The sequence below is a fragment of the Enterococcus sp. DIV1094 genome, from assembly GCF_017316305.2.
Taxonomy (GTDB): Bacteria; Bacillota; Bacilli; order Lactobacillales; family Enterococcaceae; genus Enterococcus_B; species Enterococcus_B mangumiae.
Genome location: NZ_CP147250.1, coordinates 3197331 through 3255001, shown reverse-complemented (window position 1 = coordinate 3255001; position 57671 = coordinate 3197331). Strand labels below are relative to the sequence as shown.

The 57671-nt window shown below is 39.9% G+C and carries 42 protein-coding genes and 1 riboswitch (2 of these 43 cut by a window edge); of the genes, 33 read left to right on the top strand and 9 right to left on the bottom strand.

The features are described 5' to 3' along the window. The 3 genes in view from thiE to thiD are tightly spaced (each overlapping or abutting the next) and all read right to left on the bottom strand, a layout consistent with a single transcriptional unit that may run on beyond the window. Positions 1-212: the beginning of a thiamine phosphate synthase gene (gene thiE / locus DOK79_RS15375; protein ID WP_206856297.1), read on the bottom strand. It extends 424 nt beyond the left edge of the window; the window shows 212 of its 636 coding nt (coding positions 1-212); it begins with the start codon at positions 210-212; the stop codon falls past the left edge of the window. Next, positions 202-1014, bottom strand: coding sequence for a hydroxyethylthiazole kinase (thiM, locus tag DOK79_RS15370; protein WP_206856176.1), 813 nt, complete (start codon positions 1012-1014; stop codon positions 202-204). Before thiM ends, thiE begins: the two co-directional genes overlap by 11 nt. Further along, positions 1011-1823, bottom strand: a complete 813-nt coding sequence (gene thiD, locus DOK79_RS15365; protein ID WP_206856174.1) for a bifunctional hydroxymethylpyrimidine kinase/phosphomethylpyrimidine kinase — start codon at positions 1821-1823, stop codon at positions 1011-1013. Before thiD ends, thiM begins: the two co-directional genes overlap by 4 nt. 77 nt (positions 1824-1900) lie before the next feature. Next, a riboswitch (TPP riboswitch) is annotated at positions 1901-1998 on the bottom strand. Positions 1999-2214: 216 nt separating this feature from the next. Here thiD and DOK79_RS15360 point away from each other — a divergent pair. From DOK79_RS15360 to DOK79_RS15280, 17 genes are all read left to right on the top strand, one after another. Beyond that, complete coding sequence (locus DOK79_RS15360) at positions 2215-3699, top strand: helix-turn-helix domain-containing protein (protein WP_206856170.1); 1485 nt, start codon at positions 2215-2217, stop codon at positions 3697-3699. A gap of 140 nt (positions 3700-3839) precedes the next feature. Next, entirely contained in the window at positions 3840-4505 is a 666-nt protein-coding gene (locus DOK79_RS15355) for a WxL domain-containing protein (protein ID WP_206856167.1), read from the top strand. Then, on the top strand, positions 4492-5526 hold the full coding sequence (locus DOK79_RS15350; RefSeq protein WP_206856165.1) for a DUF916 and DUF3324 domain-containing protein: 1035 nt from the start codon (positions 4492-4494) through the stop codon (positions 5524-5526). The genes DOK79_RS15355 and DOK79_RS15350 overlap by 14 nt, the downstream gene beginning before the upstream one ends. Before the next feature lie 61 nt (positions 5527-5587). Then, complete coding sequence (locus DOK79_RS15345; protein WP_206856163.1) at positions 5588-5893, top strand: LPXTG cell wall anchor domain-containing protein; 306 nt, start codon at positions 5588-5590, stop codon at positions 5891-5893. Then, positions 5883-7967, top strand: a complete 2085-nt coding sequence (locus tag DOK79_RS15340) for a MucBP domain-containing protein (RefSeq protein ID WP_206856161.1) — start codon at positions 5883-5885, stop codon at positions 7965-7967. Before DOK79_RS15345 ends, DOK79_RS15340 begins: the two co-directional genes overlap by 11 nt. A gap of 311 nt (positions 7968-8278) precedes the next feature. Next, the gene (locus DOK79_RS15335) at positions 8279-8536 is read left to right on the top strand and encodes a TfoX/Sxy family DNA transformation protein (protein WP_206856159.1); all 258 of its coding nucleotides are present in this window, start codon (positions 8279-8281) and stop codon (positions 8534-8536) included. Positions 8537-9242: 706 nt separating this feature from the next. Then, on the top strand, positions 9243-10754 hold the full coding sequence (locus DOK79_RS15330) for an InlB B-repeat-containing protein (RefSeq protein WP_206858625.1): 1512 nt from the start codon (positions 9243-9245) through the stop codon (positions 10752-10754). Positions 10755-10942: 188 nt separating this feature from the next. Then, positions 10943-11743, top strand: coding sequence for an SDR family oxidoreductase (locus DOK79_RS15325; RefSeq protein ID WP_206858627.1), 801 nt, complete (start codon positions 10943-10945; stop codon positions 11741-11743). 17 nt (positions 11744-11760) lie between these two features. Then, on the top strand, positions 11761-13623 hold the full coding sequence (locus DOK79_RS15320; RefSeq protein WP_206858629.1) for a BglG family transcription antiterminator: 1863 nt from the start codon (positions 11761-11763) through the stop codon (positions 13621-13623). Next, on the top strand, positions 13620-14102 hold the full coding sequence (locus DOK79_RS15315) for a transcriptional regulator GutM (RefSeq protein ID WP_206858631.1): 483 nt from the start codon (positions 13620-13622) through the stop codon (positions 14100-14102). The genes DOK79_RS15320 and DOK79_RS15315 overlap by 4 nt, the downstream gene beginning before the upstream one ends. After that, positions 14102-14656 (top strand): PTS glucitol/sorbitol transporter subunit IIC, encoded by a 555-nt coding sequence (gene srlA / locus DOK79_RS15310; RefSeq protein WP_206858633.1) that lies wholly within the window; start codon positions 14102-14104, stop codon positions 14654-14656. The genes DOK79_RS15315 and srlA overlap by 1 nt, the downstream gene beginning before the upstream one ends. Before the next feature lie 13 nt (positions 14657-14669). Beyond that, positions 14670-15677, top strand: coding sequence for a PTS glucitol/sorbitol transporter subunit IIB (gene srlE / locus DOK79_RS15305; RefSeq protein WP_206858635.1), 1008 nt, complete (start codon positions 14670-14672; stop codon positions 15675-15677). 16 nt (positions 15678-15693) lie between these two features. After that, on the top strand, positions 15694-16050 hold the full coding sequence (locus DOK79_RS15300; RefSeq protein ID WP_206858637.1) for a PTS glucitol/sorbitol transporter subunit IIA: 357 nt from the start codon (positions 15694-15696) through the stop codon (positions 16048-16050). 37 nt (positions 16051-16087) lie between these two features. Then, positions 16088-16777, top strand: a complete 690-nt coding sequence (locus DOK79_RS15295) for a fructose-6-phosphate aldolase (protein WP_206858640.1) — start codon at positions 16088-16090, stop codon at positions 16775-16777. Between the two features lie 466 nt (positions 16778-17243). Continuing rightward, positions 17244-18695, top strand: a complete 1452-nt coding sequence (locus DOK79_RS15290; RefSeq protein ID WP_206858643.1) for an FAD-dependent oxidoreductase — start codon at positions 17244-17246, stop codon at positions 18693-18695. After that, positions 18661-22767, top strand: coding sequence for a hypothetical protein (locus DOK79_RS15285; RefSeq protein ID WP_339092524.1), 4107 nt, complete (start codon positions 18661-18663; stop codon positions 22765-22767). Before DOK79_RS15290 ends, DOK79_RS15285 begins: the two co-directional genes overlap by 35 nt. A gap of 34 nt (positions 22768-22801) precedes the next feature. After that, positions 22802-23839 carry an LPXTG cell wall anchor domain-containing protein gene (locus DOK79_RS15280; protein ID WP_339092522.1) on the top strand — a complete coding sequence of 346 codons (1038 nt, stop codon included), beginning with the start codon at positions 22802-22804 and terminating at the stop codon, positions 23837-23839. 205 nt (positions 23840-24044) lie between these two features. Here DOK79_RS15280 and DOK79_RS15275 read toward each other — a convergent pair whose 3' ends face one another. The 4 genes from DOK79_RS15275 to DOK79_RS15260 all read right to left on the bottom strand — a co-directional run bounded on the left by DOK79_RS15275 (position 24045) and on the right by DOK79_RS15260 (position 28817). Beyond that, entirely contained in the window at positions 24045-24701 is a 657-nt protein-coding gene (locus DOK79_RS15275) for a YitT family protein (RefSeq protein ID WP_206859197.1), read from the bottom strand. 113 nt (positions 24702-24814) lie between these two features. Continuing rightward, positions 24815-26401 (bottom strand): response regulator, encoded by a 1587-nt coding sequence (locus tag DOK79_RS15270; protein WP_206859196.1) that lies wholly within the window; start codon positions 26399-26401, stop codon positions 24815-24817. Then, entirely contained in the window at positions 26394-27842 is a 1449-nt protein-coding gene (locus DOK79_RS15265; protein WP_206859195.1) for a sensor histidine kinase, read from the bottom strand. Before DOK79_RS15265 ends, DOK79_RS15270 begins: the two co-directional genes overlap by 8 nt. Positions 27843-27851: 9 nt before the next feature. Then, complete coding sequence (locus DOK79_RS15260; protein ID WP_206859193.1) at positions 27852-28817, bottom strand: ABC transporter substrate-binding protein; 966 nt, start codon at positions 28815-28817, stop codon at positions 27852-27854. 224 nt (positions 28818-29041) lie between these two features. Here DOK79_RS15260 and chvE point away from each other — a divergent pair, with 224 nt between their 5' ends. The 13 genes from chvE to DOK79_RS15195 all read left to right on the top strand — a co-directional run bounded on the left by chvE (position 29042) and on the right by DOK79_RS15195 (position 44766). Continuing rightward, positions 29042-30133 carry a multiple monosaccharide ABC transporter substrate-binding protein gene (gene chvE, locus DOK79_RS15255; RefSeq protein WP_206859192.1) on the top strand — a complete coding sequence of 364 codons (1092 nt, stop codon included), beginning with the start codon at positions 29042-29044 and terminating at the stop codon, positions 30131-30133. Positions 30134-30317: 184 nt separating this feature from the next. Beyond that, entirely contained in the window at positions 30318-31850 is a 1533-nt protein-coding gene (gene mmsA, locus DOK79_RS15250) for a multiple monosaccharide ABC transporter ATP-binding protein (protein WP_206859190.1), read from the top strand. Next, entirely contained in the window at positions 31850-33052 is a 1203-nt protein-coding gene (gene mmsB / locus DOK79_RS15245; RefSeq protein WP_206859186.1) for a multiple monosaccharide ABC transporter permease, read from the top strand. The genes mmsA and mmsB overlap by 1 nt, the downstream gene beginning before the upstream one ends. 12 nt (positions 33053-33064) lie before the next feature. After that, positions 33065-33388 (top strand): PTS sugar transporter subunit IIB, encoded by a 324-nt coding sequence (locus tag DOK79_RS15240; protein WP_206859185.1) that lies wholly within the window; start codon positions 33065-33067, stop codon positions 33386-33388. A gap of 192 nt (positions 33389-33580) precedes the next feature. Then, positions 33581-34663, top strand: coding sequence for a GntR family transcriptional regulator (locus DOK79_RS15235; RefSeq protein WP_206859184.1), 1083 nt, complete (start codon positions 33581-33583; stop codon positions 34661-34663). Positions 34664-34945: 282 nt separating this feature from the next. Further along, positions 34946-36571, top strand: a complete 1626-nt coding sequence (locus tag DOK79_RS15230; protein ID WP_206859207.1) for an FGGY-family carbohydrate kinase — start codon at positions 34946-34948, stop codon at positions 36569-36571. Beyond that, positions 36565-37266, top strand: coding sequence for an L-ribulose-5-phosphate 4-epimerase (locus DOK79_RS15225; RefSeq protein ID WP_206859182.1), 702 nt, complete (start codon positions 36565-36567; stop codon positions 37264-37266). The genes DOK79_RS15230 and DOK79_RS15225 overlap by 7 nt, the downstream gene beginning before the upstream one ends. A 21-nt stretch (positions 37267-37287) precedes the next feature. Continuing rightward, positions 37288-38712 (top strand): L-arabinose isomerase, encoded by a 1425-nt coding sequence (gene araA / locus DOK79_RS15220; RefSeq protein WP_206859179.1) that lies wholly within the window; start codon positions 37288-37290, stop codon positions 38710-38712. 562 nt (positions 38713-39274) lie between these two features. Beyond that, positions 39275-42151 carry a lectin-like domain-containing protein gene (locus DOK79_RS15215; RefSeq protein WP_206859177.1) on the top strand — a complete coding sequence of 959 codons (2877 nt, stop codon included), beginning with the start codon at positions 39275-39277 and terminating at the stop codon, positions 42149-42151. A 12-nt stretch (positions 42152-42163) separates the two neighbouring features. Next, the gene (locus tag DOK79_RS15210) at positions 42164-42469 is read left to right on the top strand and encodes an LPXTG cell wall anchor domain-containing protein (protein ID WP_206859175.1); all 306 of its coding nucleotides are present in this window, start codon (positions 42164-42166) and stop codon (positions 42467-42469) included. Next, entirely contained in the window at positions 42466-43026 is a 561-nt protein-coding gene (locus DOK79_RS15205) for a WxL domain-containing protein (RefSeq protein ID WP_206859173.1), read from the top strand. The genes DOK79_RS15210 and DOK79_RS15205 overlap by 4 nt, the downstream gene beginning before the upstream one ends. A 23-nt stretch (positions 43027-43049) precedes the next feature. Continuing rightward, a complete protein-coding gene (locus DOK79_RS15200) occupies positions 43050-43625 on the top strand; it encodes a hypothetical protein (RefSeq protein ID WP_206859171.1) in 576 nt (191 codons plus the stop codon). Positions 43626-43752: 127 nt separating this feature from the next. Further along, the gene (locus tag DOK79_RS15195; protein WP_242543350.1) at positions 43753-44766 is read left to right on the top strand and encodes a DUF916 and DUF3324 domain-containing protein; all 1014 of its coding nucleotides are present in this window, start codon (positions 43753-43755) and stop codon (positions 44764-44766) included. 564 nt (positions 44767-45330) lie between these two features. Here the strand turns inward: DOK79_RS15195 and DOK79_RS15190 are convergent. Then, positions 45331-46212 (bottom strand): hypothetical protein, encoded by an 882-nt coding sequence (locus DOK79_RS15190; RefSeq protein ID WP_206859170.1) that lies wholly within the window; start codon positions 46210-46212, stop codon positions 45331-45333. A 417-nt stretch (positions 46213-46629) separates the two neighbouring features. Here DOK79_RS15190 and DOK79_RS15185 point away from each other — a divergent pair, with 417 nt between their 5' ends. Then, positions 46630-49053 (top strand): hypothetical protein, encoded by a 2424-nt coding sequence (locus tag DOK79_RS15185; protein WP_206859169.1) that lies wholly within the window; start codon positions 46630-46632, stop codon positions 49051-49053. 139 nt (positions 49054-49192) lie between these two features. Further along, positions 49193-50176 carry a zinc-dependent alcohol dehydrogenase family protein gene (locus tag DOK79_RS15180; protein WP_242543349.1) on the top strand — a complete coding sequence of 328 codons (984 nt, stop codon included), beginning with the start codon at positions 49193-49195 and terminating at the stop codon, positions 50174-50176. A 94-nt stretch (positions 50177-50270) separates the two neighbouring features. On the opposite strand, the gene DOK79_RS15175 is transcribed toward DOK79_RS15180, so the two are convergent. After that, the gene (locus tag DOK79_RS15175; RefSeq protein WP_206859168.1) at positions 50271-51773 is read right to left on the bottom strand and encodes a helix-turn-helix domain-containing protein; all 1503 of its coding nucleotides are present in this window, start codon (positions 51771-51773) and stop codon (positions 50271-50273) included. Between the two features lie 767 nt (positions 51774-52540). Between DOK79_RS15175 and DOK79_RS15170 the strand changes: the two genes are divergently transcribed. Continuing rightward, positions 52541-57671 carry the 5' portion of an InlB B-repeat-containing protein gene (locus tag DOK79_RS15170; RefSeq protein ID WP_206859163.1) on the top strand. It continues 2918 nt past the right edge of the window, so only the first 5131 of its 8049 coding nucleotides appear in the window; its start codon is at positions 52541-52543; its stop codon lies beyond the right edge, outside the window.

Sequence of the window (57671 nt, the reverse complement as noted above, 5' to 3'; positions counted from 1 at the left end):
TTGATGATCAATGGAACCCCATAGTGATCTGTCAATTCTTTGAGACGATGAGCCTCTTCAAAAAAGTCACGTGAGCTGGCTGCTTTTTCCCGCAACTGTAAGACGGTGATTTCTCCATCAAGTGCTTGTTTCACTGCTTCTTGAAGTGTATGTGATTTTAGCAGTGACTGATCTGTGACGAGGTACAAACGATAATCGATGTCATTTTTCAACATAATTTCCTCGTTGGGTCAATGTTTGTTGGTCGATACGACTGATCTCATCGATCAACGCGACACGAAAGCTTCCGGTACCAGTTGTTTGTTCGAAAGCAAGTTCTCCAGCAATGCCCATTGCTAAAACAGCTGTAGTGGCTGCATAGAAGAGTTGATCGGGGAAACTACCACAAAAGCTAGCAATCAAAGAGGTGAGCATACAACCGGTACCAGTGATCCTACTCATTTCAGCACAACCATTATGCACTAAGATGTTTCGTCGTCCGTCAGAAATCACATCAACAGCACCAGTGATCACTACGATACATTTATGCGCTGTTGCTAATTGATCTGCAATCAGTTGCGCTTCTTCAATCGAGCTTGTATCATTCGCCGAGGCATCGACACCTTTTGTGGAACTTGTGATTCCGGCTAAGAAGCGGATTTCTGAAATATTACCACGTATCACGGCACAATTCAGCATATTAATGATCGATCTGGCTGTTTCATTACGGAAGTCAGATGCGCCTGCGCCAACGGGATCAAAAATGATTGGAATCCCTTTTTCATTAGCTGTTTGTCCAGCTAAAAGCATGGAATTTACCGTACGTTCGTTCAGCGTTCCCATGTTTAGTACCAATGCTTGTGACATCCCTGTGATTTCCATCACTTCCAGCACTTCATCCGCCATGATCGGTGAGCCACCGATTGCAAGTGTCAAATTTGCACAATCGTTGACAGTCACATAGTTGGTAATATGGTGGACCAAAGGATTGTTCGTACGTACCGTCTCTACAGCTGTTCCTAAAAATGTGTTCATTCGTTTTGCTCCTCCTTTAAGCCATCGCGATAAAGCGAATAAAAATGATTGGTCGGACCATGTCCTTTGCCCAATTCTAGTGAATGCTCGATCGCCATGGTGATATATTTTTTGGCCTTTGAAACTGCTTGTTCTAATGTTGCACCCAAGGCAAGTTGTGAAGCGATTGCAGAAGAGAAGGTACAACCAGTTCCGTGAGTATTTTTTGTGGGGATGCGTGCTGAACTGTAGGAATAAAGGTTTTCCCCATCAAACAAGACATCAGTAGCTTCACCTGAACCATGACCGCCTTTGATCAGAACCGCACTCTGACTTATTTCATGAATGGCTTTTGCTGCTCGCTCCATTTCTTTCACTGAAGAAATCGAACGATTCACGATTTTTTCTGCTTCTGGAATATTTGGTGTGATCAATGTTGCCAATGGTAAGACTTCTGCAATCAATGTGTCGATCGCTTTAGGCTCCATCAGTGCGTTCCCGTTTTTCGCATACATCACAGGATCTAAAACCACATGTTTAGGTTGCCATTCTTTAAGACTATCAGCGACAGCTAACATGGTATCTGCACAAGACAACATCCCGATTTTGACAGCGTCTGGGTAGATATCTTCAAAAACAGCTGTCATTTGTTCGTTGATGATCGTCGGTGAGATGTCTTGATATGAAATCACACGAGCGGTATTTTCAGCAACGACTGAGGTGACCACCGACATGCCGTAAACACCATGAGCGGCAAATGTTTTTAAATCGGCTTGGATACCGGCGCCACCGCTACAATCTGAACCGGCAATACTTAGTACTTTCTTCATCAGGTTCCTCCTTAAAATAGAAAAAAAGACATTCTTCCAGTATAGAAGAATGCCTTGATTGTTTCGATTTCGCATCAACAAAAAGGACATTTGCTCCCTACGCTGGTATCAACCAACAGGTTCAAAGGGTCAGGTTTTACCTTCTCAACGCAATAACGTCCCCCCGCAAACAAAATCATATTCGGTTACTAGTTAATCATATCTGAAAATAGATGGATGTTCAAGTGTGAGAATAAAGTAAGTAAAATTTAGTAATAACCATTTCTCAATTGTTAAGTATCACTACAAATTTATTTCTAAATTCTAGAAATTTTATGAATATTTTTTCTTTTGATTACGTGTTAAAATGCAGATTAGTAAATTTCTTATTAACATTTAGGGGTGAAATAATATGCAAACTTTCCTAACAAAGATTTCTCAAAAAAAGATAATATTATTAGAATACTTATTGGAAAAAGACACATGGTGCTCAATGCAAGAACTAAAAGAAATATTAACTGTTACAGAAAAATCAATTCTTCATTATATTGAAGAACTAAGTCTCTTGTTTTTAGAGTATGGAGAAAATATTACTCTGGAGAATAGAAACAATAAACAATTTTGGATACATAAGAAGAAAGATTTCCCAATCTACAATATTTATCTGTATTTTTATAAGGATTCCTATAATTATCAATTGATTGATTTTATGTACCATTATCCCGATGAATCACTTGAATCTTTTGCTAAATCTCAGTATACCAATGTATCGACAGTTTTTCGTTATGCAAAACTATTAGTACCTTATTTTGAAAGACATCGTTTTAAATTCCAACCTTTCAAATTGGAATTGAATGCTGAAGAAATTGCAGTACGCAGTTTCTTTTATTACTTTTATTGGAATTCTACTAGACATAGTGAGAAAAGTTGGCCATTTAAAACATCATTGTCTATTATAAAAAACTATATCAATGCATTTGAAGAAATCTATCAGGTTTCATTGAGTTCTTTGCAAAGACGGATGCTTTCCTATTGGTTAACAATCAATTTAGAGCGGAGTAAAATAAGAGCAATAAAAATCAATCAGTTCTATCGAAAAGTTGTTGATAATGACTATAATTTTAGTTATCTAAATCAATGGGTGGATGAAATGAATTTGGATTTGTCTTTGGATGAACGGTATTTTCTTTATCAGATCATCTATTCTTTCGGAATTATTGATGGTAATAAAAAATATGAAAATAGTCACGCAACAATCCATAAGAAAGTTAATACTCCTTCATTTCGAGCAGTATTAAATTTAGCAGTTGCGCTAGAACAACAATTTCAGTTTAAGTTGGATATAGAAGATCCCGAATTGATTTTTAATTTTGTCGCCTTTCATGAAAGAAGTTCTTTATTCTTTGGGAATACGGATCTTTTTTTTAATCGTTCATACATTAAGGAAATTCAAGAAGAAAACTTACGTGCATCAATCGTAATGGAGGATTGTCACAAAATACTTAAGAATACATCAGACAGTGAGGTAACGGCTCTTTTAGAAAATTGGGAACAATTGTTTTTGTCATATTATTTTATCTTAGATTATTACGATTTATTTTTATGTAATGTTGATCCGATAAAAATATTGATTCAAGACGATTTACACCATACTCATCGATTATGGTTGATGAATAAGATACAAACGTATTATGGGCATGCCTATTTTTTTGCTTTTTATGATTATCAAACAGAAGTATCAGAAGTAGATTTAGTAATCTCTAATTATTACTTAAATACAGAAAAAACACCTCTATTATTGATGAAGAATATTCCTACAAATCGAAATTGGCGACAATTGGATGAACTTCTTTCTAAAATTGCGTATAAAAAAGCTAACTTTCTTAAAGAAAACTAGCTTTTTTTCTTTGCGCCAAATTTTGACTTTTAGTTTTATTCTAAGATTGGATATTTTTTTGAACTAGAATTAAAAAAAGAAACATGTAAAAATTATCACTGGTTTGATTAAACCGATTATTATTTAGGAGGAATTTTAAAATGAAGAAAATTATAACAACAGCAACTTTTGCATTGTTAGCAGCCAGTGTCTGTGGTGGGGTGGCATATGCAGGAGAAGCAACCGAATTTACTGAATCAACAAATAAAACGAATGTTACATTAACAGCCGGATCCGGAACAGATGTGGAACCAGTTGTCCCAGATGATACTCATGATGATGATCCAAGTACAGGAGATACTGGTTCTCTATCCATTCCTTTTGCATCGAATATTACGTTTGGTCAACAAGAAATCAAGCAAGGGGATGCAGATTACTATGCGCTAAATAAAAGTCCTTACGTTCAAGTAAATGATACGCGAGGAGGCGCAAAAGGATGGACTTTAGGTGTAACAATTTCGCCATTTGTCGGAGAAAATGGTCATGAACTAAAAGGGGCGCAAATGACGCTTTCTAATGGTCAAGTGGTAACAAAAAATAATCAATCTACTGCACCAACAATTACTCAAAAATCATTTGATTTGAACGAACAATACCAAGATGTGATGTTAGCAAAAGAAGGACAAGGCGCAGGGGCGTTTGCTGCTACATTCAGAGGAGAAGATGGGGAAAATAAAAATGTAAAACTTCATGTACCTCGTGAGGGTGTTGAAGCACAAGCTTATTCGGCAGAAATCACTTGGGTGTTGACTGATGCACCGGCGTAATTTTAGAAGAGGGCAGAGTCGATACTCTTCTCTCTTTTTTATTAGTGTAATATGTTGCATGTTTTTCTGTGGCACCTTAACAGCTCATGCGGAGTCAAATAAAGTTTCATTCGATGCGGAAGCAGTTTTACCAGAAAATCAGCAATCAGATGTTAGTTATTATGACTTGAAAGTAAATCCTGGTGAAAAACAAGATCTTGTACTTAAATTACACAATACGAGTTCAAATCAAATTAAAGTTATCATTGCAGCAAATAATGCGTATACAAACAAAAATGGAGCCATTGATTATTCTAAAAGTGGAGTTAAGCTACTAGGAAGTCCTTCTTTTGAGGAGATGATTTCAGGATCACAGACTATTTTATTGGCACCGGCTGAAGAAAAAGAAGTAGTTTTTCATTTGAAAATTCCTGAAACAGGATTTGATGGCACAATCTTAGGTGGATTTTATTGCTATGAAGATAAAAGTAATAATGAGGAAAAAAAGGAAGGATTTAGTTTAAGAAATAAGTTTGCTTATACTTTAGGTGTCAAGTTGACTTGTACCGATAAAGAAATCAAACCAAAGTTTACCTTAGACAAAGTCACGCCAGGTTTGGAGAACGGCTACTTAGCCATTTTTGCTACTTTATCAAATGTTGAACCAGTCATAAAAAGTCAAATGGATGTCCATGCAGTCGTAACAAAAAAAGGGGAAGAAAAACCGATTAAGGAATTTCAAAAGAAAGTGTCTTTTGCACCGCGTACAAGATTTGAACTACCATTAAGTTGGAACAACGAACCATTAAAAAAAGGGAAATATGAACTTGCTATGGATTTAAAAGACGAACAGGGCAAAAAATGGCAGTTAAAAAAATCATTTGAGATTAACGGTACAGATGAAAAACTGAATAAACAAGCTGTAAAAGTAAATAATAACACTGAATCAAATCCATTAATTTATTGGTTGCTCGGTCTTACAGCAATAATTATTTTCAGCTTGATATGGTATATAACCAAATTGCGTCGTCAAGTAAAATAAAGCTTGATGTAAACTAAGCAATCAATCTAGAACAAACGACTTTTTTGGAAGGAGTTTAGAGATGAAAAAAATAATTTTTATTGGATTAGTGGGGGTGTTGATTGGGGCAACAACCCCTGTATCTGCTTTAGAGGAAACAACGAGTGAAGTCGGTATTACGTTTTATCAGTCAGAAAATAAAACGATCCCGATGAAAAAAGTAGATATTTCAACAGCTAAAAAAAGCCAAATGAAAAACGATCATCTAGTTTCTAATTTGCCAAGGACAAATGGAGAAAGTAGTTGGTTATTCAAAGTTCTCGGCATTATAACTTTGATTAGTTGCTTGTTTATCCTTTTGAAAAGGGGAATAAAAAATGAAAACTAATCTTAAGAAGTATATAGGATATGGGTTCTTTCTATTTTTTTGTTTATTTATCCATCCAAGTATTGTCCATGCAGGAGGTAGTATTACTAATTTGTCGTACTTCAACTATGCAGACAGCATAAAGACACCAGCAGAGAGTACATTTAAGATGCATTATGGCAAGAACAGTTCCGTCGAACAAGTGCAGGGAATGTATTCTAATGGTTGGTTGTATGTTAGACAATCAAGTCCTAATGCAAGTGCTTTAATAAAAAATGTCGGCTATTATAATGGAACAGCGGTTAATGTAAGGATTAGTTTGAAAGTAATTGAAACGAATGATGGCGGTGAAATATCCATTAGTAACCCATCTAATTTTTTAGAAATCACTATTCGAGGTAAAATGTTTGTTACCTATGAATTTGAAGATCAAACAGGAAACAAGCTTCCCGTTGAAACTACGTTTACTCATGGGGGATTAAATGTAAACAAACGTATTGCCTATAAAAATATATGGGGGTTAACTAAATATTTAGTTGCTAACAATCCGACAGATATTACTTATTTTACGGAAAATCAAGGGGATGACAGCTGGACTTATTTAGAAAATAAGGAGCACCGTACATGGAGACACCCTACTCAGGCTTTTCAGTTGATTACTAAAAAAGTGTCAAAAATAGAAACAATCGTTCAAAATTTAGACAGTACTCCTTCTACTTTAATATATGAAACTGGCTTTCTCGCAACGCCTGAATTTCCTGGAATAACAGCAACTAAAACAATTGTTGATGACGCTCAAAATGAAGTTTCTTTACAAGGAATTCAAACGGTGCCGAGTGTTCTAAGAAGTCAGGAAATGAAAAATTTAAAAATTAAATTTTCTTTGGATAATAAGACAAAGCATCCTCAATATAAAGTAAAAAAATTTAGAGTGACAACATTCAATGGTGCCGATGTATCTGATTTATTTGAAGGAGAGCAATTAAGTAATACTATTTATCAATTGACTGCAAAAGATTCTAGGAATAATGGATTGTACGATACAGTTTTAAACTATCAAGTAGTGCTAGAGTGGATTGGAAGTGGAAGCAACCCCGTAGACAAAGATTTGCTTGCGAATAATTATTTAAAAATTCCATTCTCAGTGGAATCAACAGTGGATAATGAGGTAAAACCAATTAGTACAGCCAATACATTTGTGAACTATCTCGGGCAAGTAACAGTCGAGTATTTGGACCAACAAACAGGAGAATCGCTCCTACCAACACAAAGTTTTAGAGGTATTATCACTGATCCTTTTGATGTTTCAGAAAAATATCCTGAAGTTGATGGTTATCATCCAATCAAAGGAAAAGATGATCAAGGAACATATACGCCGGAGCCAAAAACCATTCCTCACATGTATAAAAAAGGTAGTTTATTCTCTTTTTCTCTAATTGATGCAGAAAATCCTATGAAAGTCTCTCATTTTAAAAGAGAAAGGAAACTGAAAATCCATTTTTCACACAATGATGGTGAGACAGTTCATTTGATAGCTGAATGCGGCGATGAGCAAGTAACGCTAAAAGATTTTCCAAATGAAACAAAAGAATATACTAACGAATTGACTGTCAACTTTTCTAAAAGATGGATAGATAAAGATGTGGACTTTTACATTGAAAATGACAAAGGAGAAAAATCAAATATTGAAACCCGTCACTTGATTTTAGAGGGAGGTGTAAAACTCTTCATTCCCACTCATCTAACTTTTGGTGCACAAGAGATTCCCAGTCATGACAAGCCAGTTGAAGCAGCCAATCAAACAGAGATCCAAATCAAAGATGAAAGTAGCCTTGAAGATGAAAAATGGGCAATAACAGTCAAGGAAGAAACACCGCTAACAAGCAAAGAAAATCGATCGCTTAAAAATAGCATAGAATTTTTAACTGATAATGATAAAAAAAATATTAACTCAGCTAATCAAATAATCTATGCAGGAAGCGGAAATATCACTCTGTCAGATGTAGGGAAATTTAGAATTGTGATGTCTCCATCAGATTTTGTAGGAGATTATGAAGGGACACTTATTTGGACGTTAGAGCAAGCGCCAAAATAATATCAGGTACGAAATTTTCATGTTATAGGCTTGCTGATGAAAGAGTCAAAAAATATAGCTAGCAGCCTTCATTTTATTGATTATTTGTATGATAGTTTTCCATTTTTAACATAAATCTGGCATCTAATCTGGTTTCACTATAAAATAGTTTTATAATTATTTAATCGTTTGATATTTATCATAAGTATATTTTATCTTGGAAATATCACGGCAGGAACGATGGTCAAAGTGGATAAAAGAGGTAAATTCCAAATAAACAAAGTTATAAAATATATGACGTAATGGTGTAACCATGTGTAGAGGGGGATTCTATGACAGAATTAGGAAATCTACCGAATATCTGGAAAGTGCTTGAAGAAAATTTACGAACGATTGGTGTGACGACGGAAGAACAACTCAAAGAAAAAGGGACGGAACAATTATTCTTTGAGATTCGACAAAAGGTGGACAGTGGCGCATGTCTACAAATGCTTTATGGTATCGAAGGGGCAATGAAAGGCAAGCGTGCACGAGATTTAACAAAAGAAGAAAAAGAAAAGTTAAAGCAATTTTATCGAAGCCTTAGCTAAAATAAATAAGCAACGAGATAAGGAAACTGTAGATGTTTTCGTATCTTGTTGCTTATTTTTCTGTGAGTTTTTGGAAAAAAAGTGAATTGTTATAAATATAGGAGCAATCATTTGTTTTACTTTTTCGATCAAAATAATCAATTAAGATAGAAAATAGCAAGTGATTGTAAATTAAAATTTGTAAATAAAATAACGTTATTGAGTTTTTTTATAACTATTTACAAAAAAATAAGCAAGAAATAAGTTAGATAACAGGTGATTTTATTCAAAAATGATAGACGAAGAAAAGAAATGTTTGAAGATATTTAATTCAATAGATTAAGTGTTTTTGAGCATGTTTTATAAAAAACTCATACAATTTTAATGTAAAATTTGCTATAATTAACTTGACAGTAAACTAATAATCGATTTTCAAGGTAGTTAAAAAATATCAATTAGAAAGTATAATAATAACGTTTTTAAATATTAATAATCGGCTTTTATATTTTTATGATATTTACAATAGATTAAAAGCAACTAGTACAACACGATTAAATAGAAGGTAGGAGATTAAATTGGTGGTTGAGTAGCTATCACTAAAATAGTTTCAAAAAAGGTAGGGTTTATAAACTATAAACACATGTACTTCGCTTTGTTCGGTATTGAGCAAAGTTATGGAGTGCACCACAATGTGATTCTTGACTTCATGTCAGAATGGAGGAGTATCATGAAAAAGATAGTGTCTTGTTTTATTGTATTTCTGGTCTTTCTAGGTTTTAGCCCAAACGTATTTGCAGCAACGCCAATCGTCAACTCGGAGGTTTCATATTCTGCAAATGGTATTGATTTTTATTCTGTCGGGGAAGATGCGATGATTCCGTGGCATTTTAATGGTGCACAAATTACCCCGGGAAATTCTCCTGGGATATTTTCAACACAAGTGAGATTGTTATCCCAAAACCAACAAAGCGGTGTGGCAATGGTCATGGTCGATTTATCTACGCTGGATAACACGGATACGGAAAGAAGAAACCCTAGTGAGATGGAGTTGGAAGTTTTTCTAAATGGTGGCTCATTGGGGAAATATCAGGTCGGTGATCTATTCAGTAATACGAGCCCGTACCTAGATCCAAGTGTTCGTATGATCGGTGTGCCTTTTCTAATCGAAGGTGAGATTGGTGATGTGAACATGCTTGAGATCCATGTTTCTTTACCTACAGAAGCATCGAATGCCTCACGTCTTGCCTCAGTCACAGTAAATGTTTCATTCACACCAATCGAATCGTATACAGTGAGTTATGTAGATGGAGTAGAGGATGAGGTCATATTTGAGGACAAAACGTTTATCCGAATCGAACCAGGAACAGCTACGCCAAGTTTTGGCGCAGAGCCTATAAGAGAAGGCTATACATTTGCTGGTTGGAGTCCGAGCGTCAGCGAAACAGTCACTAGTGACGTTGTCTATACAGCAACATGGGAACCGATTCCGACTTATCAAGTCAGCTATACAGACGGTGTACCTGGGGAAGAGGTTTTTGCGGATCAAGTATTTACAGATTTAACAGCTGGTTCTGCGACACCAACATTTAATGGAACTCCGATGAGAGAAGGCTATATCTTCAAAGGCTGGGATAAGGAAGTTACGGATGTAGTGACTGGAGATGTAACCTATACAGCCGTTTGGGAACCGATAATCACAAAAGAAATAACTTATCGAGTGATTTATACGGATGGCGTTGAAAATGAGAACGTTTTCTATGATCGAGTATTCTCAGATCTAAGCGCAGGAATGGCAACTCCTAGCTTTAGCGGAACACCAACGAGAGAAGGATATAAATTCCTTGGTTGGACGCCAACGGTGAGTGAGTTTGTGGATGGTGATGTGACTTATACTGCACAGTGGGAAAAAATACCACAAATCAGCGAAACGGTGACACCTCCTATTCAGGAAACAGAAGGAAAGAAAGAAATAGAAAAAACGAAAATCACTGAAAGAACGAAGATCTCAGCAATCAGCCAAACAAAAGAAGTAGTAACAACTAAAGCAGTGCCAATAGTGAGTAAAGTAAAACAAATCACCTATACAAAAGTACCAATAAAACATCATGGAAAAGCAAGTAACCTTCCGAAAACAGCGGAACAAGCGATGTACTCAAATGTCTTGATCGGTTTAGGTATGGCCATCGTTTTGACAGTAGGTATCAGTTGGTTTCACCGAAAAAAATCGGTAGGTAAGTAGCGATACTAAATTGAAAGTTAAAAGAAATTACAGAAGAATAGCAAAGAAAATGGTCAGTCACTTAGCTATCACTCAATAAAAAATACATTAAGTCAGATTTTTTTTGGAAACTCAAAAAAAGTCTGACTTAATTATTTCTCTATACGTAGCTATACTGAAAGCGTAAACAAAAAAAGAGGTGATAGGTTATGACAAATTGGCTAAACATAGAGGATAAGACGGTTATTGTCACAGGAGGTTCCTCGGGTATTGGAGAAAGCATCGTCGAAAGCTTATTGGAACAAAACGTCAATGTAGCAAATTTCGATATTAGAGATTCGACATTGAACCATCCACGATTATTATTCGTGAAAACCGACATAACATCGCGGGAAGAAGTCGAAACTGGCGTAGCAAAAGTGAAGGAACACTTTGGTACGATAGATGGATTAGTCAATAATGCAGGTATCAATATTCCACGATTATTAGTGGATAAAAAGCAAGCACATGGTAAATATGAATTATCGGATGAAGTATTTGATAAAATCATCGCAATCAATCAAAAAGGGCTGTACTTGATGACTCAAGCAGTCAGTAGAATCTTAGTTGAAAAAGGACAAGGCGTGATCATCAACATGTCTTCTGAATCAGGGTTAGAAGGTTCGGAGGGGCAAAGTGCGTATGCGGCAACGAAAGCAGCTGTTAACAGCTTTACTCGTTCTTGGGCGAAGGAGTTAGGAAAATCCAATGTTCGGGTAATAGGAGTTGCTCCAGGGATCATGGAGGAGACGGGCTTACGCACGCTTTCTTATGAAGAAGCCCTTGCTTATACTCGTGGTCTCACAGTGGAAGAGCTTAGAGCTGGTTATGCAAAAACGAGTACGATTCCATTAGGTCGAAGTGGAAAATTAAAAGAAGTCGCAGATTTAGTCAGTTATTATCTATCTGATCGATCGAGTTATATCACAGGTGTGACGACCAATGTAGCTGGAGGAAAAACTCGAGGATAAAAAAGTGGGGGAAGTAAATGACGCTGGTGAACAGATGGTATCAAATTCTGCAATTACTGGTTACCCACAAAGAAATGACGATCGGCGGTTTGAAACAAAAGCTGATTGCAAGTACCCAAACAGTGAAAACCAGCATTGAGTCTTTAAACGAAGAATTGATTGGAATTGCAGAAATCGTTCAACATAAAAATGATTTTCATATCGAAATTGAAGACTTTGAAAAATTTGATCTGATAATGAACGGCAGTTTGAAACGAAAGAGCGATTTCAACTCTAGTAGTAAAAGGGTGTTCTTTATCGTCAAACAATTGATCGAGCAAAAAGATTTTGTGCTGATCGATGATCTGTCCGAGGCGTTAGGAGTCAGTCGAAGTACCGTTGTCAAAGACCTACGAGTGATGAAAAAGTTGATCGCCTCTTTTAATGTGGAAGTGATCGGAACGCCAAATCGTGGATTGCGTATGGTTGGGCAAGAACTTGATCTACGACTTTTACACCTTCATTATGTGCAAGAATATTTTGCAGAACACCCATTATCAGCACATACGAAACACTACGTTGAAAACTTGATTCAAAATTTTAGTTTGCCTAAAACGCAAGAACTTCTCTTGAAAAAAACGATCTCTATAACAATGAAACGACTGCTCAAGGGAAATATTTTAGTTGATTTGCCACATGAGTATATAGATCTTATGACGGAGCATCCTGATTTTATCGAGTTGATCCATCATTTGGAATATGAGTATAGCATCACGCTAAGTCAAACAGAGCAAGCATTTCTCAGTTTCCCTCTTAATTTAAGTGGGATCGATAGTATGGATCAAACGTCCATGGATGAGCAAAAAATCGAAGGATTATTTCAACAGATGATGGAAAAAGTCCACGAATCTTTATTAGTAGAGCTTGATGAATCTTTCTTATATTACGAAATAAGAGACCACTTTCGCTACATGTTGAATCGTTTGATTTTCCGGGTTGAGCTTCAAGATTTGTTTTACGGTGAAATCGAATCACAATATCCTTTAGCTTACGAACTAGCCAAAATCGGGCTACAGCAGATCGGTGAGCGGTTAGAACGAGCCATTCCACCTGTAGAAATCAGTTATGTTGCTTTTTATTTTGAACTTGCATTAAGAAGACAAACAAGTACCAACGAGCATAAAGAAATTGCCATTGTCTGCAATACTGGTAAAGGCACGGCGTTGATCATCCGTCGTCAGTTGGAACGGGTTTTAGGTCCTCAGATAAACCTGGTGCATTTTTCTGAAGAAGAATACCAGAAAGAGAATCTAGACCAGTATTTTGCTGTTTTTACAACGATTCCTCTAAAAAATGTGAAGAAACATACACCAATCATCCGATTAACCAATTTATTCAACGAAACTTGGTTACAAGAAGAATGGCGTAAAGCCGAAAAATTGAGAGCTGCCAGCCACGATCATTTAAAACTAGATTTTGAAGTTTTAGATGACAAGAAAACGTATAAGGAAAATCTGACGGACATGCTTGTGTCTCTTGAAAGAAAAGGGTTAGTCGATCAGGAATTCATAGCGCATTTGTTTGTACGTGAAAAACTAAAAAGCACGATTTTTGAATATGGGATCGCCTTTCCTCATGCTATCAATAAAAAATCTGCTGAAATCATTTTATCGGTGGGGATTTTTAGAAATACACTTTCGACGATCAACGGACAAGTCCAAGTTGTTTTGTTGTTGGCAATCCCTCAAGATCTGACAATAAAAAAGGAAAAAGAATTGTTAAAATTATACGACCAACTTTTTGCTGTGATTGGCGATCCTGAATTTAGAAGTGAGTTATGTCGCTTGGAAGATTTGGTGGGGCTGCAATGTTGGATGAGAAGAAAGGGGATCATTACATGAATTTCATTTATGTGTTCGGTGCATTTGCACTTCTTGCTTATGGCTTGCAAGTAGTATTCGGCATGAAGCAAATCAAGCACTTTAATCAGATCTATGTACAAATGCGTAGAAAAGGCAAAGTGGCTATCGGACGACGAGCCGGGAAAATCAAAGCTGGAACGATCGTCATGTTCGCTGTGGATCAAAATGGCTTCATTATAGAAGCACGAAAAATGCAAGGAGTAACTGTCTTGGCAAAGTTTCGTTTATTGCCACAATACATTGGCACAGATATCCACTACATCGACAACTATCATCCGCTTGTCCGCAACGAAAATAAATTAGTCCAACAAGCGATGTTAAATGCTAGAGAAATTTATCTACGAGTCGAATTAGGAAATTATCAAGAAGAATCTCTACCATCTCCACTGACTATGCTGGGCATTCAGTTCAGTTTATGGAAAAAACAATATCTATCAAGAAAAAGGAGTGTTGAATAATGGGATACATCACAAAATTTGCAGAAGGCTTCATCGGTTTATTTGAAACTGGTGCGGATACATTTATCTCTTGGATGACCGGAATCGTTCCAGTAGTGTTGATTTTAATGGTAGCCATGAACACGCTGATTGCATTCTTAGGTGAAGAACGAGTGACTAAAGTAGCCAAACTATCGACAAAAAATCCAGTCACAAGATATTTGATCTTACCTTTTTTGTCCGCGTTCATGTTAGGAAATCCGATGTCTTTTACAATGGCGCGCTTTTTGCCAGAATATTATAAGCCAAGCTACTATGCTTCTCAGGCACAATTTTGTCATACAAGTAATGGAGTCTTTCCTCACATCAATCCAGGTGAATTATTCGTTTGGTTAGGTATCGCACAAGGAATCACAACCTTAGGACTCAATTCAATGGAATTAGCTGTACGTTATATGTTTGTGGGTATTCTTATGAATTTTATCGGGGGCTGGGTAACAGACTTTACCACGGCTTATGTGTGTAAACAACAAGGAATCACCCTTAGTAAAACAGTAGAAACAGTAACAGAATAAGGAGGGCATCAAGATGAGCTATCAAAGTATTCGAGTGGTAAAAGGAACTGGTGGATTCGGTGGACCATTAGTGATCACACCAACAGAAGAGAAACATAAATTCATTTATATCACTGGTGGCGGAGAAAAACCTGCGATCGTCGATAAAATCGTTGAACTGACAGGTATGGAAGCAGTCAATGGCTTCAAAACTTCTATCCCAGATAATGAAATCGCTTTAGCAATCGTTGATTGTGGCGGAACATTGCGCTGTGGGATCTACCCCAAAAAAGGGATACCTACGATCAATGTCGTGCCAACAGGGAAAAGTGGACCATTAGCACAATACATCACAGAAGACATTTATGTATCAGCAGTCGGACTCAGTCAAATCACACTGACTACTGAAGAAAATACAGCAAGTGATTCTGTTGACCCGGAAACCAAGAGTGCGCCAGTCCGTGAATATAAATACGATACAAGCAAAAAAATTACTGAACAAAAAGCAGAACAACAGAATTTTATTGCTAAAATCGGTATGGGTGCGGGAAAAGTAGTGGCGACTTTCAACCAGTCGGCACGAGAAGGTGTTCAGACGATGATCAATACGGTCATTCCTTTTATGGCGTTTGTTTCATTGCTGATCGGGATCATTCAAGGGTCGGGGATCGGTAATTTCTTTGCAAACATCATGGCACCTCTAGCTGGCAATATTTGGGGATTGATGATCATTGGTTTTATCTGTTCGTTACCTTTCTTATCTCCGTTATTAGGTCCAGGGGCAGTAATCAGTCAAGTGATCGGGACATTGATCGGCGTGGAGATCGGAAAAGGCAATATTCCGCCACAGCTCGCATTACCCGCGTTGTTTGCGATCAATACTCAAAATGCGTGTGATTTTATACCGGTCGGTTTAGGCTTAGAAGAAGCAGAAGCGGAAACAGTGGAAGTCGGCGTCCCATCCGTTTTATATTCACGTTTTTTAAACGGTGTCCCAAGAGTGTTGGTTGCGTGGATAGCAAGTTTTGGGATGTATAGTTAAATTCAGGAGGAAGAAAATGTCAGTTTACTCAACAAAAGTAACTTCGATCGGTGCAGAAGCTGCACTATTCAAAGAAGAGAAAATCGTCATATTGTTTGGCAAAGATGCACCAGATATGTTGTCGGCTTATTGCTACAATATCGAACTTCAGCCCATCCATGGAGAGATCAAAGTAGGTCAACAGTTGATGGTCGATGATACAAGCTATCGTATCACCTCTGTTGGAAGTTTGGTCAATGATAATCTAAAAGAGCTTGGGCATATCACCATTAAATTCGATGGCGCGGTAACACCTGAGCTTCCAGGTACTTTATACGTCGAAGGAAAAGAAATTGCAGAGATCGGTATCAAGACAAAGATCAGTATTCAGTAACATACAGAGAAAACTATCTGTTGAAAGGATGAATGAAATGGAGTTTATGTTAGATACGATCAATATCGAGAAAATCCGTTATTACCAATCGATCCTCCCCTTAGTTGGGGTAACATCAAATCCTTCGATCATCAAAAAAGAAGGAAAAATCGATTTATTTGCTCATTTGAAAGAAATCAAGGAAATCATTGGAAAAGGGAGCTTGCATGTTCAAGTAGTCGGCGAAACAACAGAGGAGATCTTAGCTGATGCGCAAGCGATCCTTGATCAGCTTGGTAACGACATCTTTATCAAAGTACCCGTAAATGAAGCCGGTTTAGCCGCCATCAAACAACTGAAAGAAAAGGGTGTGAACGTCACTGCTACTGCTATCTATTCGGAGATGCAAGGATACTTAGCAATTGCCGCAGGTGCAGATTATTTGGCTCCATATTACAACCGTATGGAAAATCTGAATATCGATGCTGCTGCGATCATCGATGCATTAGTAGCGGAAATCAAACGGACGCATTCTTCTAGCAAGGTATTAGCCGCTAGTTTTAAAAATGTGGCACAAGTCAATCAAGCTTGCCGTAAAGGGGCGCACAGTATGACGGCGTCACCAGATATTTTTGCACAAGTATTTAGTATGCCGTCCATACAAGAGGCGGTAACAAATTTTCAAAAAGATTGGGAAGGTACATTCAACGTCCAAAATGTGAAAGCATTAGGAGATTCAGAGGAATAAATTCTTTAAATAAACAAGAATAACGAGTCATAAAATGGTCAGTCACGACCAGTTTATGACTCGTTTAATATAACGTCGTATACATATTTTTTTATGAAGTAAAAACATTGATCGATTGCATGGGAAATTCGAAGAGACCAATCCTATGCATAAAAATATCTCTTCTATATTTAGAAAAAAATAATTCTGTTTTTAAAACACAAATTGAAATATTTTAGTGGATTTTCAATTGATATTTGCTAAAAATAAACGGTTTTTTTATGAATAGAAACTAGAATGATTATATTCTTTTATGGACCGATTTCGATTAGCAAGAGGAGGAATAGTTGTGTTGATTGGCTCTTCCCAGATAGACCTTTATAACTGACAATTAGTCTTTCTAAGTGATATAATTTATATAAATAGTAGATTAAAAATAACCATGTGTATATTTATAGCATGCTTTTATAACTAAAGGAGGCAGTTGATGAGGATTATAATTGTTGGAGGAAACCATGCGGGGATTGCCGCAGCACTTCGTATTCGCGAGGAATATCCAGACGATGAGGTCATTGTATTCGAAAAAAAAGACGAGATAACCTTTGTCTCACAAACAATCCCATTATTTCTAATGGGGCATCAAGATATCCACTCCCAAGCAAATTACGCCACACCACAGGAAATTATTGCTCAAGGGGTGGATTTGCGCATTCAAAAAGAAGTTACCAATATTGATGCGAAGAAAAAGCTTTTGAATTTTAGAAATGTCTTAACTCAACACGAGCATGAGATATCTTATGATCGATTGATCATGGCTGCTGGATCGTATCCTAATCTTCCTCCAACTGGCGGAAAATTAAACGAAACACTGTTTCTTTTAAAAGAGCGTAAAGATGCGGAAGCAATCGAAAAATTTATCTCAGAAGCACATCATGCGGTGGTGATTGGCGCTGGATTAGTCGGTGTCGAGATTGCGCGGATCTTAGCGCAACGGAAAATGAAAGTGACCTTGATCCAATCAAATGCCCGTATCCTTGATAAATATTTAGATGAAAACGCTGCAATCGAAGTAGAAAAACAACTTGAAGAAGAAGGTATCGATGTTTTACTTGGTACTCGAGTGTTAAGCTATCACACGATTGAGAAAAAGATTTGGAGCCGTCCTAAAATCGAAGTGGAAACTTCTTCTGGGAAGAAAGTTCGCGCAGATGGCGTCTTTGTTTCCGTCGGCTTCCGTCCAAATTCATTCTTATTAGCTGGACAAGTTGAAACTGGTGACCGTGGCGCAATTGTGGTCGATAAGTATATGTACACATCCGATGATTCGATTTTGGCAGTTGGTGATTGCTCGACTACTTACATGGACTTGACTGGAGAGAACATTTATAATCCACATGCCTCAGATGCATTCCGTCAAGGACTGATTGCTGCTGTCAATATCCATGAGAAAAAACAGGAAGTAGCAATGACAACTGGAACCTATAAATTCAACATGGACGGATTTAAGATTGCCAATACAGGAATCACGTTAAATCAAGCCCAAAAATATGGTTATGATGCAGATGAGGTACATTATCAGAATCATTATTTAGAGCGTGGTGGTAAATATATCCATGAATCGATTGCGAAATATGCACCAGCAGAAAAAGGTAGAAAAAGTCATTATTCAAGTATCTATCTTGTTTATGAGAAGAAAACGAAAAGAATCCTAGGAGTCCAAGTTTTGGGGACAGTTGATATTTCTCAGTACGTCAATATCATCAGTCTAGCAATCCAGAAAAACGTGACCGTGCCGGAAATAGAGTACACAGATTTCTTTTTTGAACACGGCTATAAGAATCCTTTAGGGTTTACCAAAATATTAGCCTCTTTAGTTAGGGAAAAAGAAAGAGAGAGTGGTCGCGATGGCAAAGAAGAAAAATCAGATGAAGTTAAATAAACCAAACAAAGAGATGTCAAAAAAACAAAAGCGCATGATTGAAGCTGGCGCGCTGTTGACGGTTGGCGCAGGCGCGTTTATCGGCGGAGTCACGATCCCGAATCTTTCTGCTTCTGCGGACAGTGCCTCTTTGTCTGAAAAACGACTCGTTGAAGATGATACGATCCAAGATATCGAGCATACTTCGGTCGATGAATTGAACCAATCCTTACAAAAAGGTCAAAGTAGTAGTGTAAAAACCAACACTGGATATGTAGCGAAGTTGATGGATACATTACCAAGTAAAGAAAAACTTTCATCCATGTATGAAGGAGAAGGAATCAAAGTCAGTGATAGTCATACAGCTTATGATATCCAACAGATTTTAGGAATCAAAGATGCCGATGTCTATTACCAAACGTCTACTTTATCTAAAAGTGATGCGCAAGTAATGAAAATGTCAAGTTATCGAAATTTGATCAAAGCGAATCCCAACGTGAAAGTTACTTCAGAAGGTAACTATAAAACGGTCTCTCCTCATTTATATGAATCAAAAGAAAAGGCTTATGAAGATTCTGCGAACTGGAAAGATTCAAAAGTAGTTGCAAGTACGAGAGAAAAATCATTGAGTTTCTCTTCTAAAACTAAACCTGAAAGTACCAATTTTACAGCTGATGATGGGGCAGTATTAGGAAATATGAAAATCGATACTGGCTTCTCTTTGAATGTAAAAGCAGAAAATGGACAAGCGAAGTTGACTGATCAAATCAAAAGTGATTTTGAAGATTCGATGGAGAAGAATTTTTCGATCACTTATGAAGGAAGTACCTATTATGCGGTTTATCATGATGAATCGATTTCTACCGACCATGGTAAAAATCAAGCAGATGGCTATTTTACTTTTTCTTCATCAACGCATGGATTGCCTTTAGAGATCAATGGTCATTACTTGGTTTCTCCAGTGCAGTTTGGCGATACGATCGATAGCTTGCAAACCGCTTTATCGTTACATGGGGTAAGAAGTTTTGAAAATACGGATTCATGGTTGAATACGGAAGAATCAAATATCAACGTAAAAGTAAATTTCGTTGATCAATTAGCAGATGAAGATACAACGTACTATGAGATCCAAGCAAAAGATCAAGTGATCGAATCATTGAAATACGAATATGTAACTGTTAGTTTAGATCAGCAAGAAACAGCTGATTCAAATACAGTATATGCAGATGAAATCTCTACACCAACATATAGTGGTTCTCAATCAGGAATCAGTCCCGGAGGAGCAGTGGATGGAAATCTTGCCGAAAATGCTGCTGGCTTAGCAGGATGGAATCAAACCGCAACATTTTCTGGTGGCGGATATGGGGGACACACGATCACAGCCAATTCAGCAGTAACGGTTAAAACTGGAGAAGTTTCTCAAACGAATTTCTCTTCAGTTATAAGTACAGTCAATATTACGGTAGATGGTGTGTCATATAATCAGTTTGTTGCTCAACCGATCATGGTCAATGGCGTTCAATACGCCGGTTATTTAACTGGGGCAAATGGTAGCGGTAGTGACTTTACCATCGTTGTGAAAGATACAAACTTCAATATTTATCAAATTGGGGGAGAATTTGCTTATATTTCTTCTTCGATGACAGATATGGCTTCACCAGATACAACGACACCGGATACAACTAATCCGCAAGTCGACCCAGGCACGACGACACCAGAAGTAGACCCAGGAACCGGCGGAGGTGATCAAACGTCACCAGGTACAACGACACCAGAAGTAGACCCAGGAACCGGCGGAGGTGATCAAACGTCACCAGGCACAACAACACCAGAAGTAGATCCAGGTACAGGAGGCGGAGAAACGGATCCCGGCACAACGACGCCAGAAGTGGATCCAGGCACAGGAGGCGGAAGTGAAACCGATCCGGGAACGACAACGCCAGAAGTAGATCCAGGTACAGGAGGCGGAGAAACGGATCCGGGCACAACGACGCCAGAAGTGGACCCAGGCACAGGTGGCGGAAGCGAAACCGATCCAGGCACGACGACACCGGAAGTAGATCCAGGAACCGGCGGCGGAAGTGAAACCGATCCGGGTACAACAACACCAGAAGTCGACCCAGGCACAGGTGGCGGAGAAACGGATCCCGGCACGACCACGCCAGAAGTAGACCCAGGCACCGGCGGCGGAAGTGAAACCGATCCCGGCACGACGACCCCAGAAGTGGACCCAGGCACAGGTGGAGGAAGTGAAACGGATCCGGGCACAACGACGCCAGAAGTAGACCCAGGCACAGGTGGCGGAAGTGAAACGGATCCCGGCACGACGACACCGGAAGTAGACCCAGGAACCGGCGGCGGAAGTGAAACCGATCTGGGTACAACAACACCAGAAGTAGATCCAGGTACAGGTGGAGGCGAAACAGATCCGGGCACAACGACGCCAGAAGTAGATCCAGGAACCGGCGGAGGTGATCAAACGTCACCAGGCACAACAACACCAGAAGTGGACCCAGGCACAGGTGGAGGAAGTGAAACGGATCCGGGCACAACGACGCCAGAAGTAGACCCAGGCACAGGTGGCGGAAGTGAAACCGAACCAGGCACAACAACACCAGAAGTAGACCCAGGTACAGGTGGAGGAGAAACCGATCCCGGCACGACGACGCCAGAAGTAGACCCAGGCACAGGTGGCGGAAGTGAAACCGAACCAGGCACAACGACACCAGAAGTCGATCCAGGCACAGGAGGCGGAAGTGAAACCGATCCGGGTACAACAACACCAGAAGTAGATCCAGGTACAGGTGGAGGCGAAACAGATCCGGGCACAACGACGCCAGAAGTAGACCCGGGCACAGGAGGCGGAGAAACCGATCCCGGCACAACGACCCCAGAGGTAGACCCAGGCACAGGAGGCGGAAGTGAAACGGATCCAGGCACAACGACGCCAGAAGTAGATCCAGGAACCGGAGGCGGAAGTGAAACGGATCCGGGCACAACGACACCAGAAGTAGACCCAGGAACCGGTGGTGGTGGAGAAACCGATCAAGGTACGACCACACCGGAAGTAGATCCAGGAACCGGAGGCGGAGAAACGGATCCAGGCACAACGACGCCAGAAGTAGATCCAGGCACAGGCGGCGGAAGCGAAACGGATCCGGGCACAACGACGCCAGAAGTCGACCCAGGAACAGGTGGCGGAAGTGAAACCGATCCAGGAACCACTACACCAGAAGTGGACCCAGGCACAGGAGGCGGAAGTGAAACCGACCCAGGCACAGGAGGCGGAGAAACCGAACCAGGCACAACAACACCAGAAGTAGACCCAGGTACAGGTGGAGGAGAAACCGATCCCGGCACGACGACGCCAGAAGTAGACCCAGGCACAGGAGGCGGAAGTGAAACCGATCCGGGAACGACCACACCAGAGGTAGACCCAGGCACAGGAGGCGGAAGTGAAACCGAACCAGGCACAACGACACCAGAAGTCGATCCAGGCAGAGGCGGCGGAAGTGAAACGGATCCAGGCACGACGACCCCAGAAGTAGACCCAGGCACAGGAGGCGGAGAAACCGATCCCGGCACGACCACACCAGAAGTAGACCCAGGCACAGGAGGCGGAAGCGAAACCGATCCGGGAACGACAACGCCAGAAGTAGATCCAGGTACAGGAGGCGGAGAAACGGATCCGGGCACAACGACGCCAGAAGTAGACCCAGGCACAGGAGGCGGAAGTGAAACCAATCCCGGCACGACGACACCGGAAGTAGATCCAGGAACCGGCGGCGGAAGTGAAACCGATCCAGGCACAATGACGCCAGAAGTAGATCCGGGAACCGGCGGCGAAACCGACCCAGGCACAGGTGGTGGAAATCAAACCGATCCAAGTACGATTACGCCAGAGGTCGATCCGGTGATTCCAGATAAACCAGGTGTAGATATCCCAACAATCAAGCCAATCTTACCAAGTAAACCTGGAGCAAGTATCCCAGGGCTAGATATCACAATACCAGATAAAAATCTGAATACAGTAACACCTGAGATTGATCCAATTTTGCCAAGTAACCCTAATACAGTAACACCCAATCACTGATGGTCAAACGGATCCGGGTACAACCACGCCAGAAGTGGACCCAGGTACAGGAGACGAAACCACAGATCCAGGCACAACGACACCAGAAGTCGATCCAAGTACAGGTGATGAAACCACAGATCCAGGTACAACGACACCAGAAGTCGATCCAAGTACAGGTGATGAAACCACAGATCCAGGTACAACGACACCAGAAGTCGATCCAAGTACAGGTGATGAAACCACAGATCCAGGTACAACGACACCAGAAGTCGATCCAAGTACAGGTGATGAAACCACAGATCCAGGTACAACGACACCAGAAGTCGATCCAAGTACAGGTGATGAAACCACAGATCCAGGTACAACGACACCAGAAGTCGATCCAAGTACAGGTGATGAAACCACAGATCCAGGTACAACGACGCCAGAAGTGGATCCAGATACAGGTGATGAAACTACTGATCCCGGCACAACGACGCCAGAAGTGGACCCAGGTACAGGAGACGAAACCACAGATCCCGGCACAACCACACCAGAAGTGGACCCAGGTACAGGAGACGAAACCACAGATCCCGGCACAACGACGCCAGAAGTCGATCCAAGTACAGGTGATGAAACCACTGATCCCGGCACAACGACGCCAGAAATAGATCCTAACACTAGTGGTGGTGAAATCAATCCAGATACACCGACATCAGAAGCAGGAAGAAGTACAGATGATGGCGAAACAAATTCAAGTGTTGCAACACCAGACGAGGCTACTGATACAGAAAATCTAGGCGCAACAAATCAAGCAGTTAGTGATAATAGATCCAACAATGAATCATCTAGCAATGAACAAAAGAATGATCAAACAGCTAACCCGCAAACGGTAAATGATACGGAAGACGCGTCAGGTAAACAATTACCTAAGACTGGTTCAACTTCCGGCGTGTTTGGCAAATTCATTGGGGGAATACTCGTTGCTTTTGCGGGATTCTTTGGACTCTTCAAACGCAAACGTCGTGATTTACAAAATGATGAAGATCGTGTCGAACGTGTCATCAAAGAAGAGGAAGAACAGGAAAAAGAAGAAGAAAATAAAAAATAAAATTTAGATAGAAGACTAGCTGACTCAATGAGGCGGAATCCATGAAAGTTACGATTATGGATTCCGCTTTATTTTTCGAGGAAATGATTTTATTTCCTTACGATCATATAAATAATGTACAAAAAAATAACCCATAAACTCTAAAAATAGGAAAATACTATTTTAGGATTTATGGGTTATTTTGACTGGTTGTTAGTTTGAATGTTTATTCAGAAAGATTTTCATTTGGTTGTTTATTTAGAATTGGTGTACTTTCATTAGCCAACTTGACTGGCTTAATAGCTAAGAATTGCGTTTGGAGTTGCAATAACTTTTTCATGAAAAAAGAGATCAGATAAATGGAGATTGCAGAAATCACAGCTTGTCTGACTCCAAGTATCACAAGATTTAAGACAATGATCACGATATTTGTCAATAAAACTCCTAAGGCATGTTCAATCCCAAAATATTTTTTGAATATCAATGGAGGAACGGTCACTCCACCATTTGATGCACCGATTTGGTATAGAATGAATATCCCTAAACTAAATAGAAAACTACCGACAACTAAAGCGACTGGGAAAAACTGGGTGATCAATAAAGTCGGTGTGTAGGCTAAAATGATTGGAAATATCAAACTACCTATTAATGTTTTAAAAAAGACTGCTCTTTCCAAAAAGATAAAAGCCAAGCAAAGCATGGCTATATTGACTGCCCAAACAATCAATGTTCGATCAATCAGTAAAGCTGTTTCTAAAAGAAATCCAATTGATCCTACGCCTGCTGAAGCAATTTGATGCGGAAGTAAAAACATGTTTAGTCCCACAGTAATACTAATGATTCCAACGATGATCACGGGTAATTTTTTTATTTCTGCTTTCACACGCGCATTCCTTTCTTTTTGCTATTATTTCTATAATTATAGCAAGTAGTTAGGACAATAAAGTAACAACTTTTTCAGTGTAAACTGAAAAAAATATTTCTATTGTTCATCGCTTATTTGTTGACTAAATAATTATTTTCTTGTAGTGAATACCCGCCTTTTTGTTTCATTTTTCGATATTCCTTAGGAGAAATAGTTTCTTTTCGTTTAAAAATAGAACTAAAATAATTTGGATCATTATAGCCGACTTCGGCAGCAATCGCAGATAGTTTTAAATTTGTCTCACGCAAAAGTCGTTTCGCCATGCTCAATCGTTGTTCAGTAAGATAATCAATAAATGTTTGCCCCAGTGCTTGAGAAAAAATCGTGCTAAAATGTGAGCTGCTTAAATGGACATGATCGGCGACTTCTTTTAATGAAAGTTCTGGTTCAGAATAATGAATTTCAATATACTCGATCGATTGCTCGAGTACTTCTTTGTATTGACTCATATGATTCTCAAGGACCATTTCCTTTAAAAAGTGAATCATTTGTTCAAGATATTTTTTGAATAGTGGCGTTTCTGAAAGGATCGCCGGAGTCTCTTCTGGTGAGGCTAAAGAAACGACTTGATTGCTTTGTTTTTGACGTATCTTTACTAGATGGTTCAACTCATTGATGATCAAGTGTCTAATAAGGAGCGGATCGGCATGTTGGTCGATCTGTTTAACTAACTCTTCAATAAACGGTTGAATTTCGCTTTTTCTAAGTAATGTAATGGATTCTTTTAGGTCAAATGTTTGTCCATAACTAGTGAGTTTCTTTTCATAATCCAAATAAGAAAGGATTTTTAGGTTAGGATCGACCGTCAAATAGCTGAGCAATTGGACTGCTGTTTCATAACTACGGGCAATTTCACTGATTCTTTGCACTGGATGACCGATTGCGATAACTAGATCATCTGTCGTATGACTCAATGTTTTGTGGGAGAGCAATGCGACTTGATTCGCTTTCTTCTGGAGTATCTCTTCATTTTGATCAAAGATCAGCAATTTGATAAAACGGGAAGAGAGGGAAGAGAAGAGCATGTGTTTGTCGTTATCAAATAGTTCTGCCATCTTTTCATGAAAAACATCATAATCTGAAAAGAATTTATTTGCATGATTGGCAATCAAAAGGACCATGAATTTGTTCCCTGCGATTTCCCGATCGAGCTTACGACCTTCATCAATTGCTTCTGAAAGTAATAACTGATTATTGAATAGGGCGTTTAAATAGAAATTTTTTTGTACCTCTAGCGAATAACTAGTTGTTTCTTTTGCCTGTTTCAACAATGAATCAGCTTCTAATTTTTGAATGATATGTTCTAAACTTTCTTGTAATTCATCAGGCTTGATCGGCTTCAACAAATAATCGGCTGCTTGAAGTTGAATGGCCGTTTTTGCATAGGTGAATTCATCGTAGCCACTGATAAAGATGATTTGGATATCGGGCAGGAGTTTTTTTACTTCATTTGCTAATTCAAGCCCATTCATGAAAGGCATACGAATGTCCGTCAATAAGATATCTGGTTTCTGTTCGGCAATCATTGCTAAAGCAAGTTCGCCATCACTGGCATCTCCAATCGGTCCGAGTGGTAAGAAGTTAGAAAATCCAGTGAGCATTCTCTTCAACGATTCTCGAATCAAATGTTCATCTTCTGCGATAAAAATTTTATACATCTGCTTCATTCCCTTCTAAGTCTTTCGTAGGAAGGATGACATGGACGACTGTTCCATGGTCGATCCGGCTAGTAATCGTAATGTTTGCATCGGATCCATAGTACAAAAGTAAACGTTTATTGACATTAAAGAGGCCATATCCTTTATGGAAATTCGTATCTAAACCATCTGCCAGTTCTTGATTGATCTCTTTCAGTCTGGTTTCTGTAATACCTTTTCCGTTATCAATGATCCAAAAATGAATCAATCCTTCTACATCTATATACGCTTTTACGATGATTTTCCCTGGACGGCGGACAAGTTTTGTTCCATGATAGACCGCATTTTCAATCAATGGTTGAAGAATCATTTTTAAGATCGTATGATTTTGGACTTTTGGATCGATGTCTAAGCGATAGGATAACTCATCACCGTAGCGAATCTGTAATATCGTTAGGTAATTGACGCAATGTCTGATTTCCTGTTCGACGGGGATCCAGTCTTTTCCTTGGCTTAATGAGATCCGGAAAAAGTCAGATAAGGCATAAGTCATTTCTTTGACTTTTTTGATTTCACCCATTTCTGCTAAAACTAAAATGGCATCTAGACTATTATAAATAAAATGGGGGATGATCTGGGCTTGCAGCGTTCGGACTTCGCTTTGGGCAAGGTTATATTGTTTCAATGCATTTTCCTCTAATAAAACCACTAAATTATCAGCCATGTCATTCATACTATTGCTTAGTTTTTTCAACTCATTGTTTTGTGGTGTTTTGATTCGATGGTTCAAGTGTCCTTCTGCTAAAGCATCAGCCATTTTGACCATTTCATCCATCGGCTGTTGGATTTGGTACATCATTTTTGTATTGATCCTTCTCGTCAATAAGAAAATCAATGCAATAATGATGACTTCGATCGTTGAGAGGATCACTAAGGAACTTCGAACCTCTTCACTTTTTACAGAAGCCGTATCGATTTCGATTTTAACAAAGTCTTGTAAAATATCGTGGGCGAGTTTGACCGCCGATTCGACATGGAGCATCAGCGCTTGATTTTCTGCAAATGCTTTTTTTTGCTGGATGTTCTCGATGATTTTATCTAAATAATCGGTTACGTTGTCCAGTGAACGTAAAACGATATTCAGTGTTGCCAGTTCTTGAGAGTTTTGAGTGGTGATCTTGATATCTCTGATTTCTTCTTTGATGCGACTGACTTGGTTGCTATCTTGGAATTCTTCAGGAGTGATCTGTCCATAAGTCAGTCCCAAAGCCTCTTCGATAATGGTTTCTTCGACGGTACTGGCGATTTGATTGGCGATAGAAATATTATGGATACTTTTCTCATAGGAAAATAGATAATGCGTATAAAGTGCAATACTAATGATCAAAGGTGCGATTGCTAAAGATAACATCAGCCAACTGGTATGTTGGAGTAGGACTTTGATGCTTTCATTTTTCTTCATGTGTTCCTCCTAATAGCCGCGTGGCGGGATCGTTGAAAAATCATTTTGATCTGAAAAAACAGTGTCAGAAACATAGATATCATCTGGAATCGCTTTCTTTTTGAAGTAACGTTTGACGGTATTTGCGACTAATTCTCCCATAAATGGATTGCATTCCACGACGCAATTGACATTTCCTTTTTTTAATTGGTCGATCATTTCTTTTTGCGCATCAATGCTGACGATCACGAAGTTGTTTTCAAGGTTCTTTTCTTTCATGGCATCTAAAGCACCTAATGTCATTTCGTCGTTATGGGAGTAAATGACGTCGATCCCGTCTAATTTTCCCTCATCAATCGCTTTTGAGAATTGTTCCTTGGCTTTCAATCGAATATAGTCGCCGCTGATGACTTGGGTGACATGGATTCTTGGATCACGTCCAATCGTTTCTAAAAATCCGTCCGACCTTAAACGAGTAGGAGATGTATTTTCTGAACCACGTATCTCAAATACTTGGATCGATTCCTGCGACTTTTGCTGATAATGATTCGTTACATAGAGCCCAGCTCGGCTGCCTTGTGCTTTGAAGCTTGAACCAATATGGGTCAAATAGAGATTTTGTTTCTCCGTTGTGATGTTACGATCGACGATGATGACTGGGATATTCGCTTCTTTGGCTTCTTCCAAAACAGAATCCCAACCTGTTTCTTCGATAGGAGACAACACGATCATATCGACTTGATAGGCGATAAATGTCATCACATCTTGGATCTGTTGTTTTGGATCAGAGTAACTATTTCGGTGAAGGACTTGAAAATTTTGTTTTTCTAGTGCTTCTTTGATGGACTGATTTTGCGCTTTCCGCCAATTACTCTCGGTGCCTGCTTGAGAAAAGCCGATCGTTAATTCTTTTTTTGCAGGTTCATTTGCATTAAAAGCACAACCGGTCAAAAATAAGCAAAAAGCAATCAGGATAAAAAAGCTGTTGTTCTTCATATCATTCTCCCCTTTTATCTATATCATATAGCGTTACCAGTTCTCATATTAGCATGTTTGTCAATTTCGTAAGAAAATCAAGAATTGTCAAAAGAAAATGAAGAAAAATATAAAATTGAAGAAATTATACGCGTAAATTTATAGAAATATAAAAAGATAATCAATGAAAGCGTTTTATATAATGAGTAAAATAAAGCCATCAAATAAGTTTTGGAGGGACAAAGATGAAACGAGTTGGGAAAAATTGGTTAGTTGCAATTGTCTTTTTATTGATCTCAGTCACAACATTAGCCGGATGTAGCAATGGAAGTGCAGCCGGGGATGAAAAAGGATTTGTAGGGATCTCGATGCCGACAAAATCTGCGGAGCGTTGGATCGCTGATGGGGATAATATCGTTAAGCAACTAGAAGAAAAAGGGTACAAGACGGATTTGCAATATGGAGAAGATAAAGTAGAAAATCAAGTGGCACAAATCGAAAACATGATTACAAAAGGTGTCGATACGTTAGTCATTGCCTCGATCGATGGATCGGCATTGACCGATGTATTAGAAAAAGCACACCAAGCAGATATCAAAGTCATTGCGTATGACCGTTTATTGATGAACTCCGAATATGTCGATTATTATGCAACTTTCGATAATTTCGGCGTAGGGGTATTACAAGCTTCTTATATCGAAGATAAATTAGGTTTGAAAGATGGTGCAGGACCTTTTACGATCGAGCTATTTGGTGGTTCACCAGATGATAACAATGCACTGATCAACTACAACGGTGTCATGTCCATCCTTCAGCCATATATCGACAGCAAACAATTGACCGTCTCATCAGGACAAACGAAATTCAACCAGATTGCGACACTTCGTTGGGATGGTTCAACTGCGCAAGCCCGGATGGATAACTTATTAAGTGCAAATTATACAGATAAACAATTAGATGCAGTTCTATCACCTTATGATCCAATCAGTTTAGGAATCATTTCCTCCTTAAAAGGAGTGGGATATGGTTCAAGTGATAAACCACTACCGGTGATTACTGGGCAAGATGCGACGATTGCTGGAGTGAAATCGATCATTGCAGGAGAGCAAACGCAAACGATTTTTAAGGATACACGAGTACTAGCTGATAATACAGTAGAAATGATCGAAGCCCTTAACAATGACAAGGAAGTGCCAGTCAACGATGAAGAGACCTACGATAATGGTGTGAAGGTCGTACCAACGTATTTAGCAAATCCTGTTTCTGTTGACAAAGAAAACTACAAACAAGAGTTGATCGATACGGAGTATTACAGTGAGAGTGATTTAGGTCAGTAGCAGCAAATAGGTTCTGGGGCATTCGTCATCTTGTACCCCTGAAACTGAATACACGGTGTTCTAGAAGTAGCTCTTTCAGAAAAAAAGCGTGAAGGACCAGAGATTGGCAGAACAGTTGACGGATTTTCACGCTTGTTTTTCGGAGTCGAGACTTCTGTCACAACCTCGATTAGGAAGTGAAAAAATGGCAGATTATATTTTAGAAATGAAAGAAATCATTAAAGAATTCTCTGGTGTTCGTGCGTTGAACAATGTGAATCTTCGAATCAAACGAGGCGAGATCCATGCACTTTGTGGTGAGAATGGTGCAGGAAAATCAACTCTGATGAATGTGTTGAGTGGTTTGTATCCTTATGGCAGTTATTCGGGAGAGATCACCTATGACGGTGAGGTATGCCAATTCAAAAATCTTAGAGACAGTGAATCAAAGGGGATCGTGATCATTCATCAAGAATTAGCCTTGAGTCCGTATTTGTCGATCAAAGAAAACATCTTTTTAGGAAATGAACAAACAAAGCATGGTGTCATCGATTGGAATCTGACTGAACGAAAAACCGAAAATCTATTAAAAACAGTGGGACTGAAAGTCGATCCGAATACATTGGTCTCACAAATCGGTGTGGGACATCAACAGTTGGTGGAGATTGCGAAAGCTTTTTCCAAAAATGTTCGTTTGCTCATATTAGATGAACCAACAGCCGCACTGAATGAAGAAGAAAGTGCCAATCTTTTGGCATTGATCAAGGAGTTTCGTAATCAAGGGATCACGTCGATCATTATTTCTCACAAATTAAATGAGATCGTAGCAGTAGCTGACCGAATCACGATCTTGCGAGATGGTCAAACGATCGAAACATTAGAAAACGATGCGATCAGTGAAGAGCGGATCATAAAAGGCATGGTTGGTCGGGATTTAACAAATCGCTATCCTGATCGTCATCCCAAGATTGGAGAGGTCTATTTTGAAGTAAAAGATTGGACCGTACATCATCCGTTGACAACTGACCGAATCGTCAACGATCACATCGATTTTTCGATCCGAAGAGGAGAGATCGTAGGTATTGCCGGATTGATGGGCGCTGGTCGAACTGAATTTGCCATGAGTATTTTTGGGCGATCATATGGGAGCAATATCAGTGGCAAGATATTGAAAGATGGCAAAGAACTGGTCATCAAAGATGTCTCTCAAGCAATCGAGCATGGACTTGCGTATGTATCTGAAGATCGTAAGTCTGTAGGATTGAATCTTTTGATGGATATTAGAGAAAATACAACGATTGCCAGCCTCAAAAAAATCAGTCGAAGTGGCATCTTGGATCAAGAAAAAGAAGTCATCGAAGCAGAAAACTTTCGTAAAAAGATGCGGACAAAAGCGACGAATGTGTTCCAAAACGTCGGTAGTTTAAGCGGTGGGAATCAACAAAAAGTCGTTTTAGCCAAGTGGTTGATGACCGAACCGGAAATTTTATTTCTGGATGAACCGACTCGTGGGATCGATGTTGGCGCAAAATATGAAATCTACACGATCATCGAAGAAATGGCCGCCTTAGGAAAGTGTGTTTGCATCATTTCTTCTGAGTTGCCTGAGATCATCGGGATGTGTGATCGAATCTATACGATGAATGAAGGGAAAATGACAGGGGAAGTGCTTCGAGAAGAGGCGAATCAGGAATTATTGATGAACCTGATGACAAAAGAAGAGGAGGCAGTCGGGTAATGGAGAATGTCACGAAAAAAAGTAAGGAAAAAAGTACTTGGAATGTAAAAGAAAAGATATTAGATATCTTTAGTAAGTATAGTATGGTCATTATCTTGGTTGCTTTATTGATTGCTTTTCAATTGATGACTGGCGGCATCTTTTTAAGACCGCTGAATATAACGAACATCGTGTTACAAAACAGCCATATTTTGATTTTAGCTGCGGGAATGCTTCTGGTCGTTCTTTTAGGATATGTCGATCTATCTGTCGGTTCAGTCATGGCATTTGTAGGGGCAATGGCTGGTATGCTGATGGTCAATAACAACATCAGTCCTTGGTTGGCTATTCCTTTATGCTTGTTAGTCGGTGGGGTGATTGGGGCATGGCAGGGATTTTGGGTCGCTTATGTAGGGATTCCAGCTTTTATTGTTACACTTGCCGGGTTATTGATGTTTCGTGGACTGACACAAGTTGTGTTAGGCGGACAATCGTTAGCGCCATTTCCTGGAGGATTCCAAAAAATCTCAACAGGCTACTTGCCAGATGTGTTTGGTGTTCCTGGGATGCATCTTTTGACTTTGATTTTAGGTGTCGTGTTGGCAGTCAGCTTAGTTTTTGCGCAGTGGCGTGCTAGAGCGAGAAGAAAAGAAAATCTATTTGACGTACCATCGATGAACGCATTTTTGATCAAAGCGGCATTGACGATCGTTCTTGTCTTAGGACTTAGTTATATTTTTGCCTCTTATCAAGGATTTCCAGTGATCTTGATCATTTTAGGAGTGATCGTTGGTGTATATGGCTTTTTGACTAATCGAACAGTTGCTGGGCGACAAATCTATGCAACCGGTGGTAATTTGAAAGCTGCTCAATTATCTGGAATAAAGACAAAAAAAATCACTTTTTGGGTATTTGTGAATATGGGTGTGATGGCTGCCTTGGCTGGATTGATTTTAGCGGCGCGCTTAAATGCTGCTACGCCACAGGCAGGAACTTCACTTGAATTAGATGCGATGGCTTCTGTCTACTTCGGCGGGGCTTCTACTTCAGGAGGAATCGGAACAATCACTGGAGCGATCGTCGGTGGCTTAGTCATGGGTGTATTGAACAATGGGATGTCGATCATGGGTGTCGGCGTAGACTGGCAACAGGCAATCAAAGGATTGATTCTATTGCTAGCAGTCGTATTGGATATTTACAATAAAAAACGCAAGATCTCTTAAGGTGGCGAGTAGATGAAAACAACAGAGGAAAAACGAATATTATTGATTTGTACTGCCGGGATCACCTCAGGATTGTTAGTTAAAAATATCCAAAAGGCAGCAGATGAAGAAGGGATACCTCTTCATGTATATTCTGCTCCAGCAATCGTGGCAGAGCAAGCAATCCAAAATCAACACATTGACGGTTTGATGATCGGACCACAATCTGAATATGAAGTGGCACGATTAAAAGACTTTCTAACGGTGAAAGCTGTTCCGTACAAATTGATCCGTAAAGAAGATTATGAAACATTTGATGGCGAAGCAGTTTTAGCAGATATCTTAAAATTTTTTTGAAAGTAGGTTTGGAAAAATCTGTTGTGAAGAAAGACAGAAAATTTTTTTCAAGCGTGATTTCAGTAACAGTAAAAGCAAACTATGGATGTTTTTTCCGTGTCAATGATCCTTTCCCAAACAAGTTGTGCTACAATAGGATAAAATAATTGTTCGGACAACTTATGTCGGGTCGAAAGGATTGGCAAAGCAACCATGGAAAAGACAAAATATCAAATGATCGCGGATGAAATAAAAGAGAAGATTATTGCACAGATTTTTAAACTAAATGAGCCGATAACGCCTGAACTCCAACTACAAAAAGAGTACCAAGTAAGCCGTCACACGGTAAGACAAGCCATTGCGATACTAGTCAATGAAGGGTATCTGCGTAAAGAGAAAGGTTCAGGTACTTACGTTGACGATGCGTATAAAAAAGTATCGGAAAGTAGAAAAAAACAAAAAACGATTGGTGTGATCACGACTTATCTATCGGATTATATTTTCCCGTCGATCATTCGAGGAATCGAAAAAACGCTGAGTGAGCAAGGATATTCACTTTTGCTGGCAAGTACGAATAATGATCATCAGCAAGAAAAAAACTGCTTGGAAAAAATGCTTCAGTTTGGTGTGGATGGCTTGATCGTAGAGCCAACAAAAAGTAATGAGTACAATCCCAACTTAGCCTTATATGTCCGTTTGAGAGAGCAAGGCATTCCAATGGTCATGATCAATGCAGTGTATGAGGAATTAGCGGTGGCATCTATTTGTGTTGACGATGTAAAAGTTGGCTTTAAAGCGACAGAGTATTTGATCCAACAAGGTCATCAACGGTTGCTATTCGTGACGAAAATCGATGATTTACAAGGAAAGTATCGAATGAAAGGATTTATTCGAGCGTGTGAAGCATATGGTGTCCAATTTTCGCCAGAAGATATTATTACCTACATGACAGATTCTCGTGGGGAAATCGGTGAAAAAGTGCTTAAACAGCTAAAAGAATCAGCTTGTACCGGTCTCATCTGTTACAATGATCAAATTGCCAGTCAATTGCTCGATGAAGTGATCACTAGCGGCTATCAAGTGCCACAACAACTGTCGATCATCGGTAATGATGATTCTTCTTTAAGTCAGGTAGGGCCAGTGAAGCTGACGACTTTAAGTCATCCTAAAGAACAAATGGGGAAAGAAGCCGCGGAATGGATCATCCACACGATTCAAACTGGCAATCCAGAAGAAGATATCATCTATGAACCTCGCTTGGTGATCAGAGATTCGGTAGCTTCAACAAATGAGTGAAGGTTACTGACGTAAACTGAGATCAGACCGAATGGACTGAAAATATTCAGTTAGAACATCGTAACGTTTTGACTACGGACGATTCGATCTTTCAAAAAGGTAAAGAGGGAAAAATCTTCTCTCTTTGCCTTTTTTGTATGCAATGAATGAAATAAACAAGCATAATAAATAAACAAAAAATCATATTTTTGTACGAACAAATAATGTTAAATCTATTGACATGTACGTACATAAAGTTTTATACTGTGGGTATCATATAGAGAGTCCAAGGGGGCGTTTGAAATCGAAACAAAAGAAACTAGGTTGAAACGAAAAGAAGCGATTCAAACTGGGCAAACCGCACTAGGTATCGAGTTAGGTTCGACCAGAATCAAAGCAGTACTGATCGATCACAACTATGAACCAATCGCATCTGGTAGTTATGACTGGGAGAATCAGTTGGAAAATGGGATTTGGACCTATTCGCTTGACGAGATTTGGAAGGGGTTACAAACAAGCTATCAGAAACTAGCCGCAGCTGTATCCGAGGAGTATGATACACCTTTGACCACGATCGGTGCGATCGGTTTTAGTGCAATGATGCATGGTTACTTGGCATTCGACCAAGAGGATGAATTACTTGTACCGTTTCGTACGTGGCGCAATGCGATCACCGCAGAGGCGGAAGAAAAACTAAGTCAAGCGTTTCAGTATACGATTCCCCAACGTTGGAGCATTGCCCATTTATATCAAGCAATCTTAAATAAAGAAGCTCATGTAAATGATCTTAGTTACTTTACTACTTTGGCGGGATATATCCACTGGCAGTTGACCGGACAAAAAGTATTAGGTGTTGGAGATGCCTCAGGGATGTTTCCAATCGATCCTCAAACGAAAAGGTATGATGCAGAAAAGCTTGCGATTTTTGATCGCTTAGCAAAAACAGAAGGATTCTTACAACCTGTAGAAACACTTCTTCCCGAGATTCGTTTGGCTGGTGAAGTTGCAGGAATGCTGACCGAAAAGGGAGCAAGACTTTTAGATCGATCTGGTCAGTTGGAAGCAGGTATTCCTATTTGTCCGCCTGAAGGAGATGCAGGTACTGGTATGGTGGCGACGAATAGTGTTGGACTACGCACAGGGAACGTGTCAGCCGGAACTTCGGCATTTGCGATGATCGTATTAGACAAAGAGCTAGTCAATGTCCATCCAGAGATCGATCAAGTAACGACACCTGACGGAAGTCCAGTGGCGATGGTGCATACAAATAATTGCTCTTCAGAAATCAACGCATGGGTCAAGATCTTCAAAGAATTCAGTGAGAGTCTTGGCGTGACGATCGACAGCCAACAAATTTACGAGACACTATTTTTGAAAGCGCTACAGGCGGATGCGGACTGCGGAGGGCTACTAAGCTTTGGTTATCATTCAGGAGAAAATATCACAAAAATGGAACAAGGGAGACCGTTGTTCGTTAGACGCCCCGATAGCAAGTTTGATCTTGCGAATTTTATGCGGATGCATCTTTCTAGTGCATTTGGCGCCATGCGTCTAGGAATGGAGATCCTTAAATCTGAACAAATCACGATCGATCGTTTAGTTGCCCACGGAGGAATTTTTAAAACGCCAAAAGCGGCTCAAACAATTTTAGCTTCAGCGATGGAAGCACCTGTCACAGTTATGGAAACAGCTGGAGAAGGCGGTGCTTGGGGAATCGCCCTATTAGCAGCATATCTGCAAAAAGCAGAAACGATGTCGTTGGAAGAATTTTTAGCACAGCATGTATTTTTAAATAGTGAAGGCATAACGATCAAACCGACAGAGGCAGATTTAAAGGGGTATGAACGATTTATTGCGTTGTATGAAAAAGGATTGCCGATTGAAGCCTCTGCCATCGTATCAATGGAAGAAGGAGTGAAGAAATGTTAGAAAGTCTGAAAGAATCGGTTTACCAAGCTAATTTGGCTCTACCAAAACAAGGATTGATCAAGTATACATGGGGAAATGTCAGTGCGTTTGATCGTGAAACCGGGTATTTCGTCATCAAGCCTAGTGGCGTGAGCTATGAAGAAATGAAAGCAGAAGATATGGTCGTGGTCGATTTGGATAATCGAGTCATTGAGGGTGAATTGAATCCTTCCTCCGATACACCGACCCACGCAGTTCTTTACAAACAATTTCCTGAAATCGGTGGCATCTGTCATACTCATTCGACATGGGCGACGATTTGGGCGCAAGCAGGTATTGATTTACCGGCAATGGGAACGACTCATGCGGATACTTTTTATGGAAGTGTTCCTTGTGCCAGATTTTTAACGCAAGCCGAAATCGATAGTGGCTATGAACACGAAACCGGTAATGTGATCATTGAAACATTTGAACAGCGAAACATCGACATCATGGCGATCCCAGGCGTTTTATTACATGGTCATGGACCGTTTACTTGGGGCAAAGATGCCTCTCAAGCAGTGATGAATGCAGTGGTCTTAGATGAAGTGGCAAAAATGAACTTGTTTACTCGCCAGCTGAATAGTTTTTCAGAAGCTTTGCCACAACGAATATTGGATAAACATTATTTACGGAAACACGGTAAAGATGCATATTATGGGCAAAAAAATAAATAAAAAAGCAGAGGAGTAAAAAGTATGTTATCGATCAGTAAAAAAGAATTTTGGTTTGTCGTAGGGTCACAACATCTCTACGGAGAAGAAGCGTTAGCGCAGGTCAAAAAGAATGCGGAGACGATCGTCACTGCACTGAATGATCAACAAACGTTACCTTACCCGATCATACTAAAAGAATTAGCAGTGACTGCGGACACGATCACCTCGATCATGAAAGAAGCAAATTACCAAGAGCAAGTAGCGGGTGTGATCACTTGGATGCACACGTTCTCCCCAGCAAAAATGTGGATTCGTGGTACTCAACTATTACAAAAACCACTGTTACATTTAGCTACTCAATTTAATGAAAGTATTCCATGGGAAACCATCGATATGGATTTTATGAACTTGAATCAAGCGGCACATGGGGATCGGGAATATGGATTTATCAATGCGCGCCTCAATAAGAAAAATGAGATCGTAGTAGGTCACTGGCAATCTGAAGAGGTTCAACGAAAAATCTCGGATTGGATGAATGTGGCTGTGGCTTATAATGAAAGCTTTTCGATCAAGGTCGCTCGTTTTGGTGACAATATGCGTAACGTGGCTGTGACTGAAGGAGACAAAGTAGAAGCGCAGATCCAATTTGGCTGGGTAGTCGATTATTATGGGATCGGTGACTTGGTCCAAGTGATTGATGCGGTCACTGAAGAAGAGGTCGAGACATTATTTGAAGAATACAAAAAGCTTTATGAATTTGATTATGCTGATTATGACAATGAGACATGGGAAGCGCATGTCAAAGTGCAAGCGAAACAAGAAATCGGCATCAGACGTTTCTTGGAAGCGGGCAATTACAATGCCTTTACAACCAACTTTGAAGACCTTTACGGTATGCAGCAATTGCCTGGTTTAGCTGTTCAACGATTGATGGCAGAAGGGTATGGATTTGCTGGAGAAGGCGATTGGAAAACAGCCGCTTTAGATCGTTTACTAAAAATCATGGCTCAAAATGAAAATACAGGGTTCATGGAGGACTATACGTATGAATTGACGCCTGGAAAAGAAGCGATCCTACAATCACATATGATGGAAGTTGATCCTACGTTGGCAGTCAATCGACCAAAAATCGTTGTTTCACCATTATCAATGGGTGATCGAGAAGATCCGGCTCGTCTTGTCTTTGATGGTAAAGCCGGCGATGGCGTGGTAGTGTCTATGGCGGATTTTGGCACACATTACAAATTATTGATCAACGAGGTTGAAGCATTCGAACCAACGGAAGATGCGCCACATCTGCCAGTCGCACGAGTACTATGGAAAGTCAAACCGAATTTCCACGAGGGTGTCGGTGCGTGGATCCGAACAGGCGGTGGCCACCATACGGTCGTGTCATTGAACCTCACTACGGAGCAAATCCAAACATGGGCTCGCTTAGTTGATCTAGAAGATATTGTAATCAAATAGTTTAACGATTGAAGAAAAAAGTCCGTTGAACTAGAAAAAAACGTAGGTGTCTGGCATTTACATTGAAATAAATAATTGAACCACTAGAATTGACTCATTCATTTAGTCTTTCTAGTGGTTTTTTTTGATGGATCAAAATAATAGATGATCGATGTTTTTGTTCTCGGCATGATGTGGAACTAGAACATTTATTCAATTTATTTTTGAGGATACTTGAATAAATTTTTTTGAGAATGAGCTTTTCCTTGTATATTATGCAAATATTATCGAATTACATCACGTTATAAGCATAAAAATACAATTCAAAAATAAAGTGTGTTATCCTTCTGTTGTAATCATAAGTTTTTTAAATCAAGTATTCTATTTACATATTTTTACCTAAAAAAATAGTCTCCCCTTTATTTCTACATAACAGTTTTTGACCTGGCTTACCTTTGTTAATATTTTATTAGAAATGCTTATCAATCAAATGCTGTTGATGGAATTTTGCGATAAAAAATAATGACTGTCTGACAGTCTTCGTCATCTAAGCGAAAGTTGTTTGGATAAAGGAGGAAACTTTATGGAAATACTGAAAAACCAAAAGAGGATTTCGAGGCTTTTTTGTACATCGTTAGTGCTTTTTTTCTTATTCATATTTGGAGGCGTTTACTCCCCTACTTTCGCGGATACGGAACAAAGTTACTCCACGAAACCGTTAGCGCAAAATGAAGAAGTCGCACTTTATCTTGAAGAGACAACTAAAGGTATACAGTTTCGCGTAGAAAAAAGTGTACCAGAAACGTTGCAATTTGAGGTTACTCTCCTTGATGAAAAAGGAACGAGGATGCCGCTTTTCGTAGATGAAGCACCATTGTCGGAAAAGCAGTTACTCACAGAAGATCAAGTTGCTTCGCTGTACTTTACAAAGACGGCTGAACCTTTACGACTGTTTATCAAGTATAAGACCATAGATCAATCCTTTAAGGACTTGACACCGCAAGAAGGACAACTATTTCAGTTAGCTCAACAGGAAGCTGACACCGAATCAAATGATACCGAAACTGACCAAACGGAAACAACGAGTAGTAGCACGCAAGAAAGTAAACCAACTGAAGAGAGTCAAGTAAATGAAGAGTCGCAAACAGCTGTAAGTGAATCACAAGCAGAGGAAGAGCAACCCGAGACTTCTTCGGAACGGCAATCTTTTGCAAGAGCAGCTTTAGCTCGTGCGACCGGTACTGGTTCTCAGTATGTCCCACCTGGTGCGATTCCTATCAGTGGCGCATTTGCAGCTCCGAATGGTGGGGCGGTGGTATCGAATGTCACGAATACGAATGATAATGGCGGGAAACCTTTCTCACAAATTTCTCTTTCAGGTAGTAATAACTGGACATCGATTTGGTCGAATGATGCCTATCGATTAGATTTTACAAAATCATTTTCACAACGTGTGTATGTCAATTTTGGGACGCAGCAAGCAGATGGCGTCGCCTTCGTGATGCATAATGACGCTCGAAAAACAACTGCTTTAACGAGTTCTCGAGCGGTAGGTGTCGATGGACAGAACTTGGGTGTCTATGGTGCGACCGGTGGATATTATGAATTGTTAGCGCAACGAACCCCTGAGACAACCGCAATCAAAAACTCTGTTGCTGTTGAATTTGATATGTACGCCAATGATGCAGTGACTGGTAGAACTCGTTATGATGCGCAGATACCTGCTGGAAGTACCCCTCACATGGCTTATACGTTTCCAGGAAATTTGAGTCGAACGTATCAGCCCGTGAATGGCCTGAATGCAGATCTAGGTCCGAATGATTGGTTTACTTTGACGATCGCCAATTCGGGTCGGATCAAACATAATAGCTTGATCCCACTAAATGGGGCAGTCAGCACCAATGTACAAGATGGTACGTGGTATGAGTTCAATTACAATTTTGACAGTACTACCCGTAATTTTACCTATTCTTTCAGAAATCCGGTAAATGGCACAAAAACAGCTGACACGACGATCCCTTGGGCAGATTTGAATTCAGAATTGCAATTATCAGCTAATAATAATCGTGCCTATTGGGGATTTACAGCGGCGAATGGTGCTGTTTCTGGGCAAGTACGTTTCGCTTTTACTCAACCGCCCATACCAATTGGCGCCTCTGTGACAAGCCAAGTATTGGACAGTGCCAATAATTCTGTGACTGTCCCAAGTACGGATACGAGTAAAAGTAAGTACCTGATTAGTGAGCAGCCAGCAAAGATCCAATCAACAATCAAGGTCAGTGCTGGAGAAGCTGCATTGAATGCGACGAGATGGACGACGGTTCTTGATGCAAAAGCCATCAATTTAGCCACGAATGCAAGTTTGACACCTACTATCACAAAGACAACTGCCGCCGGTGTGACGACAACGATTGCACCAGCTAACTTATCGACAGTCGTCACCAACAATGCAACGACTGGTGTGATCAACGTAATAACAACGATTGCCAATAATGCCATCAATCTGAATCCAGGTGATTCTGCGACACTCAGCTATTCTGCACCAACCAAAACACTCTCCGCGGATGTCTTGACGAGTTATGGAGGGGCAGTGTTAGCCAATCCAGTAGGGACTACGCCGAATGATACAACAAATGTCACTTACTATGGAGATACAGTCTATTATTGGGTTCGTAAAACCGATCAGTTCACTTCGCTTTCTTGGGAAAATGTCAATACTGTGACAAATTTTAGTGAAACATTGGATATCTCATCCAATCGTGATCCGGGTTATAAGAAAACATTTTATTGGAAAGATTTGGATACAGGCGATAAGTTGAGCTTTAAGGTCAGAAAAGGAACGAGTTATTTAACGGATGTGCCAATAGCCGATGTCACGACGAACGGTTCAACAGGATTTAACGCAAATACACAATTAACGATTCCTACAAAATATTTTGATTATGGTGATAACCGTTTCGTGATCGAAGTTTACTCTTCAGGGAAACTGACGAAACCAGAGGAACCAGCGGCTTCATTGAATCTAACAGTTACTTACACTGGAGAATTAAGACTTGATAAAGTACCAACTAATTTAAAATGGACGAGTCGAACCGTTCGGCAAAGTAAAGGCATACTGGCTCGTGATGCGGGGAATCAAATGGATCTGAAAGTATGGGATTCGAGAGATCCACGAACAACGAAAGATTGGTCGATCGGTCTTTCCATTGTGAGTGGGACGAACGCGCCGTTCTCCTTCGTCTGGAAAACTAGTCCAACGAGTGAAGCACAAAAATTAAGCACATCGCCTATCAAAGTGTTCGATTCTCGCGGTGTGGCACCTAGTGGTTATGAATACACGATGAGTATGGATGAAAATACAGGTATTTTACTGAATAGTCCAAATCTCCTATCTGTCGGAGACTATAGTGGACGAGCGACAGCCAGTTGGAAGCTTTATAACACCGCTACGATCGAATAAGGAGGCGATGAGATGCACCGAATAACTACAACTCTTTTGTTACTGCTGAGTTTTGTTCTGTTAACTGGCTTTATGCGGACGGTTCCTGTATTTGCAGATGAGATCGTCGCATCGGATCAGCAAGAAATCCAGTTTGAATTATATGAAAAAGACGAAGTGGTGCCCACAGGAAATGATGGATCAGGTAATGCCATCTCGCAAATTGGTGGAATGCTTCCTAAAACAGGTAGTTTATTGTATGGAACGTCTGCTTTCCTTGGAACACTACTCATTGGTTTTGTTGGCTTGATGTATCTTTCAAGGAGGCAGAAGAAATGAAGCGTAAAATCAAATGGCTGCTTTTATTTGCCTTACTGCTGGTATTTGCTTCACCTCCAAGGAATCGAGCATCGTCTGTTGATGGGGAGAAAAAATCAGCCATAAAGGTTCAAATCATTGAACCAGAAATTTATCTAAGCGAAGTTATACCGCCAACCTTTAATCGTTACCCAGTCCAACAAACGGACATTGAACGACAGGCTGACCGTGATCTAGTGATCGAAGTGGTGGATAATCGTAGTGGGAAAAATGGTTGGAAACTCGACTATTCATTATCTGCTTTTAAAAATGAGCAGGAATATGCAGCAAAGCTCTCCATGAAAAATGGCCGTTTGACTGCGGAAGGGCCAACCGATTATCAAGTTAATGATATTGAGGATATCGGTAATGGCGAAACGCAAGAGCTCGTCAAAGTAAACCAAGGAACGAAACAAACGTATCGATTGGTCATCCCAAAAGAAAATATCTTGTTACACGTTCCTGCCAATAGCCCAAGTGGCACCTATAAAGCGATACAGACGGTCAACCTCGTAAATGTGGTTGCCGATGTAGATTAATTGAAAATCAAGGAGGAATAAAAATGAACCATAAAACAAAAACATTAAGTGCAGTATTCGCAGGGTTGATTTTAGTAAATATTGGAGGAGTAGCCACATTCGCAGCAGAAGTCCCTGGACAAACTGGGAATACCCCAACGACAGTGACGATCACCGATGCTACTTCAGGGGATTTAAGACTCGATGCCGTTCCAGCAAGTTATGCGTTTGAAACGGAAATTGAAAATAGCACGTACTCTCTTAGTACAGGAACGATCGGTACGCCTGGAAATATCGTTGTTTCAAATGATAGCATCGCTCAAGGATGGTCAGTAAGAGCAACTGTTGCCAACAACCAATTGACACGTGCAGCTGCGCCAGCAACATTTGATGTAAATTCATTTCAAATCAACGGCGCACAATTAGTTGGAACAGGTGCAACTGGGATTGTCGCTCGATCAGCTGCAACACCAGATGCTGGTAATAACACTGGGCAAATCACCACACCTGTGACAACGATCGCGATTGGTTTTACCGATCCAACCAATGTCTTACAAGTAAATAATGTCTTGAACGGTACGATCAATTATCAATTGTACAATACGGTAGATGCTTCTTGATCTGTCTGATTGTGAGCGAAGGTTGAAGCAATCGCTTTTGTCGATTGCTTCAATTCTTTCTATCCGCTTTTTTCGCATAAAAAGATCATGTAAAAAAAGGAAACGAATCGATAAATGAGGTGTAGTGATGAGAAAAATTAGTTTAGTCATTTGTTTCTTGTTTGCTTTTTGCTTTCCCTTAGTCGCTGAGGCAGAAACAGAGACGGATGCAGAAGTGGGCTTTCATATCAAAGCAATTATTCCCGATAATCAAGTCGATAAAAAATTAACTTATTTTGATCTACGTTTAGAATCTGGTCAAAAACAAACAATCAAGTTTCTTATAGAGAATACATCGAATGAAGAGTCGACTTATAAAATCTCAGTAAATCAAGCGTACACGAATGACCAAGGGTTTATTGATTACACGCAACCAGCGGATAATCAAGAGATACCAGAGGAATTTCAAATAAGCAAGATCGCTAAAGTGCCGGAGAGTATCACTTTAGCGGGTGGCAAGTCACAAGAAGTGAGTATAGATCTCACAATGCCTGAAAAAGAATTCGACGGTCAAATCTTGTCAGCGATCCATGTCATGAAAGAAGGACAAGCTGAACAAGAGGGTCAAATCGTCAATAATTATGGCTATGTTTTAGGATTGAAACTAACGAATAATGAGAATGAAGTACAAAGAAAGCTTGAACTGGAAGACATCGAACCAGCGATTTCATTTGGAAAAACAAGTGTTGTAGCAACGTTGAAGAATCCAACAATGGATGCAATCGGTCATTTGAAATATAATGCTGAAGTGAAAAATGCAGCGGGGGAAACAGTAAAAGAAGTATCCTACGACAAAGATATGCAAATGGCCCCCTTATCAACGTATCGATTTGCGATCGACTGGGACAATGAACGTTTAGAAGCAGGAGATTATTCTTTGCATTTGACAGTCGCTGATGCAAAAGACAATGAGTGGGAATTTGATCGCGAGTTTACGATCAGTGAAAATGAAGCGAAAGAAGTGAATAAGGTAGCGATCACTGAAGTCAATCAACAATCGATCCCAACTTGGGTATATGTAGTTGTCGGTGTGTTACTTGGAATAATCATTCTCTTGCTGATCTATTTTCTATTCATACGTAATAAGAAAAAAGAAGAATAATCAAAAGGGGTTGTGATCCTTATGTTAACACGAGTCTTAGCATAGGGATCACAATCTCTTTTCTGTTAATTAGCGTTTCTTATAGAAATAGTACAGCACACTGATGAAAAAAATCACAGACATCAGTAGGCCGATTTCATAATAAAGAAACACCCGCACAGAGTCATAAAAGTAATACGCCATGATTTTTACGATAAAGTAAATCACAGGGCACGCAGCTAAAAAAATCAAAAAGGTGCGCTTAGTTATTTTAAAGAAATAAAAGAATGCTAGCGCGGCAATGCTAAAAGGGAACCAAAATAAAAACTTACTTAATTGGACCAACGTCATTCACTCCTCTATCATCTTTATAACCAAATAATACCGTTTTTTTGTTATTTTTAAAACTGATAATAGTATCATAACAAAATATTTTTTTTAGTTAAAATTCAAAAATAAGGAGTTTTTATCAAAAAAAGCTTGATTTATAGTGTTTAGTGATATGTTGAGCATGTAGAACGTTCGTTTTTTAATAACGATAAAAAATCTGATATTTCGTTCGTTTGTTATATATCGACCATTCTTTTAAAAAGGTATTTCCGAGTTCGATTGCAGAAATTGTAAAATTATTTCGGTGATCCACGGACAGTCTTGCCGGCGGGAACTAAACGGTTGATAGCCGTTATAGCGATAGATATATTCGTTTTTCCAACCGTTTGTTTTTGTTTGTTTCATTTTGAGTAACTCGATCAGTGGTTTTAATGCCTCTTTATCGAGTTCTTTGCGATGAGAAGCAATGTAGACAAGATCTGTCAGAGACAAAACATAGCCTTGTGGAAACATATTTTCTGTAATATGCGCAGAGATGGGTTGCTCATTTGATAACCGTTTGAACCATTGGTGTTTTTGCATATAGGTTATACCTTCATCGATCATCTGATTGACTTTAAGGTCAGCTGGATCAACTACTTTCTGGTAAGTGATCAATGCACGAATACTCTTCCCGATACCGATGTAGCAAGGTGTTTTTCTCAAACAACCACCATGTTGACAAATCCCCCGTCCTGTCCAAGTCGTTGTTTGGTTTCGTTCAAATAATTGGTAGTTTTTGATCCACATCAGCGCTCGCTGTGCCGCAGGTGTCTGTCCTAACCCCAGACGAACATAAGCTTCCAGTAGCATTGCATTGTAACAAGGGACGATATCTTCTGCTTTGCCAGTATAGGAAAAGCCATCATTTGTCGCAAGATGGTCATCAACGTATTGGATCAGTGACTGAGTAACTGGCAATTGGTTTGCGTAAGGAATTTCCGCCAAACCGATCAAAGCAAAAATCTTTCCTAAGGCAGATAGATTTTCTTGTTGTTCATACTTTTTGACGATCGACGACTGTTCAAGGTAGCTCATTGGCTCATCGATAGGTTCTTGTTGGTCGATTTTTCTTTTTAATAGATAGGCTGTATCCATAAGTGTGGACCTCCTTCAACTGCTTGTTGTGAATAGTTGGTAAGGGTTTCATTTATCAAGTATATCATCAAACGAACGATCCGTAATGTCCAAGTCGTATTTCCTTATGCGAGAACGTTCAATTTGTTTTTTTTAATCAGTAAGAAAATTTAAGATACTGAAAGAATTCTAATAATCTGATGTTCTTTTTATAACGAGAAATAAAGATGAGGGTTTTTTATTTTATAGTGTTAATTTATTTCTGTAATTGGAAATAAAAAGCACAATACAGACGATAATAGATGTTATTATTTTGGTGTAAAGAAATGATACTTGTTATTTCTTTGTAGAAAGCGCCAATATGAGGGGGCTATGATTAGATAAAATATCTATACATAGAAATTGTTGCGTTAAATTTTTAGGAGGATGATCTACATTATGAAAAAAAGGAAAACAATGTGTCAGTTGATGTTGCTCGGACTTTCTGTGTCGACGATGATGGTACCATTTTCCAATGTGTCAGCAACCATGTTATCAGTAGAAAAGCATAAGGAGGCAGATCCGGTAAGTACGAGTGAACTAAACAACTCATTACTAAACTCGATCACTTCCGCCCAAGAACAAATCAATAGCTTAGAACAAAAGTATGAGTTAGTTGTAAAAGATGCGATTGTTTTGCCTGAAAAAACAGATCATATGTCACTCTTGATTGCCGCAGATGCGAAAGTCATTGATGAAGAGGGGGAACCATTAAGTGGTTTTACACCTTATGTCATAGAAACAAACGTTGAAGCAAAACCGGGGGTATACCAACTGACCATTGGCTTAAAAGAAGATGCCAGTGTGGAGAAAACCGTAAAAGTCACAGTTTTGACGGATAAAGAAGAACCAAAATATTCGATTATAGCAGATAATGTGACGGTCTTAGTTGGTCAGACGGATACAGATTTCATCTTGAAATCTGCAGGTGCCTATGCACGAAACGAAAAAGGTGAAAGATTCGAGGTTATCGTAAAAAACTCTACCGTTGAAAATCAAGTAGGTGAATACGAGATGACCCTAGGAATCAATCAAGATGCTCGTGTGGAACGAACGATCAAAGTCACTGTCACAGATAAAGAAAATTACACATTCAGTGCGCAAGATGCTTATGTCATGGTGGGCCAAACAGATGATGCATCGATCATTGCAGCAGCAAACGTAACGATCACGAATCATCGCGGCGAACCAGCAGATGCAAAAGCAGTGATCAAGTCATCTACTGTCCAAGATAGTCCGGGAGTCTATCAGGCAACGATTTCTGTGGATAAAGATCTAAGTCTTGAAAAAACGATCACTGTCACTGTCATGCAAGATAATGGTGGAACAACAGGTATTTATGATTTCCAATTGCTTGCTGAAGATGCGACAGTCAATGTTGGTCAAACCGATGAACAATCGTTGATCGAGGCAACAGGAGCTTTTGCCATTGATGGTACAACAGGAAAAATTGGAAGAGTGATCGTTAAACAGTCGACCGTCCAAGACAAGCCTGGAGAGTATGAAATCACATTTGGGGTCGCCCAAGATGCTTCTGTCGAAAAAACGGTGAAGATCACTGTACAAGATCCAGAAAATCAATCAAAGTATCGATTGAAAGTAAAGGAAACACAAATCACTCTACAAGTTGGACAAACGGATGAAGCAGTAATTCTTTGGACGAGTGGTGCTGAGGTCGTGGATCAAAACGGGTTCTTATCTTACGAAGCTCATCCAATCATCAAATCATCTACTGTTGAGAATAAAGCGGGGGTTTATGAAGCAACGATCGCGGTCGATAAAGATCAATCGATTGAGCAGACGATCCAAGTAACAGTCATCGGTGAGAGCACGACCGAACCAGAAGTGTCCTATGAACTTTACGCCAATGATGGATTTACTACGGTTGGACGAACAGATGACCGTTCCATCATCGAAGCAACAAAAGCAGTCGCATATGATAGTCAAGGGCGAGAGGTATCTGTTATTGTCAAAAATTCAACGATCAAAGACGAAGCTGGCGTTTACCAAGTGACTTTAGGTATCAGCCAAGATACTTCTATCGAAAAGACAGTCAATGTAACGGTTGAGGGCGCTGAAACTGAACAGCCGAGTTCTGATTACTTATTGTTAGCAGACGATGCCGAAGTACCAGTTGGTCAAATTGATGATAACTCTCTTCTTATAGCAACAAATGCTTTTGTATTCAACCAGACATTAGGAAAGCAAATCGAGCCAATCATCAAAAGCAGTACAGTCCAAGATATTCCTGGAGAATATGAAGTGACGATTGGTATCGCACAAGAGGATCATGTGGAAAAAACAGTGAAAATCAAAGTGGTGGGTGAATCTCTACCGCAACAGGAATATCTTTTAAATGCATGGGATGCAGCTGTGACAGTTGGACATACGGATGATCAGACAATCTTAGCGGCAGTCGGGGCCACTGTGACAGATTTTTCTGGTCAACCAGTCGAAGCAAAACCAATCATCAAAGCATCTACAGTCAAAGACGAAGTTGGTTACTATGAAGTAACGATCGGTATCGATAAAGGGGATATCGAGAAAACGGTCCAGGTGATCGTTCGTTCTGAGAATCTGACAGAAGGGTACACATTTCTGGCAGAAGATGCTGTCATTACAGTCGATGAAACAGATGAAGCATCGATCGTCAAAGCGACCAATGCACGAACAGTCTATAGTGATGGCAAAGTTGTAAAAGGTGCAATAATCAAACAAACCAATGTTTTGCCTATTCCTGGAGAATACGAAGTGACACTTATGGGAAATCAGTATGGCCATGGGGAAAAAACTGTCAAGGTAACGGTCGTAGCGGCTGATTGATGACAGATTGATTTTGACAGGAATCATTTTAAGAAATGGAGAAGTTAGGAGGAGCGACATTCGTCACTTCTCCTTCTTTTTGTCGCGAGTAAATGATACACTTGTTAAAAGAAGCTAAAGATCGTTAAAGGAGTAAAATATGAAAAATCGCTGTTTGATTTACCGCGAATTTGGCCTGCCCCATGAGGTAGTCCAGATGGAAGAATACCCACTTGCTTTGAGACCAGGAGAAGTCTTGGTCAAAATGCTGATCGCTCCAATCAATCCTTCTGATTTGATTCCAATCCATGGCGTTTATGCGCATCGCATCGACTTACCACAGATTGCTGGTTATGAAGGTGTTGGTGAAATCGTTCAAGTGACCGATCCACGGGATGAAGCGATGATAGGACAACAAGTCTTGCCATTACGAGCCGCGGGCACTTGGCAAACGTATCACACATCGTCAAAAAATGACTTAATTGTTGTTCCTCACTCGATCGATCGTTTGACTGCTGCTCAAATGTACATCAATCCTGTGACCGCTTGGCTGATCTGCACCAAAGAGTTAAAGTTGAATCATGATGACTATCTTTTGATCAATGCAGGTAATTCTTCGATTAGCAGAATCTTTATCCAGCTCAGCAGAATCCTATCCTTTAAAGTCATTGCAATCGTCCGCCATGAAAAATATCAACAAGAGTTGACTGAATTGGGGGCTGATTTGGTCGTTCTTTGGGATGAAGAAACAGCATTGCATCAAATTTTGACCCATACGAATGGTAAGGGTGTTCGTGCAGCTATCGATCAAGTCGGTGGGAAAAGTGGTGAAATCTTGGCACGAGCGATCCATCCTTATGGGAAGTTCATTGCCATCGGATTGCTATCTGGTCACCAGGTCGATTGGTCGTTTATCCATACATTACCGATCAAAGTCAAGGTTTATCATTTAAGGCATTGGGCGGATTCGGTCTCAAATGAAGAGTGGCAGCAAACTTTTCAACGATTATTCCAGTTGGTTGAACAAAAACAATTGAATCTACTAAGTACAGCACCTATTTACCCAATTTCTGACTATCGTCAAGCGTTACAGATAGCAGAAAGAAAAAAAGAAAAAATCTTCCTAAACTTTGATGTCGAATAAGACGAATACGATAACAAAAAGAGTGACCTGCAATCAATAAGCGGGGCACTCTTTTTCTATAATAGTGGGCATACAGCAATGAATCGTACTTTTTTTATTCGCTTTCTAAATAATTAGGAAGAGACAAATAAGTGATTGTCTCCATCAAAAGGCGCCAATCGGCAATCGTCGGGATATTCGATATCCGATGGATTTGGCAAGTATGTTCATCAATCAAATGTAGATCATAATTGCAAACCACTAGATCGGCTTGATACGTTTCAATTGATTCTTTCGTTACCGCCTGTTCGATTTGAAATTCGACCGTTGAACGTTGCATAAAAAGCGCTTCGATCTCATTCAGGATGTAATCATCTAAAGATGGCGGTCCTTGGATCGTAAACAAGATACGTAAAGGACGATGTGATTGTTTCAATAAAAGTGACGCATGGAACGTCGTCAACGCTGCTGCGAGATAGTCGATATGAACAAACCCGAAAAGAGGATTGTTTTTTAGCGTAGTTAGTTTTTCGTACCATACTTGGTAGATCTCCGGATGACGCTCTTTCATTTGCATCATCATCGTGGGCGAATGTAATTCGTATGTATGACTCATTTTAGAAAGTAAACGAACATTGACCAAGAAAGCTTCCATTTTTTCTAATGAACCATCTTCGATCATTTTTTCTGGAAAAACAGTCGCTAGAAAACGATGGATCGCTTCAATAATATTAGGATTTTCTTCCCGATAAAACGCGTAGGAACGACCGTCATCTAAGTTTTTTTGACGTGTGTACGAAATGCAATGGAGCGAAATCAAATACAACCACATGGTTTCATTTAGTGAGAGTGTTTCATTGGACCGTGAAACATAGTAATCCTGTAACAATCGCTCAAGTGAAGAGAAGCCTTTACTACTCTTGATCAATACTTTGATTCTACGATTCAAGTTACAGAACTTTTTACACTTCCATCGGGCTTTGGCAATCGATAACCATAACGCAGCGCGGAAATGACTGAAATGTAAAAAAGCGAGATCTCTTTTATGCCCTTCTTTGACTAAATACTGTGCATCAAGTTCGCTATCATCATCAATGATCGTACTATCACCAAAGCTGGAATAAAAAGCAAAGAAACAAAAACGGATATCCTCTTCGCTGCCCGATAAAGTCAACGGCCCAGTTGTGATCGTGACATTGAATTCTTTTAAGATATTGTTCATATGGCGGATCGTCTTGAAAATCGTACTTCTAGAGACCATCAATGCTGTCACTAATTCATCAGTTGAGTAAGTGACGTTATGGAGCAGTAGATCCATGAGCTGATAAGTGATCGTTCTCTTTGCCAGTAAGGTGATCATCGTATCGATTGTCAAAGCTTTTTTGTATTGGATCGATAATGCACCTTTTTGATCGATCGTTAGTGAGATGCAATGCGCATCCAATGCTAAGTTGATTGCTTCAATATCTTTTTTGAGCGTGGGTTTCGATTTTTCTAAGTTATCTGAGAGATCATTGATAGTGATTTGATTTACTTTGTTCATATGTACCATATTCAGAATCTGATATTGACGCTTGAACTGATTATCCAGTTGCAAAGTCATAGGTAAATTTTCCATTATTTTGGCTTCCAATCTAATTTTTCTATTTTTTATGTAAGTAAAATCGTACTTTTGATTCAAGGGGAATTTGTGCATATTATAAGTATACAAAAAAAACAACTGTTTGAAATAAAAAATTATTATAATCTGGAAATAAAATGGATTGAGGAAACAAATGTGGTTAAAGTTAGAATAATACATAAACGTTTTTTAAATAATTATGTTATTTAAAATGAAAGTGATCTCTCTGTTTTTTATGAAAAAATGATGATAGAAAATTACGGGGCTTAAAGTTCGTATTTTTTTCTGTTGAAGAAAATAATTGATTGCAACAGAGATTTTGGAGTTTATTTATCCCTGCTATTATATGGTTTTGACAACTTACAAGTGAAAAACGAGTGTTAAATTTTTCTACTTTATAAAAAAAACAAAAATAAAAAATGCGTATATTAATGTTATTATACTAAAGGGAAGTCAAAAACCATAACGTGTTCCTTTGTTATTTATAATTATATTTTCATCGGAGCTAAAAGGAGTGTGATACACCTAAAGTAGGTTGAATAAAAAACGAATAGATGCCACCATAAACAACTGTTGGAGATCAAATGACCTTTTATAGTTGCGATGTTATGGAAGAATATTCAGTTACGTATCTGTAGCTTTCATCAAACAGAAGGCGCAAGATATAGAAAAAACACATAAAAAACAGTGAGTATAGCTTTCTGCCAAAAACAATCAGCAGATGACTACACGGGAGGCATCACGTGTAGAGTAGGAGGAGATAAATGACTCATTTTTATAGAAAGAAAATAGTACAAATGATTTTGGTCGTTCTGATGCTCTTCTCGTCATTAGGGAATAGTGTAGGGGTGATTGCTGAAACAATTGATAGTTCGATTACCGAAATCGAAACGACAGATGGTATACCTGAGACAACAGAAGAAATAGGAGATTTAGTAGAAGAATCAAGTCCAACAGTCCAATTCACAGAAGAAGAACGGGCAGATCTTATTAAGGATTTACATATCCAAGATTCAGATACGCCAGATGTAACAGATGAGTTGCTAGATGGAAATGGAATCTCATCCAGAATGGGTGAATTGACGAACTTAGATAATTTTTGGATTTCTCGTTTTCTTAAAGGAAATGCTAGTGGTAGTGGAAGAACACAGTTTCCACAAACATACTCTAATTATTTGATGAACGACAGTAGAGCAGTTATTGCTTGGGACAATAGCAACAATGCGATTGGTTCAGAAATTGGTGATACCATTGCAGGGACATTTTATTTACCTCGACAATATATCTATACTCCAAATGGAGGGGATATCATCAATTCTGGTTCTAATATATGGGGGAATCCTGTAAGAAGTGACTATGAGTTTGTCCCAAGGATCCAAGCAAATAGTGATAATTTTAGAATTACGGTTTTCGAAAGAGAATCATATGGGTTTAAGGACCCTGTGGCTCGTTCAGGCGACAGCGAAGGGGTGTTAGCAGATTTTCATCCCTATCGAATCGTTGTAGAAAGAACATCTGTTAGGAGAAGTACATTTGCTCAATCAAACGTTTTTACACTTGATGTCAGTTGGATAGTTAATTCATATTTCTATCATTCCTCTTCGTTTATACAAATGTGGCATAGAAATCATAGAGAAACTCTCGTTTCAGCAATGCGCACTGAGTTCTCCGAAGCGGCCTATGTGCCACCGGTATATACGGTGACTGGCAGAGTTGAACCTCCTGAAGGAAGTCAAGTATTACCGACCTTTCCAACAGGACCACTGGTTCCTGGTACGTGGGGGGTGATTCGTGCCGGAGCGCCCAATCCAGGTTATCAGTTTGATCGGTTTGAACTCACAGGTGCTGGAAGCTGGCTTAACCATATACCACCTAGCTTAGGTGGGAGTATGACTATTGGAACTGAGGATGCGATTCTAACGGCAATATATTCGCTAACTACTCAAACTTTGTCACTCAATCAGAATAATGGTCCAGGTAGCACAGGAAGCTTAACAGCAGATAAAACGAGTTCAGTGATGGGAGAAACAACGACGGTTCGTGCGGCTCCTGCAGCTCCTGGATATCGTTTCGCAGGATTTGATGTAAGTGGGACTGGGGGAACAATCAGTAATGTGAATACAACTAACCGCACTGCTACATTTACTATGGGGTCAGAAAATGCATCAGTGACCGCTCGTTATGAACTAGCGGATCAGGCACTCACGTTGAATCGAAATCCTCAAGCCGGGAGTAATACTGACCCGACAGCTGGTTCAAATACTTTGCAAATGGGACAAGAAACAGTCGTTACCGCTGCACCTGCATTACCAGGGTATCGTTTTTCAGGTTTTAGTGTAACTGGAGCAGATAGTACCATTTCCAATGTTGATCTAACGAATCGCACGGCAACATTCAGGATGGGCAGTGAAAATGCAACTGTTACAGCGGAATACGCATCAACCGTTATCCGCAATGCGGATGATTTAGAAAGATTCTTACGAAGTGAATTTCCATACGATTCAAATAGTCAAACTTATACGTTTGAACCAGAGACAAATCAAACAATCGACATGGCTGGAAAAGGTAACTTTACAGGTAGAAGTCAATTTTCTGGGAACTTGATCGGTAATGGTACGACGATCACCAATCTTTCATTAACTGCTTCCAGTGCTGCTCTTGGTTTGATTCAAACACTCAATGGAGGTAACCAATCTCGCATCGAGAATCTAACTTTGTCACGGGTGACTGTCAACAATACGAGAACGCAGTTTTACTCGGCTGGAATCATTGGGCAAGTGGCAAGTGGCACATCGATTGAACTTGAAAATATCAAAATCGACGAACACAGTGAGATCTCAGCGAGTCAACCTTATGGAAGTGCCGGCTTGATCGGCATCAACAACGGCACTGCCACAATCAAAAACGGCGAGGTTTTAGGAACGTTACATACGAATACTTCGAACGGATTGATGGGCGGTATCGTTGGACAAAACCAAGGACAATTGATGATCGAAAACAGTTTCTCCCAAGTAACATTTACAGGGGGCGGGAACTTTACGTTAAGTGTCGGTGGTTTAGTTGGTGAAACGAATGGTCAAGTGACGATCACTGATTCGAGAAGTGAAAGTCGGACAGGTATCAATTCAGCAAGCGGAACGAGTCGAGGCGGCTTTATTTCTCGTGTCGCTCATTCAGGAAGTGCCACGATCCAACGAAGTGTCAATTCAAGTGACATGCGAGGAAATAATAGTTCAGTTGGTGGCTTTATCGGGCGCATGTCTGGAACTGCAAGGATCGAAGAAAGCTACCATAATGGGCATGTCCAAGGAAGTACCAGTCTGGGAACTGGTGGGTTTGTTGGTTTAGGTGACGGCAATAATTCGCTTGTGATTGTCGATAGTTACAGCATCGGCTCCTCCAACGGCAACGGGGTGATCGGCGTGAATCAGGAATCCAATAGTGTCACGCTTAGTCAAGTTTTTGTTGCTGGATTTACCGGAGGACAACCCATCACATCAGATTCGACTAGTATTACAGCGACCAATGTTTATTATGATTCCAGTACAACAAACAAATCGTCAACGACAGGTGTTGGTGAAGCGAAAACGACGTTAGAACTGATCGAAACTACAACTGGTGGCTTAGGATTTGGCAATCGTTGGCGAACGGATTTCTCCGTGAGTCAACGAACGAATAAGACTTATCCGTATCTAAGTTGGCAAACGAATGATACACAGGCTTTAATGTTTTTCAATAGTATCGATCCAATGGTCGATCGTTCAGTGACTGGCAATCAAGTTTCTGTGACGTTGGATTTGCAAAATGATTCACTGCGACTGTTTAACCCATACACCGCAGGGTTAGCAAGTAATGCTTCAGCAGGAGAACAAATGATCAACCGTAATGGTGCCTCACGCTTTTCTATTGGTGTCATCAATGAGCAAGGGGTCGTTGGTTTTACTGCGCGACGTATGGATTTAAATGTGACCCGTCAACCTGCGGCTGGAAGTTCAAGTGATCCTGTGATTGATAAAACTAATTTTCTTGAAGGAGAATCGATCGTTGTTACTGCTCCAGAAGCAAATTATGGGTATCGTTTTGATGGTTTCACGGTGACTGGTGCGAATAGCACGATCACTGATCTTGATTTAGTCAATCGAACGGCTACTTTCACGATGGGAACAGCAGACGCAACGGTCACAGCGAATTATCAACAAACAGTTATTTGGACAGCGGAAGATCTACGCAGATTTTTAAATAGTCAAGCGCCATTTAATCGAGATGATGAGACCTATTCGATTGAACCAGTAGACGGTCAAACAATCGATATGTCTGGTGAAGGGGAATTTATTGGCCGCGCGAACTTTACTGGCGTGTTGAAAGGGAATAACGCAACAATCAAAAATCTAACTATACGCGGTGGTGAATCAAGTGTCGGATTTATTCGTGAGATAAATAGCGGCACGGCACGAATAGAAGATCTACATTTTGAAGGTTTGACAATTGATAGCACTAGAGGCCAATCGTTTACTACGTATATTGGACTTATGGCTCAAGTAGGTGGTGGGCGAATAGCTGAGCTTGAAAACATCAGTATTGATGGAACGAGCCAGATTTCTGCGAATCAACCAAATGGAGCCGGAGGATTAGTTGGGCAAAATAATGGAACAACACTGATCATGAATAGTCGTGTATCAGGGACCCTAAGCACGAAAACCTCAAATGGCTTGCTCGGTGGTTTTGTTGGTACTAGTGTCTGTCAATTGACTATCCAAGATAGTTTATCACGAGTGAATTTTACTGGAGGAAATAATTTCTCATTGAATATCGGTGGCTTCGTTGGAGAAGCCAGTGGACAAGTATCTGTCATTGATTCTAAGAGCGAAGCGCGTACCACTGTAAATTCAACGGATGAGACTTACCGAGGAGGCTTTATTGGTCGTGGCGTTGCTTCAGCAAATATCACGATCCAACGAAGTATCAACTCTGGTGATATGCGTGGTAATAACAGTTACGTTGGTGGTTTTATCGGGCGATTATCTGGTTCTGCTAGAATCGAGGAAAGTTACCATGATGGACATGTACAAGGAAGTACAACGATCGGAACGGGTGCTTTTATAGGAATCTCTGAAGGTAATGGCACTTTAGCTATTTCAGATAGTTACAGTATTGGTTCGTCGAACGGTAATGGAGTGATCGGAAACAACCAAATGAACAATCCGGTCATACTTAGTCAACTCTATGTTGCTGGATTTACCGGTGGGCAACCGATCACATCAGCCACGGCTGGTATTACAGCGACCAATGTCTACTATGATTCAAGTACCACAAACAAATCGTCAACGACAGGAGTCGGTGAAGCGAAAACAACATTGGAATTGATTGAATCAGCCACCGATGAACTAGGGTTTGGTTCTCGTTGGCGAACCGATTTTTCTGTCAGCCAACGAACGAATAAAACGTATCCATATTTGAACTGGCAAACAAACAATACGCAACCTTCGATGTTTTTGAATAGTATTAATCCTATGGTCGATCGTCCGGTGAGTGGAAACCAAGTGACTGTAACGTTAGACTTACAAACTGGCTCGCTGAAACTGTTTAATCCATATACAGCTGGCTTGGCAAGTAACGCGTCTTCAGGAGAACGAACGATCAACCGTAATGGTGCGGCACGCTTTTCAATCGGTGTCATCAATCCACAAGGTGTTGTTGGTTTTACCGCACGCCGGATGGAATTGACGTTGACTAGAGATCCGTTAACTGGAAGTGCATCCGATCCATCTGCTGACCTAACGAACTTTATCGAAGGGGAAACAACGACGATTCAAGCCGCTGAACCAAGTCAAGGGTATCGTTTCGTTGGTTTTAGTGTCACTGGAACGGGAAGCACGTTGAGTAATATCAATCAGA

Bases quoted from the DNA above. Each gene is read 5' to 3' on its own strand.
- thiM (WP_206856176.1), bottom strand. From the start codon at position 1,014: ATGAACACATTTTTAGGAACAGCTGTAGAGACGGTACGTACGAACAAT.
- thiD (WP_206856174.1), bottom strand. From the start codon at position 1,823: ATGAAGAAAGTACTAAGTATTGCCGGTTCAGATTGTAGCGGTGGCGCC.
- DOK79_RS15360 (WP_206856170.1), top strand. From the start codon at position 2,215: ATGCAAACTTTCCTAACAAAGATTTCTCAAAAAAAGATAATATTATTA.
- DOK79_RS15355 (WP_206856167.1), top strand. From the start codon at position 3,840: ATGAAGAAAATTATAACAACAGCAACTTTTGCATTGTTAGCAGCCAGT.
- DOK79_RS15350 (WP_206856165.1), top strand. From the start codon at position 4,492: ATGCACCGGCGTAATTTTAGAAGAGGGCAGAGTCGATACTCTTCTCTC.
- DOK79_RS15345 (WP_206856163.1), top strand. From the start codon at position 5,588: ATGAAAAAAATAATTTTTATTGGATTAGTGGGGGTGTTGATTGGGGCA.
- DOK79_RS15340 (WP_206856161.1), top strand. From the start codon at position 5,883: ATGAAAACTAATCTTAAGAAGTATATAGGATATGGGTTCTTTCTATTT.
- DOK79_RS15335 (WP_206856159.1), top strand. From the start codon at position 8,279: ATGACAGAATTAGGAAATCTACCGAATATCTGGAAAGTGCTTGAAGAA.
- DOK79_RS15330 (WP_206858625.1), top strand. From the start codon at position 9,243: ATGAAAAAGATAGTGTCTTGTTTTATTGTATTTCTGGTCTTTCTAGGT.
- DOK79_RS15325 (WP_206858627.1), top strand. From the start codon at position 10,943: ATGACAAATTGGCTAAACATAGAGGATAAGACGGTTATTGTCACAGGA.
- DOK79_RS15320 (WP_206858629.1), top strand. From the start codon at position 11,761: ATGACGCTGGTGAACAGATGGTATCAAATTCTGCAATTACTGGTTACC.
- DOK79_RS15315 (WP_206858631.1), top strand. From the start codon at position 13,620: ATGAATTTCATTTATGTGTTCGGTGCATTTGCACTTCTTGCTTATGGC.
- srlA (WP_206858633.1), top strand. From the start codon at position 14,102: ATGGGATACATCACAAAATTTGCAGAAGGCTTCATCGGTTTATTTGAA.
- srlE (WP_206858635.1), top strand. From the start codon at position 14,670: ATGAGCTATCAAAGTATTCGAGTGGTAAAAGGAACTGGTGGATTCGGT.
- DOK79_RS15300 (WP_206858637.1), top strand. From the start codon at position 15,694: ATGTCAGTTTACTCAACAAAAGTAACTTCGATCGGTGCAGAAGCTGCA.
- DOK79_RS15295 (WP_206858640.1), top strand. From the start codon at position 16,088: ATGGAGTTTATGTTAGATACGATCAATATCGAGAAAATCCGTTATTAC.
- DOK79_RS15290 (WP_206858643.1), top strand. From the start codon at position 17,244: ATGAGGATTATAATTGTTGGAGGAAACCATGCGGGGATTGCCGCAGCA.
- DOK79_RS15285 (WP_339092524.1), top strand. From the start codon at position 18,661: ATGGCAAAGAAGAAAAATCAGATGAAGTTAAATAAACCAAACAAAGAG.
- DOK79_RS15270 (WP_206859196.1), bottom strand. From the start codon at position 26,401: ATGTATAAAATTTTTATCGCAGAAGATGAACATTTGATTCGAGAATCG.
- DOK79_RS15265 (WP_206859195.1), bottom strand. From the start codon at position 27,842: ATGAAGAAAAATGAAAGCATCAAAGTCCTACTCCAACATACCAGTTGG.
- DOK79_RS15260 (WP_206859193.1), bottom strand. From the start codon at position 28,817: ATGAAGAACAACAGCTTTTTTATCCTGATTGCTTTTTGCTTATTTTTG.
- chvE (WP_206859192.1), top strand. From the start codon at position 29,042: ATGAAACGAGTTGGGAAAAATTGGTTAGTTGCAATTGTCTTTTTATTG.
- mmsA (WP_206859190.1), top strand. From the start codon at position 30,318: ATGGCAGATTATATTTTAGAAATGAAAGAAATCATTAAAGAATTCTCT.
- mmsB (WP_206859186.1), top strand. From the start codon at position 31,850: ATGGAGAATGTCACGAAAAAAAGTAAGGAAAAAAGTACTTGGAATGTA.
- DOK79_RS15240 (WP_206859185.1), top strand. From the start codon at position 33,065: ATGAAAACAACAGAGGAAAAACGAATATTATTGATTTGTACTGCCGGG.
- DOK79_RS15235 (WP_206859184.1), top strand. From the start codon at position 33,581: ATGGAAAAGACAAAATATCAAATGATCGCGGATGAAATAAAAGAGAAG.
- DOK79_RS15225 (WP_206859182.1), top strand. From the start codon at position 36,565: ATGTTAGAAAGTCTGAAAGAATCGGTTTACCAAGCTAATTTGGCTCTA.
- araA (WP_206859179.1), top strand. From the start codon at position 37,288: ATGTTATCGATCAGTAAAAAAGAATTTTGGTTTGTCGTAGGGTCACAA.
- DOK79_RS15215 (WP_206859177.1), top strand. From the start codon at position 39,275: ATGGAAATACTGAAAAACCAAAAGAGGATTTCGAGGCTTTTTTGTACA.
- DOK79_RS15210 (WP_206859175.1), top strand. From the start codon at position 42,164: ATGCACCGAATAACTACAACTCTTTTGTTACTGCTGAGTTTTGTTCTG.
- DOK79_RS15205 (WP_206859173.1), top strand. From the start codon at position 42,466: ATGAAGCGTAAAATCAAATGGCTGCTTTTATTTGCCTTACTGCTGGTA.
- DOK79_RS15200 (WP_206859171.1), top strand. From the start codon at position 43,050: ATGAACCATAAAACAAAAACATTAAGTGCAGTATTCGCAGGGTTGATT.
- DOK79_RS15195 (WP_242543350.1), top strand. From the start codon at position 43,753: ATGAGAAAAATTAGTTTAGTCATTTGTTTCTTGTTTGCTTTTTGCTTT.
- DOK79_RS15190 (WP_206859170.1), bottom strand. From the start codon at position 46,212: ATGGATACAGCCTATCTATTAAAAAGAAAAATCGACCAACAAGAACCT.
- DOK79_RS15185 (WP_206859169.1), top strand. From the start codon at position 46,630: ATGAAAAAAAGGAAAACAATGTGTCAGTTGATGTTGCTCGGACTTTCT.
- DOK79_RS15180 (WP_242543349.1), top strand. From the start codon at position 49,193: ATGAAAAATCGCTGTTTGATTTACCGCGAATTTGGCCTGCCCCATGAG.
- DOK79_RS15175 (WP_206859168.1), bottom strand. From the start codon at position 51,773: ATGGAAAATTTACCTATGACTTTGCAACTGGATAATCAGTTCAAGCGT.